The following is a 56890-nucleotide window of genomic DNA, read 5'->3' as shown; positions in this document are numbered from 1 at the left end:
TGGCCAGCGTTCGACGGTCTTCGGTGATCAACTCGCGCATGGCGGCCAAGCTAGCCCGCCACCGATGGACGGCCAATGCTTTTCATCCACAGCGCAACATCGCCGTACTGCCGTACTGCGGGAAGGCACGGGCGAGATGTTCCGGTGGACACCCGAGCCCCCCGGGAGTTCCAGGGGGCTCAGGTCGTCGGGGTGGTCGTGATCAGGCGGGGCAGCCGGTGCCGGTCGACGGGTTGACGCAGGTGTTCCTGCCCGGGCCGCCGTCGTTGGTGTTGGTGCCGGGGCCGCCGTCGAGGACGTCGTCGCCCGGTTCGCCGAAGAGGGAGTCGTCGCCGCCGTTTCCGTTGAGGGTGTCCCTGCCGGGACCGCCGAAGAGGGTGTCGTTGTTGTCGTTCCCGTTGAGGACGTCGTTGCCGGAACCACCCTCCACGCGGTCGCCGCCGGAGCCACCGGCCAGGACGTCATTGCCCGAGTCGCCGCAGATGAGGTCGTTGCCGCCGAGGCCGTTGATCAGGTCGTTGCCGGCGAGCCCGAAGATCACGTCATTGCCGGGGGTGCCGACCAGGTTGTCGGCGCGGTTGGTACCGACGATCGTCGGTGTGGCGCTGTCGCACGTCACCGTCAGGGGATTCACGACCTGGTTGACGGTGTTGCTGACGGAGGCCGCGTACGTGCCGTCGCCACCGTACTCGGCGGTGATGGGGTGGGTGCCGGCGGTGAGGGCGCTGGTGGTGAACGTCGCGGTGCCCGTGCCGTCGAGGGTGTCGGTGCCCAGGGTGGTGGCGCCGTCCTTGAAGGTGACCGTACCGGTCGGGGTCCCCTCGGTGCCGCTCACCGTGGCGGTGAAGGTCACCGGCTGGCCGACGGTGGACGGGTTGAGGGACGAGCCCAGCACGGTGGTCGACGCGGCCCTTACGGCGAGCAGCACCGAGACGTCGTTCCCGGCGGCGTTCGCGGTGGCCAGGTCGAGGAACGTGTCGTCGTTGAGGTCGGCCACCGCCAGGCCGGTCGGCTGATCGCCCGCGGTGTGGTTCTCGGCCGTGCCGAAGGTGCCCGATCCGGTACCCGGCAGGACCGATACGTCGTCACTGCCCGAGTTGGTCGCGACGAGGTCGAGGTTGCCGTCGCCGTCGAGGTCGGCCGCCGCCACCGTGAACGGTGCGTCGCCCACCGTGTAGGGCACGGCCGTGGCGAACGTACCGTCACCGTTGCCCAGCAGCACCGACACGGTGTCGGCGTCGAGATCGGCGGTGGCCAGGTCGGCGTCGCCGTCGCTGTCCAGGTCGGCCACTGTCACCGAGAACGGGTTGTCGCCGACGGAGTACGGCACGGCCGGGTCGAAGGTGCCGTCTCCGTTGCCCAGCAGCACCGACACGTTGTCGCTGATCGAGTTCGCGGTGACGAGGTCGACGTTGCCGTCGCCGTTGAGGTCGCCCGCCGCCACCGAGAACGGGTTGTCGCCGACGGGGTACGGCACGGCCGGGTCGAAGGTGCCGTCTCCGTTGCCAAGCAGCACCGACACGTTGTCGCTGCCGGCGTTCGCGGTGGCCAGGTCGGGGTTGGCGTCGCCGTCGAAGTCGGCGGCCACGACCGAGACCGGTACACCGCCCACCGGGAAGTCCGTGGGCATGTCGAACGTACCGTCCCCGTTGCCCAGCAGTACGGACACGTCGTCGTCGCTCGCGTTCGTGACGAGGAGGTCGAGGTTGCTGTCGCCGTCGACGTTGGCCACGGCCACCGAGACCGGCAGGTCGCCCACCATGTAGGGCACGGCCGTGGCGTACGTGCCGTCGCCGTCGTTCAGGAGCACCGACACGTCGTCGCTGAAGGGATTCGCACTGACGAGGTCGAGGTCCCCGTCCCCGTCGAAGTCACCCGCCGCCACCGACTGCGGCCCGGTGCCGACCGGGTAGTTCACCGGTGGGGCGAACTCCTGGGCGTGGGCCGACGGAGCGCCGAGCAGCGCGGCGAAGAACACCGCGCCGGTCATACCCGCCAGGACACGCCTCCGCCTCCGTCGTGCTGCAGGATCCCCGGCCCGTGCGCTGGGCACGGTATCTCTCGCTACGCACCGGACCGACAGGTTCATCACGAGCACCTTCGCATTCACGGCTGGGCAGTCGGGACCACAGGGGCGTGAGCCCGCACCTGGCACCCGACCCATGGACATGGCGGCAGAGGGCACACGCGGGCGGGCAGACCTGCTCTCGCCCGCGTCCGCAGCCCGGCAAGGCAGCACTCTCGCATCGCGGGACGGCCGTGCTGTCGGTGCCGCGACCTTGCCCATCCCCGAAACCACTCAGAAGGAGGCCCGATGACCAGGGGGGTCCTGCTGACGAACCTGCCTCCGGGCGGGAGGGTGTCGTTGAAGACGACGTTCTCGGCCCCGCGCTGCCATGGAGCACGACGCGTTCCGCGCCGTGTCCTCCACGGTGCACACCGTGCAGGCCCACCGCCCGTGAACCCCCTACCCTCCCCGCAGTCACTCCCGGAAAGCGAGCGACCCCCGTTGAGCAGCAGCAGCCCGCTCGAAGTCACCACCGTCCGGATCCCCGACCCCGGCCCCCTCGCGCCCCTGGCCCCAGGGCCGTCCAGCACGCTGTGGCTGCACCGCGGGGACGGGCTGGTGGCCTGGGGGGAGGCCACCCGGCTGGAGACGGCGGGCCCCGACCGCTTCGACGAGGCGGACCGCAGGTGGCGGGAGTGGACCGCCGCAGCCGTGATCCACGACGAGGTCCGCCGCCCCGGCACCGGCCCCGTCGCCTTCGGCAGCTTCACCTTCGCAGCGACGGGAACATCGGCGCTGGTGGTGCCCCGCGTACTGATCGGCCGCCGCGACGGCGACTCCTGGATGACCACGGTCGGAACACCTCCCCGCCCCGTCCCCAGGCAGGAGCCCGCACCGATGCCCCGGGCGACCTGGCGGAACGATCCGACGGCCAAGTCCCACTGGCAGAACACCGTCGACGAGGCCGTCCGGCGCATCCGCGACGGCGAGGCCCGCAAGATCGTCCTGGCCCGCCAGACCGTCGTCGAACTCAGCCGCGCCGCCGACCTGCGCACCCTGGCGGCCACCCTCTCCGACCGCTACCCGGACTGCTTCACCTTCGCCGTCGACGGTCTCACCGGTGCCACCCCGGAACTCCTCGTCCGCCGCATGGGACGGCAGCTCACCTCCCTCGTCCTGGCCGGCACGTCCTGGCCGGGCGGCGCCACCCCGATCGGCACCGCGAAGAACGCCGAGGAACACGGCTACGCCGCAGCCTCCGCCACGGACGCGCTGCGCCCCTTCTGCGCCGAACTACGCCACTGGGACCGGCCCGAACTCCTTCGCCTGCCCCACCTCACGCACCTGGCCACCCGCATCACCGGCACCCTGAACGAGGACGTGTCCTCCCTCGGACTCGCCGGTGCTCTCCACCCCACCGCGGCGGTCGGAGGCACACCCACCGACCGCGCGCTCGCCCTGATCCAGGCCCTGGAGAACACCGACCGCGGCAGGTACGCGGCCCCGGTGGGCTGGCAGGACGCCCGGGGCGACGGCGAATGGTGCATCGCCCTCAGGTGCGCGGCCATCGAGGGCAACCGCCTACGCCTGTACGCGGGCTGCGGCATCGTGGCCGACTCCGAACCGGAAACCGAATGGCAGGAGACCGAGGTGAAACTGACGGCGATGCGCACCCTCTTCGAGGACCGCGCGCCCGCCCGCGGACAGCGGATCGACCACCACACCCAGGCGACACGTCCGGCACCGCCGCACCTCTGACGGGCCGCGACCGGGCAGGCCGGGGCGGGATCGGGGGAGAGCGGGACCGCGCCCGTCACAGGAACTCCAGAAGATCGCCCGGGGCGGCCGCAGAAGGCGTGCCGCATGCCGCCGTGCGGTGCGTCCCCCGGATCCGCGGCTCGCGGAGTTGGCCGCACGGTCCACCGACGACCGCGCAGGCCGGCCGAGGGAGGGCGACGGACAACCGGTTGTCCGCGGACAAGCGGAGGGATTGCGGCCGGCGGGCGGGACGGCGGGGCTTCGCCTGTTCGGAGACGTGCCGGCTTCGCTCCGGTGTTCCGCCCCCTGGCCCCGTTCAGGCCCGGTCGGACGCGGCGGCGACCGCCGCTGCGCATCGCTGCACGTGCTGGCCGAGAACGCCGAGCAGGGCCACCTCGCAGCCGAGCAGTACGCGTTCGACCAGACCGATCAGCTCCCGGCCGCCAGGGCCCGCCGAGTAGGCCATGACCGCGGCGCCGCCCAGCGCGGCCCACGAGAGCAGGCGCAGACACCGGACAGTGCCGCCCGCGCGGGGATCGGCGCCGAGCCGTCGTGCCAGCAGCAGCCCGGCGGCTGGCAGCGCGGTGAACGCCGCGATGGAGGCGTAGCGGTGCACGAGCGCAGGCCCGCTCAGCCGGTCCGTGAGCGGATCCGTTGGCACGACCGCGGCAATGACGAGCCCCAGCCCCCAGACCGCCAACAGGACGGACGGCACGCCACGCACCGCGGCCGTGCGCGCCCTGGCCGCCACCAACAGGGCCAACGACACGCCGCCCAGCAGGGCCATTCCCGTCTCGATCGGGCCCCCGCGGTCCAGAGCCGCGAAGTCACTGACCGTCAGGGACAACGGACTGAGCTCCTGGTCGGTGTCCGACGGGGCCCACAAGGCCGCGAACACGGCCCAGATCACAGCGGCCCAGACCCCAGGAGCGAGAAAGCGACCGAAGCGGTGACGTCCCGAAATCAACATGACCTCATGCTCGAACCCCGGAAGGCACCAGGACACCGGCGCCGACCCGGAAGCACCCCTGACTCCGAACCCCGATCCGTACCAGGGGCGGCCCCGGGATCCCGATCCGGTGCGGGGCCGACGAACGCGAACCGGCCGACCCGGCACCGCACACGAGCCGGGGGGGCCGTTCTCACGACGAGGCGCGTTGGGTTAGGTTCCCGGTCGTGACTCACGATCGAGGACGGCTGCTGGCCGGCCGGTACCGGCTGGCCGAACTGCTCGGCCAGGGCGGCATGGGAACCGTCTGGCGGGCCCGCGACGAGCAACTCGGCCGGGAGGTCGCCCTCAAGGAACTCCGTCTCCCCGACGACCTCGACGCCACCCGACGGAAGGCCTGGATCGGCCGCCTGGACCGCGAGGCGCGCGCGGCCGCCAGGCTGAAACACCCGGGGGTCATCACCGTCCACGACCGGATAGCCGGCGACGACGGCCGCCCGTGGATCGTGATGGAACTCGTACACGGCCGCTCCCTGGACGACTTGATCAAGGAGAACGGGCCGCTTCCGCCGGCCCGGGTCGCCATGATCGGCCGACAGGTCCTGGACGCGCTGCGCGCCGTGCATGCCACGGGCGTCACCCACCGGGACATCAAGCCCGCCAACGTCCTGCTCGAAGGCGACCGGGTGGTGCTGACCGACTTCGGGATCGCCGCCGTGGAGGGCGAGCCCGGTCTCACCCGGTCGGGGGCCCTCATGGGGACCCCGGTCTACATGTCCCCCGAGCAGGTGCGCGGTCTCCCGGCGACCGCCGAATCCGACCTGTGGTCCCTCGGCGCGACGCTGTTCACCGCCGTGGAGGGAAACCCTCCGTTCAGCGGCTCCGGTTCCTGGGCTGTTTTCGTCGCCATCGCCACCGAGGAACCCGCCACCGCCGTCCGCGCCGGAGAACTCGCCCCCGTGCTGACCGGCCTACTCCGCAAGGACCCGGCGCAGCGCTTCACCGCCGAGGAGGCGTACGACCTGCTCACCGGACCGGCGGGCGAAGCGGAGCCCTCCCGGCCGGACCCCGCGCCGGCATCCGCATCCACGCTGCGGCTGCGTTCGACGCCGGGCGCCGGCCCCGGCGAGGGACGGCTGACGCCGACGGGGCCCGGCCCCGCCCGTCCTGCCCGGCGGTGGGGGTACTTGCTGGGTGGCCTGGCCGCGGTCCTCGTGGCCGCCCTGATCGCGACGCCCTGGTGGTTACCGGGCTCCGGAACCCCCGACGACGACACCGGCCGCACCCGCGCGACCGACTCCACGGCGCCCACGCACCACTCCCCGTCCCCATCACCCTCCCCTGCCGCACCCACCACGACCGGCCCCTCCACCCCCAGCCCCAGCCCCAGCCCCACGCCCACGCGCAGACCCCCACACACCCCCCTCGACCGCCAAGCCATCGAGCGCGTCTTCGCGCTCTACATGAACGGTCTGGCCGACCACGACATGACCTCGCTGCGCCGGGGCACCTGCCCCCGGCTGCGCTCGGGCCTGCTCGGATTCGCCCTCAACGGCTACTTCGTGGACCGCTGGGAACTCCAGCCCTACGAGATACCCGCGGGCATGGACGAGCTCAGCGTGGAAGCGAAGATCACCCGACGCGACCCCGAGACCGGGCAGCTCGCCGGCGACGTCCTCAACCAATGGATCATCGAGCGGAACGCGGACCAGCAGTACTACGTATGCGGCTGGCTCAACGAGGAGTGACCCATCCCCCCGCGGGGCTCCACCAGGCCGAACGCCTGCACACGTTTCAGCTTGATCTTGCGAGGAACCTCGGGCGTTTACGCCGGGAGGAATCGCATCCTTGGCACGGAGGAGCGAAGCGCCGGAATTCGTTCCGCTCTGGCTGGAACGGGCATTGTCAGTGGGGCCTGTTGCGTTGCCCGTATGAAGATCGTGACGCAGGTGAAGCTGATGCCGGAGGCCGACCAGGCCGCCGCGCTGCGCTCCACCCTGCGCACGGTCAACGAGGCCGCGTGCTGGGTGTCGGGGGTGGCGTTCGAGCGTGGTGTTCCGCGTGAGTACGAGTTGCGCAAGCACACCTACGCCGAACTGAAAGCCCGGGGTCTGGGGGCGCAGGCCACCCAGCACGTGATCAAGAAGACCCGCGGCGCATACACCACGCTCAAGGCCAACACCAAGGCCGGGAATCTGGGCAAGCCGGGCTCCAAGCGGCGGGCCAAGGCGGAATCGAAGCCGATCACGTTCCGGCCCGAGGCCGCACAGCCGTATGACGACCGGTGCTTGTCCTGGCAGTACGACGCACAGACGGTGTCGATCTGGACCACGACCGGGCGTCTCAAGAACGTCCCCTTCACCTGTTCCACGGACGCGCTCAAGATGCTCCGCGAGCACCGCAGGGGCGAGTCCGATCTGATCGAACGCGACGGGGTGTTCTACCTGGTCGCCGTCTGCGATATCTCCGAGGCCGAGCAGTATGAGCCCACCGGGTTCATCGGCGTGGACCTCGGGATCGTCAACATCGCCACCACATCCACCGGCTACCGCCCCGCCGGGCGCGGACTGAACCGGCACCGGGCCCGACAGCTCGCCCTGCGCAAGAAACTCCAGGCCAAGGGCACCAAGTCCGCGAAGCGTCTCCTCAAGAAGCGCTCGCGGAAGGAAGCCCGGCACGCCGCCAACGTCAACCACATCATCTCGAAAAGGATCGTCACCACCGCTGAACGCACCGGACACGGGATCGCCCTCGAAGACCTCACGGGCATCCGCAGCCGGGTACGGCTCCGCAAGGACCAGCGGACCTCCCTGCACTCGTGGAGCTTCCACCAGCTCGCCTCCTTCGTGGAGTACAAGGCGAAGCGGGCCGGAGTGCCGCTGGTGTACGTCGATCCGGCGTACACCAGCCGGCAGTGCTCCGAGTGCGGCCACATCGACCGGAGGAACCGGATCGATCAGGTGACGTTCGCGTGCCGGGCCTGCGGGTTCCTGGCCAACGCGGACGACAACGCGTCCCACGACATCGGCCGCAAGGCCGAGACCGTGTGGACTGCGGGGCGTGAGTCACGCGTCCCTGCCACCCCGTAACGGGGTGTCTGGACGGAGGAGCCAACCCAGCAGCCAGTTGGGCGCTACCTCCAAACCCGGTCCTTTAGGGCCGGGTCAAGTTGACCGGCGGTGGGTGGCTGTCGCGATGCGGACGAACGAAGGGATCAACGGGTTCGTGTCGTCCTCGTTCCACACCGCCACCACCCGGCTCGGTGCCATGTCGGCCAGCGGTACCGCGGTCAGACCCTCGGGCATGTCGTGCCCGAGGGGGGTGATGCCGACCGTGGCGTTCCAGAGCACGGCTTGCCGGCACTCCTGGACGGCCCGTACCACCGGCCCCTCGCGCGGTTCACCGCCGCTCCAGTACGACCACCACTGCCGGTCGGTGCCCTCCGGGAACCGGAACCAGCGCCGACCGGCCAGTTCGGCCGGCTCCAGGCGGGTACGGCAGGCGAGCGGGTCGTCGGTGCGCAGCACCGCGCCGACCGGGTCCGCGCGCAGCTCGTGCACGGTCAGGCCAGTTTCGTCGAGCGGGGCCCGGGTGAGGGCGATGTCGACCAGCCCGGCGCGCAGCCCGCAGGTCGGGTCGGTCAGGCCGGTCGCGCGGATGCGGACCTCGATGCCCGGGTGTTGCCTCCGGTAGGCGTCGGCCAGCCGGACGACGCCCAGGTCGGTGCCGTCGCCGAGGAGGCCGATGGTGATGGCTGTGGGGCCGGCCTCGGCGGCCACGCGTACGCGCACCCGGTCGGCCTGGTCGAGCAGGTTGCGGGCCTCGTTCAGCAGCACCTTCCCGGCGGGGGTGAGGGAGACGCCCGGTAGGGAGCGGTGCAGCAGGATGACGCCGAGGCTGATCTCCAGCTGCTTGATCGCCCGGCTCAGCGGGGGCTGGCTCATGTGCAGCCGCGCGGCGGCCCGGCCGAAGTGGAGTTCCTCGGCGACCGCGACGAAATAGCGCAATGCCCGCAGCTCCATCCTGCGACGATACCCGTACGGTATCGGGGCTGCCTGAACCGGTCTTGGACGGCCGACGTCCTGCAGGGGTGCAATCGAAGCATGAACGACGCGCTGCTTCCCGACCCCGCCGTCCACGTGGCCGGTGCCCAGGAGATCGCCCCCGACCTGATGGTGATCCCAGACCGTGGGATCCCGCTGGTCCCCAACATCGGCATCATCGGCGGCACACAGGCCGTCCTCGTCGTCGACACCGGCATGGGCACCGCCAACGCCGAGCAGGTCCTCGCCCTGGCCGCCGAGGCAGCCAAGGGCCGCCGCCTCTACCTGACCACGACCCACTTCCACCCCGAGCACGCATTCGGCGCGCACGTCTTCGGCGGCCGGGCCACCTACCTCGCCAACCGCGCCCAGGCGGAGGACCTCAGGACGAAGGGAGCCGGCTACCTGGAGATGTTCCGCGGTCTCGGCTCGCCGGTCGCCGGTCGCCGACCGCCTCGACGCCGACGTCCGCGTCGTCACCCCGGACGTGGTCTACGACGACCGGCACGACCTCGACCTCGGCGGCCGCACCGTACGCCTGCGGACCACCGGCCAGGGCCACACCAAGGGCGACCAGGTGATCGAAGTACCCGACGCCGGTGTCCTCTTCACCGGCGATCTGGCCGAAACCGAACAATTCGCCCGCCTCCGCAGGCGGGAACCGAGATCGTCCCCCGACCGCCGGCGGGCATCCCCTGCGCCGCCCGGGCGATGCCCTCCCTGCTGCCCCGTACCCCGCCCGAACCTGTGGGTGCGAGCCGCTTCACACGCTCCCGTGCCGAGGGCGGCGCTGCTGTGCCATGCTGACTGACGCTCACGTGACGGGCGTTCACGTGGGAACGACGCCGCTGGCGTCTCAGGGGGGTGTGGCATGGAGCCGTTGACCGCGACCGACCCGCGCCGGGTAGGCGCGTACCGGCTCCTGTACCGCCTGGGGGAGGGCGGCATGGGCCGCGTCTACCTCGGCCGGTCGCCGGGCGGCCGGACGGTCGCCCTCAAGGTGGTGCACGGGACGATCGCCGACGACCCGGACTTCCGGCGGCGCTTCGCCCGCGAGGTCAGGGCCGCCCAGTCGCTCCGGGGAGCCGGGACCGTGCCGGTCCTGGACGGCGACCCTGAGGCGGAGGTGCCCTGGCTCGCCACGGCGTACGTACCCGGGCCCGCGCTCTCCGACGCCGTCATCGGCCACGGGCCGCTGCCCCAGGAGGCCCTGTGGCGGCTGCTCTCCGGACTCGCGAAGGCGCTGGCGGTGGTGCACGGGGCGGGTCTGGTGCACCGGGACGTCAAACCGTCCAACGTACTGCTCTCCCAGTCGGGGCCGCTGCTCATCGACTTCGGCATCGCCCGGTCCGCCGACGACACGGCGCTGACCGGGACCGGTCTGGTGGTGGGGTCGCCCGGCTACATGTCACCGGAGCAGGCGGAGGGCCGGACCGTCGGCCCGGCGGCGGACGTGTTCTCCCTGGGAGCGGTGCTGGCCTTCGCGACGACCGGGCGCGGCCCGTTCGGCGGCGGGTCGGTGGCCGAACTGCTGTACCGGCTCGTGCACCACGAACCGGACCTCGACGGGGTCGGGGGCCGGTTCGGGGAACTGGCCCGGCACTGCCTGGCCAAGCGGCCCGAGGACCGCCCGACGGTCACCGAGCTCGCCGCCGCGACCGAGGAGCGGGCGGGCACAGGCCCCTGGCTGCCGGCGCCCGTGGTCGCCGCCATCGCGCAGAAGGCGGAGGAGTTGCTCAACGCGGAGACGGAGGAGCCGGAGGAGCCGGAGGGGGACACGGAACACCTCGTACGGGAGCGGGCGTCCGGGGCGGCTTCCGGACCGGACGAGGAGGCCACCACCGCGCTTCCCCCGCACACCCCGCCGCCCACGGCGGTCCTTCCCGGCCGGCCGCCTGCCGGGCCGGCCCGCGCTCGTGCCGCATCGTCGACCGCGTCCTCCCGGCGGAAGGTCGCCATCAGGGCCCTGACCACGGGTCTCGGCAGGCCCCTCTACGGGCTCTTCTTCCTGATCCCGGTCGTGGTCCTTCTCATCGGAGGGTTCGACCTGCTGGACCGGGCGGCGCAGTACCCCTCCGAATCAGAGCAGCAGAGCGGCGCGCACCAATGGGCCATGAACGACGACTGGTGGCGCTTCCCCGTGACGCTCCTGCTCTTCGGCGCGATGGCCTGGCTCCACGTCTACCGGAAGCGGCTGATGACCGTGCCGCCCGTCAGGGTCCGGCTGTGGGCGGCCGGGATCGGCCTGTACTGGATCGCCCTGATCGCGGGCACGGCCCTGCACCTGGTGTGGTTCATGATCGTGGCCGAGGACATGCCCTACGAGGCCGGCGACCACCCCCTCCTGTGGGTGGCCATCCCGACGATCATCATCGGGGCGGGGGTCTCGCCCGTCCTGCTGATCGCCTCGGCGCTCCGGATCGCAAGGGCCTGATTCCCTGCGCCGGCCGCGGTACGGCAGGAGGTCGGCCGTGCCCGACCCACCTCATTTCCCACGTGGCGGCGTCAGATCGGCTACGCGTACGTGCTGCGCCGGCTTTGAAGCCGGCCGACACACTCTTGGGTAAGGGCCGACTGGAGACCTTCCCTTCGGTCTCGGCCGACGGTGGCCTGGGGCGGGCGGCGTTCGCGGACACCCGGCGACAAGGCGTCCGGCGACGTCGGCACATCCCGGGCGTTGATCGAGGGCGTTGCTCCTGACTGCCTTGCCGAACAGGTGCAGGCACTGCCCCGCGAGGGGTTCGTGGCGTCCGTCCGGGCAAGCCGGGCGGATTCACCCTCACCAGGCCCGTATCGTCTCGACCAGAAGTGTCCGAGTTGGGTGGAAGGGTTGGGTACGGTCATGAAGATCACCGTCATCGGCGGCACCGGACTGATCGGTTCCCGGCTCGTCTCCAGGCTCCGCGAAGCCGGACACGAGGTGGTCGCCGCATCCCTCTCGAGCGGAGTCGACCTGCTCACCGGTACGGGGCTCGACCAGGTGCTCGAAGGCGCCGAGACGGTCGTCAACGTGACGAACTCGCCCACGTTCGACGAAGCTTCCCCGGAGTTCTTCCGCACCACCATGGGCAACCTGCTGGCGGCGGGCGAGCGCGCGGGCGTCCGGCACCAGGTCATCCTCTCGATTGTCGGAGTCGACCAGGTGCCGCAGCTGGACTACTACCGCGCCAAGACGCTCCAGGAGGAGCTGCTGCGCAAGGGGCCCACCCCCTACTCGATCGTGCGCGCCACCCAGTTCTTCGAGTTCATGGACCCGGTCATGTCCTGGACGGCGGACGACGACACCGTCCGGCTGCCCGCCACGCCGGTCCAGCCCATCGCTGCAGCTGACGTGGTGGCGGCATTGGCCGACGTCGCCACCGCTCCTCCGCTCGGCGGCACGCTCAACGTCGCGGGCCCCGACGTCTTCACCCTGGACGAGCTCGGCCGCCTCACCCTCTCCGCCCGGCAGGACCCGCGCACTGTGGTCACCGACGCCCAGGCGGGCATGTTCGCGGCCGTCACCGGCGACGTCCTCATCGCCGGCGACGGCGCACGCCTGGCCCCCACCCACTACGAGGACTGGCTCGGCGACCGCGCTTGATGACCCAGGCGACAGCCAGCCAGCGGACAGACCCCCGCCCCCGGGCTGCTGATCACCAGACTCGCAGGGCGCCCGGGCGATCGCCGAACCCCTGGCGGAGGCCGCGTAGCCCCGCCTTACCTGCCGGTCTCGGCGGGGCTTGGCTTGGGGGTGCCTTCATATCGTCCTAGATTGATGGTCCAGTCCTTTGCGTCTCCTTCGCGGGAGACGTAGACGCGGATGGTGAACGGTCTCCCGGCTTTGTCCGTACCGCTCACGTCCACGTCTGCGGCCTCGGGCGATGTGGGGGTGGTGACCTTCATATCGGCGATCTTCAGGCCGCGGCCGCCCTCCTTGGAGATGATCTCCTCGGCGTCCTCCTCCATCCCCACCAAGCTGTTGTTCTCCACCGCCAGCGCCAATAGAGCCTTCGGGTCTCGGTCGTTGAGCGCGGAGATGTATGCCTTCGCGGTCTCTTCCTCGCTCCTGCCCTCAGTGGAGCAGGCAGCGAGCAGCCCGCCTGCAACGGGGACCAGCACCAGTGCCAGGGCCTTTCTCACAGGACGCTCCTCTTGTTCGGATCAGGTGCGGTGAGCGTAGAACCAGGCGCCCTGGTTCTCGGCCAGGATCTTGTGCAAAGACTTGTTGTAGACATTGTTGGTGTGTCCGCTGAGCATGGGCACGCCACCCGCTTCGGCGGTGACGATCATGGTGTGTGGCCGAGGACGACGTTGCCGTCGATGGTGCCGGAGGTTGCCGCGTACGCGGGCGGCGCGAGCACGGCACTCCCTGCCACCAGCGCCAAGGAGGCGAAGAACGCGCCCATCGCAGGGGCCTTCACCGTGGAGGCGAAACGCCTGCCACGTGCTGCCTGTGGTGCCGGTCCGTCACAGCGGTGTGTGTCGCGGGGATCTGCGTGGCCCCGGGATATGAAGGAGCCTGCCTCTCGTAGATCATCAACGACAGGCAGGGTAGGCCCTGCACGATGTCTTCCCCTTGATTCCGGCCACCTGCGCAGGCGGCCACCTGAACGTGGTTAGCCGGGTGCCCACGAGGCCGGCAGCCATGGCGGAAGGAGGCAGCTGGAACTCCAGAGACGGCAGGCAGGTGACCGCGACCACTGACCGACGCATCCGGGCGCGCCCGGACGACGCGGGCGCAGCGCTACTCCTGGGCCCATTCCACCCCGAGCCCGGCGAGGCTTCGTACTGCGTGGCGTTGAGCCGGTCGCATCGCTGCCGCTGCTCGGCCGGCACGCCGCCCTCCCGCGCGAGGTACTGCGCCAGGGCCGTCACGCCCTTTGAAGACGAGGCTGGGGGTCGCGCTCGCGGTGCCGCCCGGGAGCGCAGGATGGGCTGGGTGGTGGCGCGGTGTGGCGCGATGGCGGCATCGTGACGGCCGTACGCCGTGCAGTGCGTGGTCATCTCCCGGGCCTGACCGGCGCCGGCGGCAACCCGACGAAGTATCCACTCGATCCACCAAACACAACAACATAGACCCAGTTCGCGAGGAACCCCATGACCCACGACTCCAGCACGCCTCTTCCCCAGCCCTTCGGGCCCGACTTCCAGTCCGACCCATACGCCGTATACGCGCAGCTGCGGGAGAAGGGATCCGTACACAGGATCGCGCTCCCCGACGGGTCCCCCGTGTGGCTGGTCACGCACGAATGCGATGTGCGGCGCGGCCTGGCGGACCCCCGTTTCTCTGTCGACAAGCAGCACTCCGGATCCGGATTCAAGGGCTTCTCCCTTCCTCCGGCCCTGGATGCCAACCTTCTCAACCTGGACGCGGATGACCACCTGCGGCTGCGCCGCCTCGTCGCACAAGGGTTCACCCCGCGGCATGTCGACAGCATGCGGAATCACATCCACCGCGCGGTGGACACCTTTGTGCACCAGCTGCTCGAGCGCCTGGACACCGACGGGCAGGCCGACCTGGTGGCCGAGTTCGCCAAGCCGCTCCCCTTGAAGGTCATCGGAGACCTGTTCGTCGTACCGGCCGAGGAGCAGGAGCAGTTCTCGGGGTGGATCTCCGGCATGCTCGCACCCGCGAGCGGGCAGGAGCTGGTCCAAACGATCGGCAGCATCCACCACTACCTCGTCGACCTCGTAGCCAGGCGCCGCGCAAACCCCGGAGACGACATCCTGTCGGGCCTCATCGCGGCCCGGGACGAAACCGATCGGCTCACGGAGGACGAGCTTGTCTCCTTGGCGTTCCTGATCCTGGGAGCCGGCAGCGAAAACGTCCAGCACCAGATCAGCAACGCCGTGGTGACGCTCCTGGACCACCCCGACCAGCTGGCCGAGCTGCGGGAGAAGCCGGATCTGCTGCCCGCCGCTGTCGAGGAACTGCTCCGATACGCCCATCCCAACCTGAGCGCCATCCGCCGCTTCACGACGGAGCCGGTCGACGTAGGCGAGGTCCGTATCCCCGCAGGCGACACGGTGCTCTTCTCGCTCGCATCCGCCCACCGGGACCCGGCCCGCTACCCGAATCCCGACCGGTTCGACATCCACCGCGTCGACAAGGGCCACTTGGCCCTCGGCCACGGCCTCCACTACTGCCTCGGCGCCGCATTGGCACGCACCCAGGTCATCCTCGCCCTCGACGCCCTGCTGCGCCGACTGCCTGGGATACAGCCTGCCTCCGCTCCTGGGAGCGTCCGCTGGACAACCACGTTCCGGTTCCGTGCACCGCGGGAACTGACCGTTGTACTCACCCCGGACACAACCGCAGCGCCCTGACCACCTGAGCGGCTACCACGCGGGGGAGCTTGCGTCCACGCAGGCTCCCCCGCGCACGAACGAGCGGACGGTTCAATGAGGCTCTGCGTACTCGCGACCGCTCAACAGCCCGCCGAGCCGAAGCCCGATCCGCCGGCTCCGTCATCCGCGGCCAGCCCGGACCTGGTGGCGGAGGCCAGCGCGGACCGGGCGGTTGACCTGGGTGTCTTCCGTCACCCGCTGAGGAAGACGGGGCTGCGGCGCCGGGGGAGGGGACCCGTTACTACGGGAGGTTCACGTCACCCCGGAGGTACGGGCTCTGCTCGGGCTGTGGCAGCGGAATGTTGCTCGCTGACACGAAGGCGGTGCCCGGCCTTGCCGTACTGACACGGGGTGGCGTTTGGCCTTGTCGGGCGCTGCTACGAAACCGGTGCTCTGCACCCCACGGACGACGGTTCAGGCACCGTAGGTGATGGACACCTGCGCCGATCCGGTGGCGGGGCCGGAAGTGCCGCTTGCCGGGACGAGGTTCGACCCGCCACCGCCGCCGCCCGGCCCGGCGGTGCCGTTGGCGTTGACCAGGAAGCAGCCGCCGCCTCCGCCGCCGCCGTGCCAGCCTCCGCCACCACCGCCTCCGCCGAATCCGCCACCGCCCGTGCCGCCGGTACCGGGCGTGCCGTCGGTGCCGGCCCTGAAGCCCTCGGGGCAGGCGGCTCCGCCCTTGCCGCCGAGGGTCTGGGTTCCGCCGCCACCCCCGCCGCCGCTGTCCGGTCGCTCGCCGCCGGGCTTCCCGGCGTCGCCCGCGTCTCCGCCGGTGGCCTCGCGGACGGGGAATCCGGTGAAGCTGGAGCCGCCTCCGCCGCCCCCGCCGCCGGCGGCGACGATGAGGCGGGGGTCGGTGCCGGGAATGCCGGTCAGGGCACAGCTCGCGCGCGCCGAGCTGCAGGTACGGACGTCACTGGCACCGCCGCCGCTGCCGCCGGGGCGCTGACCGGTGACGGCTCCGCCGCCCGTGTCGACGTTGACGTAGTAGGTGGTGCCGGGCACCACGGTGAGGGTGCCGGTGACGGTGGCGCCGGTCCCGCCCGCTCCGCCCTCGATGGCGGACCGTCCCGGCTCGCCTGTGGCGGTGACGGTCAGTCGGGTGACGCCGGCCGGGACGACGAACCGCTGGTTGGCGCCGGCGGTGAAGGTCTTGGTCACGGGCGTCGCTGCGGCGGGCGCCGCGGGCACCACCAGGGCCGCCGGCAGCGCTGCGGCGGCGAGCAGGAGCGCGGCCCGTCGGGCCGCCGTGCGCCGAGGGCGTTCGGATCGCTGCGGGGTCAAAGTCACGATGGGGACTCCTGGACAGGGCCGTGGCCCCCCCGGTGCGCGCGGACGTAGGTCGATGGTCCGGCCCCTGCGCGGGACCGTCCGCCGCGGACCGTCCGGGCCGCAGCGGTCAGGCGTCACGCTCTCCCTTAGTCTCCCCGTTTCCCGGTCCGCCCGCCTCCCGGCGCCCCGGTCCGTCGCGGCGTCCCGGGTCCAGCAAGGACGGATGTCTGCGTACACGTGAACGTGGCTCTGGCAAGAATTTCGTAGGCGGAGATCATCTCGGTGACACGGTCGGCCGGTCCGCAAAGCGGCGGCGGAGGTGGGCGATCGGAATGACGCGGTGGCGGAAGAGAGGGACGCCGGCGCGTCCGGCAACTACGTGAGAAAACTGGCAAGTTCGTCAGAACACAGCCACAGGCTGCCCGTGGGGACGCCCACGTAGTTCCTCGCGCTCGCCCTTGCCGCGTGGCACGGCTGGAAACACTGATAGAACCCCGTCATGACATACCGATTCACCGCCCGCGCCGTCAGGACCGAGATCGATCCTGACGGGTACTTCACCGAAGCCGCTCTTGCCGAGGGTGAGGATGGAAGCGGCTTCATCATGATGTTCATGGCAGGGGAAGAGGAGCCCGATGACCAGGAGGTCGCCCTCGGTATGGACACGCACTGCCTGGTCACGGCCGGACAGGGCACCGCATACGGCTGTGTGCGGGAAGCCGCCCTGACAGGCAACGTTCTCCGCATCGCACTCGACCCCGAAGCCCTGGGAGACCTGCGGCTGACGGACCCCGAGATCGAGGCCGTCATCGAAGCACCGGCCGAGGACATCAGGCAGTTCCGCGAGGTCCTCGCTCAGGTGCTCGGATACGGGCGCGCGGACGCAGTGCCCACCCGTGTAGGTATCTGACGCGCCGTCTGTGCGGAATGTGTGACCGCTGGCAGCCCCCTTTTGTGGACCGGCCGACCGTGTCACCGAGATGATCTCCGCCTACGAAATTCTTGCCAGAGCCCCTTCTGTGCCCAGGCGGGTACGGAGAAACGTGCCCGCTTTCCGTATCCCTCCGGTCCCGTGCATCCTGGTCAGTGCTCCGGAGAGGGTTGAATGCGCAGGGGGGCGGCCTGTCATAGGGTCCCGGCAGGAGCCTCGGCCCACATCGCGGCTCCTCATACAGCGAGGGGACACAGAGCTGATCGTCCAGGAAGCCCAGCCGCCGACCACGGCTTCGACCGTCTCCTTTCCGGCGCCCTGGCCTCGTCGGTTCGGCACGAGCGTGGTGTCGCTTGCCGCTGACCTGGTTGTCTTCGCCGGACCGCATGCACTGCGAGCCGTTGACCAGTCGGGAAGCCCACGGTGGGAACTGCGGCACCGCTGCTGGGCAGGCTGCGCGGGTCACACCGACTTCTCCGAGTACGCGGACGACAGAGACCACCGCCATGCCAACCGCGGCTCGGCCGGCTTCTCATCGGACGGGAAGACCGTGTGGGCCCATGTTCACGGTCCCCTGGAGCACGACGCCCCGGACCACGACCGCGGGGAAGAGTGGCTGGTCATCGACGCCGCTGACGGCACGGTGCTGACCCGGGATCGTGCCCGGCAGCTGGCGCGAGAAGTCCTCGCTGCGGAAGGTGAGGGTGACGCACCGCTGCCGGACATTTGCATCAACCGATGAGCGCCTGAGCCGGCTGCAGGTCTCAGGCCGCGGTCTCGCGCTCGAGCGCGGTGAGCCGGTTCTTGAGTCGGTAGCTGGGGCCGTTGATCGAGACGACGTCGCAGTGGTGCAGAAGGCGGTCGAGTATTGGGAAGAAGCCGGCACCGCGGGCGACACGGCTGGACCCGTTCAAGCCGTTGATCGACGAGATGCTGCGAGCAGACCTGGACGCGCCGCGCAAGCAGCGGCACACCGTGAAGCGGGTCTTCGAACGGCTGCTGGATGAGCACGGCGCGAACGAGGTCTCCTACCAGATGGTCCGCGGCTACGTCGCTGGCCGCCGTGAGAAGATCCGGGTCCAGGCCGGCCGGGGTGCCTTCACCGACCGCCGCCTCTGCACGGCCATCATCGACCGCCTCACCTTCGGCGGCAACATCATCGAGACCGGCACCGACTCCCACCGCCTCGCCACCACCCGCGCCCGCGCGGAACAACGGCAGACAACCAGCTGACACCGACCTGGCCTGTCTACCCTGCCCTGAATCACCTGGCGCTTCAGGACGTGAGTGTCAGAGGATTGCCCTCATGTCCCTAAGGGCTGTCCCGCAAACGCTGGTCGGGTTGCACTCAGGTGGGAGCCGGGATATCCGCGAGCCTCCGGCACGGCAGTTGTGGCAGCCTGCCGACATGCCCTGGGAGCTCAAAGAACACACAGGTCGCCACTACGCTGTCCTGTTCCACTACGCCTTGCCCGACGATGCCTGGGCTGTGGAGCTGAGCGAGGCTGTGCCTTCGGTGGCCGAAGGGGCCGAGAACCCCAATGCCGTGGTGACCCACTTGCCCGGCGCTGCCTTCCTGGTGACACATGTTCCGGACGAGGACCCGAATCTGCAGCCGACCGTCCGCGTCTGGAGCCCTGCCGAGCGCGTCGTCCCCTACGAAGTCATGCGCTGGTACATGGAGCAGGTGGCCGACCAGGTAAAACGCTGCCGTATCGCGTTCGAGCAGGGTGGACCTGAAGCAGTGGAATGATCATGCAATTCCGCGTGCTTTCGGGAAGCTGGTGACGGTGCTGCAACGCGCAGGAGCGGACGCGGCCCGCAGGGGCCGGCCGTGGAGTCTTCCACTGGAAGACAGAACCCTGCTGGTCGCAGCTTACTGGCGAACGAACCTCACGATGCGTCAGCTCGCCTCGCTGTTCGGGGTCTCGAAGTCGACTGCGGGCCGGATCATCGACCATCTGGGTCCGATGCCCACGTGTGGGACAACCGCTTTGACACCGCGACCCTCCGCAACGACCGCGGCCGCACCATAGACACCAAGTCCTGGGGCCGCCGCCACCGCTGAACAGGGTGACAGCGCCCGCCGCCGCCGTTGAGCGGTAGCCGGCGGGGCTTGTGGGGGAGCCGGGTGTGCCGGGTGGCTGGGGAGGCCGCCCGGCACACACCCATGTCCGGCCGGGTGCAGCGCTGCGACGGCGGGTGCACGCCGCCGAGGATCAGCCCGTACCGGACAGGTACGAGGCTGAGCGCATGGGGATGTACGCCGGTATGCGGCCACTCGTTCGTGGATTCCGGCCTGCCGGCTGCCGTGCTGCGGCATCGAGAAGTCCCCCACCCCGGGTGGGGTGGGGGACTTCCTGTTGCTGTGTCCAACTCCGGCTCCGCCCCGGCTCTGCGGGTCAGCGGGGAGCACCGTGGGTGGTCAGTCCCAGGTGGAGTTCTGGATGTTGAACCTGCCCGGGGTGGCGCCCTCCACGAACCGCAGGAGCTTGCCTTCCACGATCAGGGGCCGGCCGCTTTCGCGCGTGACCTGGAGATACCCACCCCAGTGGCCGTCCTCCTCCCAGCCGCCGGAGCCGATCTCCGCCCACAGGGCCACGCCGCGGACGGCGTGCATCTCGGTCTCGTCCCGGGTGTCCTGCTTGCCGGTCTCCTCGTTCCACACGTGGACAGGGACGTCCCCGGCGACCCGGAAGTAGTCGCTGTCGGGCTGGAAGCGCACACTGCGTGACACAGTGAACGACGGACGGTAAGCGAGGTCGGGGAGGGTCGGCTTGGAACTCTAGATCTCGAACACGCCCCGTGCGAACTCACGCTGTTCGAACTGGGAGGTTCCGCTGTCGATGCGGCCCTTCTTCCCCGGCTGGTGCTCGGCCTCGATGGTCGCGATCTCCTGCGGATTGAGGGTCTTCACCTCCGTCGGGGCGTTCTTGTCCTCGTAGATCATGAAGCTGTTCTTGCGCAGGTGCCCCATCGAGCGTCCCTCTCAAGGTCGTCAGCAGTCCGCCGCAAGATAAATGATCAAGAGCGTGCACGGGGCTTACAGGTCTTGCCAGGCGGCTGCGCGGCTCCCGACCCCTGCGGCCCAGATCGTGTCGATCAAACTTCGATGGCACGCGATCAGGATTCGATGGCACGGGACACGACGGCCGTACGGAGCGGTTCCGGCTGACACCGACATGCCGCTGTCCGGCCTGCACCGCGGCACCTTCGCGGCGGACCGGGTCGACTTCCTGTAGGCCGTCCGGGGGAGAGGCGGGGACCGCGGCGGCGGCCCCTGCCCCCGTCGTGGCTGGCCCCATGGATGGGACGGGCAGGTCCATCGCGAGGAGACCGGGGTTTACGGCCGTCCCCGGTGGTGTCAAGTCCCGAAATCCCGGGGCATGACCCCGCCGGGGTGGTTTCGGCCTACTGGAACCGAGGCGAGGGGCGCCACGTGGGCGCCTCTTCACTACCAGCGGGAGAGAAGCCATGGCTCGCAGGATCCGGAAGAACTCCGTCCGTCTGGGTGTCGCGGCCATCGTGGCGGCGGCGGTCACGGGAGGCGTCGTTCTCCCCGCCACGACGGCGATGGCGGCTCCGACGACCGAGGTGACCACCGCGTCGTTCGAAGTAGACCCGTTTGCCCCTCCGCCGCAGCAGGAGCATTACGGGCCGGATAAGGCCCCGCCGAACCCTTACGAAGCCCCCCCGGTGTCGACCTGGGGGACGGGGACCTCTCCGGCGGAGTCTGATATGCCGGTGGAGGAGCCGGAGGTCCCGCCGAACGAGGAGCCGGAGGGCCCCCCGGTGGTGACCTGGGGGACGGGGACCTCTCCGGCGGAGTCTGATATGCCGGTGGAGGAGCCGGAGACCCCGCCGAACGAAGAGCCGGAGGGCCCCCCGGCGGAGTGATGAGCCGCTGGGGGAGGTGTGGGTGATCGAGCGGTTCCGGTCGGGGCCGGGGGGCCTGCGGCTGACGCTGGCCTGGCCGGCTGGTCTGCGGGGTGCCGCCGCGGAAGGGCGGGGTGGGCGGGGTGGTGCGCCACGGTGTGCCGTACACCCGGCCGGGCGAGGGGTGTGTGTGCGAGCCGCACGACTGCGGCGGCCTGATCCCGGTGTGCTGAGTGCCCGTTTCTGAACCTGTTTCAGCTGGTCAGGGCCTTGACGGAGAGTTTGGTGGTGTGATGGCCGGTCGTGCTGCCGTCACGGTGACGGCAGCACGGACACCTCAGTGGTTCCCCTCCCGGCCGGCGCTCGGTGCGCCGGGCCCGGCCGCCAGCCTAAAGATCAACAAGACGCGCCGAGGCGGGGTCCGCGGAACCCGCCTGTCCACCGACCCGGTCAGAGCCCCCGAGGGCCGCCGGCCCCGGGCCTGCCGCCGCCAACCTCCCCACCCACCACCAGCAAAGCGATAGGGGGCCAGGGACAGGTCCCTCGCAGCCGGTCCGGGGAAAGAGGTGAGCGGGCCCTGCCGAGGCCACCGGACGCGACAGGGTGGCGGATGCCTGCGGCAGACCCGCTGCGGGGATCCGCCACCTCCTTGGCGGGCCTGGGTCGGTCAGTAGGCGCCGTCGGTCAGGTTCCAGCGGCTCGGCTCGGCGCCCTCGACGAAGCACAGGTTGTCGTTCTCCAGCGTCAGGGGGCGGCCGCTCTCACGGTCGCGCTGCCAGATTTCGTAGTAGTCGCCCATGTTGTAGAAGGTGACCGGGGCGCCCTTCGAGTCACCGGTGGTCACCCACCCGCCGCTGGAGCCGACCCACTTGTCCTTCTTGTAGGCGCCGCCGATCTCGAACACCTCCGTGCCGAAGCAGTACATGGACGGGTCGCTCGTCTTCGGGAAGAGGACATGCGAGCGGTACCGCTCGAACTCCGTCTTGTCGTTGCCGATCTCCTGGATCCGCTGGACGATCCCCAGCAGCTTCTGACCGGCCTCGGAGCCCCCGGTCTGCTCCTTGGCGCGTTCCCGCGCCGCCCGTACGTCCTCCTCCGTGACGGCCGGCCAATCGACGAAGCCGAACAGCTCGATCAGCACACCGCGGGCTTCCTGATCGAGCGCGTCCTGGGCTTCCCGCTCCAGGTCGGCCCGGTCTTCCCGCTCTTCCTCGTCAGCATCCTGGCCCACGGCCCAGGTGTTCTCAGCGGCCGCATCGGCCCCGATCTTCCGCATCTCCTCCAGGTCGCGCTCCATGGAGGCCAGCAGTTCCCGCAGGCGCTCGACGGCGCGCTTGCCCGGCATCATCGTGGAGAAGTCGATGCCCAGCTCGCCACCCAGCTCGGTCATCTGCGTGGCGCTGATGCTCAGCTCGGCCAGCTGCTCAGCGGCGGTGGACGCCGGGCCCACCACGGGGATGTAGATGCCATGGCGCCTCCGGACCAGCTCGTCCGGGCGCTCCTTCTTGGCGGCCTCGTGAGCGGCGTCGATCTCCTCGATCGCGGCTTTGTCGAGCACCATCGCGGAGGGTGCGCCCGGGTCGTGGAAGATGAAGAAGCCCGTCGTGCACAGGCGCCCCCGCGTTCACCTAGTCAAGTGGATCTTTCGCACTTGGCTTGACATTGCGGGGCCGGCTGGCGAGCGCTGGGCCAGGAAGGCTGGCTCAGCGACCGCACGGCGCCCGGGCGGACGGGCCCGGAGTTCTTCCCGGCCTCTCAGAGCTGAACTTGGCGTGCAGGCTTCACAAGCAGGCACTGATACTGCTCCCATCCCGTCGCTGTGGGGGTGGGCCGTTCAGGCGGCCAATGGCAGCGTGTGGTCCCTCCGCCTCAGCAACAGTTCTCGTGATGCAGCCCCGGCGGGCCGCCTGCCCGGCGTCGCGCAGCAGACCGGAGCGACCGAGGCCTGCCGGCGCTGGCCCGTCGAGGGCCTGCAGGAGGACTACTTCAAGGACGGGGCCGTCGGGCGGGCGATCTGCCGGTGGAGTTCACCGACATCGACTACATCGATATCTCCCCCGCGCCGCCCGGGCACCGGGCGAGGCGGCCTTGTCGGTCAGCCGTCCCGGCCCTGCCAGGTGGACACACAGGCCTCGTTGCCTTCGGGGTCGGCGAGTACCCAGAAGGCCGGGGCATGGGCCGCGGAGACGGGTCGGCCACCGGCCGCCAGTGCGGCCTCGATCCGTCGGGGCGCCTCGTCGTGCGGGACGCTGACGTCGACGTGCATGCGGTTGCGCTGCGGACGCGCGAACTCCATCTGCTGGAACCAGACCGCCGGGCCCTGGCCGAGGGGATCGACGAGCGGATCGTGGGGCCCGTCGGCTCCCGCCTCATCGGCGTAGCCGAGGACCGTCCGCCAGAACGGCCGGATCGCGGCGATGTCGAGTGCGTCGATCGCGATCTCCAGGAGCTGCACCGACCGCGGCGCCCCCGTGCCGATGGCGGGTTCCGTCCTCAGCCCCCTCTCATGGACGGCAGCGGAGATCCGGTGCGCGAGCTCGATGTCGCCATTGGTCACTGCGGCGTGGTCCGACGATTGCAGGGTCAGGAGGACCTTTCGGGGCCGGAGGTCGATGTGAAGGTGCTGGTCGGCATCGTCACCGCATGCCGTGACGGCAGCTGTCGCCACCTCCGTTGCCATCGCCAGCGACCTGACTGAAACGGACGTTCGCAAGGTGCCCAGCAGAAGGCGCCATCCCTGGTCGCCGACCGCGTCCGAGGCTGCCTGTCGCGTCACTGCCACTTGCATGACGAGCATCCTCCCAGGGGCCGGGGCTGCTCGGGAGGCCCCCGGCGAGCCCGGGAATTGGCTCCTCGGTCCAGCCACCGTCCTCGCGGCACGGGGCGATTCAGCGGAAGGCGTTGGCGTTTTCTGATGCCCACTGCTGGAACGGGCGGGCCGGCCTCCCAGTGATCTGTGAAACCGTGTCACGCACCATCAGCAGCTCGTCGTTCACGTCTCCGCCCGTGACGTCGAGCACCGCGTCCGCGGCGTCCGCGCCGAAGACCGCGGCCATCTGTGCGTGGGCCTGCTGGCGGCTGATTTCGGCGAAGGAAACCTCTCGGCCCAGTGCTGCCGCGATGGCCTCTACCTGCTGTGGGGCGGTCACCGGCTCTGGACCGGTCAAGGTGTACGTCTGTCCGTGGTGGCCGGGCTCGGTCAGTGCCACGCGTGCCACCGATGCGATATCCGCGGGGTGGATGGTCGGCAGCGCGGTCGCGGCAAACGGCGCGCGGACGGTCTCGTGGCCGCGGATGGAAGCGGCCCACATCAGGGTGTTCGAGGCGAACTGTGTCGGCCGCAGAATTGTCCAGGCCATGCCGCTTGCCTTGAGCAGTTGCTCCACCGCCAGGTTCTCGCCGGCGGGACCGAGGTGCGGGTGGGTCTGGACGGTGATGGACGACACCAGGACGACGTGCTCCACGCCCGCCTGCCGGGCGGCTTCGAGGATGTCGGCGTCTGATCCCAGACGCGACACAAGAAACAGCGAGCGCACCCCTTCCAGCGCGGGCTTCAACGACGCGGGCTCTGCGAAGTCGCCCTCCACCGCCTCGACCCCTTCGGGGAAGACGGCCCGTACGGCATCACGGGTGAGCCCTCTCAGCGGTCGGACACCGCGTGCGTGCAGCTCCTTCAGCAGGGCGCTGCCTATGTTTCCGGTGGCTCCGGTCACGAGGATCATGTGCGTGTTTCCCGTCGTCGGATGATCAAGTAGATGACACGCTAGAACCTCAATCACACTTCAGGTCAAGAAGACGCCTGGCCATTCCCGCCGTTGGACACGTTCATCCGTACCCGGCTGGGTGCCTTCACGGCCGCACACTTCGCGGTCGGCCGGCCCCGACCCCACCACGTGGACCGCGCTCGCGCTCGCTCCCCACTCGATTCAGGGACGAAGGAAGTGGGGCGAGGAATAGGGGTGGTCGTTTCCAACGTACTGACCGTGCCTCCGTGATGGCTACGCCAGAACGATGGTGTGTGTCCAGCCTGGGCACCGGTGCGCAATCGTCCGAGCAGCGCGGGGCTCTGTCACCGAAAGCACCTGGGGCCAGCGCCAGGCTGGTGCTCTGCAAGCCCGGCCAGAACCACACTCGAACGCCCGGTCACACGACCGATACCTGGCTATGTGTCGAACGGTAGTTGGCCGGGCTCGGATCTTGTGAGCAGCTCGGAGGCGTCGGATCGCAGGAGGTTCTCTGGATCTCCTTGAGGTCGGCCGCCCTGGTCATAGGCTGATGGTCGGCATGGCTTCGTCGTAGGGGTGGTGCGTGGAGCGCGGTGAGCTGATCGCGGAGCGGTACGAGCTGATCAAGCGGCTGGGACGGGGCGGTATGGGGGAGGTGTGGGCCGGCAGGGATCGGGTGCTGCACCGGGATGTGGCCGTCAAGATGCTGGTGCTTGACGACGGGGTACAGGTGGATCTGCCGCGCCGTTTTGAGCGGGAGGCGGTGGCCGCTGCGCAGATCGGTCATCCGAATGTGGTCGCCCTGTATGACCGCGGGTTCCACGAGGATCTGTGGTTCCTGGTCATGGAGCGGGTCGAGGGAGTCAATCTCGCTGAACACATCCGCGACGGGGGGCCGGTGGCCGTGGACCGCGCGCTTCAGATCGCCCAGGAGATCTGTGCGGCCCTGGTCGCTGCACACCAGGCTCAGGTCATCCATTACGACATCAAGCCGCACAACGTGATGATTACTCCGGACGGCAGGGTCAAGGTCGTGGACTTCGGCATCGCCGGGTTCATCCAGGATGCCTTCGGCCTTGCTCGTTCCTCACAACTGGCCCCCGCCGGCACTCCGGAGTACGGCGCGCCTGAGCAGTTCCTCACCGAGCGCGGCGACGCACGCTCCGACCTGTACGCCCTGGGCAGCGTCCTCTTCGCCCTGTTGGCCGGCCGGGCGCCCTTCACGGGTCACAATGGGCTCGCGATTGCGCAGCGGAAACTGGTTGAGGAGGCTCCGCGGCTCGACGCGCTCGGCCTGAACGTGCCGCCGGCAGTGAGCCGGCTGGTGTCCGACCTGCTGGAACGTGACCCGGACCGGCGCCCCCAGACGGCCGTGGCAGTCCATGAACGGCTGGTCGGTCTCCGATCCTCCCTGAACGGCACTCCCGGCATCTCTGACGCGACAACCGTGACCGCCGGACCACGTCACGCTCCCATTCCGCCACCGAAGAGGCGGGAGCCTGCTCACGGTGATGCCTTTGAGGCCGCCTGGACCGGCCAGGAGCCCGTCACCGACTATGCCCGCCCGATCTGGCAGGCCTCCGTATCCACACCCCTTGCGGTGATTTCTGGCGTGACCTGGGCAGCCGACTCTTTCGCGCTGACCGGGGCGGGCGCCTTCCCCTTCGGGTCGAAGGGCGAGAACGGAGTGGGGGACGGCCTCTGGGGGGTCCTGGGCGTGCTGTGGATCATCGCCATGGTGGGAATGCTCGTGGGCCTCGGCGCCGTGGCGAGCGTGATCGGAGCGAACAGGCACCACCGACGCATGCTCCCGAACCGAACTCCGTGGTCCCTCACCGTCGCCTCGCAGGGCATCGTCACCACGGGCTCATTCGGCCGCACGGTGACCTGGGACCGGATACAGACGGTCACGGTGGACCGCATAACATCAGAAAGGGCGGCGTACACCTATACCGGACTTCGCATCCGCCTAATCCAGAAGCCCAGGGCCAACAGCGTCTATCCCGCGGGCTGGTTCTACCGCAACCGCCCTAACACCAGCTGGGACGGCACACTCCCGCTCTGTATCCTCGGCCCACTATCCGACCAGCAGTACTCCGACCTCACCAAAGCCCTCGCCTGCTACGCCGGCAGCCGTTGGCGACCCGGTAATCGTCCACTCAAGCTGTCCAGTTCCTAAAGGCCGCCCCACAGCACGGGGGATTGTCGGATTGAGCATCGTTACAGGCCGGCCATTGGCTCAACGGCGGATCGCCGTGTTCACGCCGCCATGCGCAGCGGGGATCGCTGCGCATGGCGGCCTTCTTTGCGGAGGGCTGCCCCGGCCTCATCGTCCTCGGCCGCCACGACACCGGTGGCCGGCTGTGCGCGGTGGGGCGGACCGTACCGCTGCGCCCGGACGTGTCCCGGCAGGTCGGCGAGCACCTCGCCGCGGCCGACCCGGGTCACCCCTTCGAGGTGGTGCGGTTCACGGCGTCATGGGGGAGTGGTGACGTCCTGGACGTCACGTTGGTCCGCCCGGATGTGGTGGCGAAGGTCAGCGCCGATCGGGCCGTCGACCAGGGCGTTTTGCGGCACCCGCTCAGGTTCCGGCGGATCCGCCTGGACGTGACCGCCGGCGACGACGTCCCGCCCCTCGGCCAGGGCCCGGTCGCGGCCGCAGGCTGACCGCCCCTCCCGCGCTGACGAACGAAACCCTCGAGGGTCGGCACGGCTGCGTGTTGACCCCGTCTCGTGTCCCCGCAGGAGTGAATCCGGCCCTCGCGTCCCTGCCCCGCGAAGAACCAGTCCCGGCGGCCGGGCGGTGCGGGTGTCCGGTGCTGGTCCGGCGGGTCCGGAGCCTTGCGGCCGTGAACTCCGAGGGTCGGGACCGGCCGGGGCCTGGCTTCTCACACTTCAGTCGTCCAGGATTCCGTGGCCGCGGGCCTGGAGTTCGGAGCGCACCAGTTCAAGGAGCCGGCCGGACCAGTTCCGGCCCCGCCCGCCGTTGTCACCCCAGTAGTCGGAATCGTCGTCGCAGAGCACGGTCGCCTCACCGGTGGCCAGCAAGATGGCCGCCAGGTCGGGGTGCTGGTCGAACTTGGCGCGCATCAGTCGGGCCATCACGGCGTTACGGGCCTGTTCCCAGCCTTGCCGGCGCGGCAGGTCGGCGGCACGCTGGCGGGCCTGGGGGCCGGTCTCGGCGCCCGCGACCTCGGCCCGGCCCGCGGCATCGGCGACGGACAGCGCCCAGTAGGCGTGTTCGACCGAGGGGTATGTGGTGCCGTCGACCACGACCGGCGCCGGGTAGTCGCAGCGCAGGGCCCGCCTGCCCGGCTCGTCCTCGCGGCGCTGCGGGAAACTCTGGTAGAGCTTCACCGCAGGGGCGAAGGACTCCGCGGGACCGTCCGCCGGGACGCGCCGCGGCTGGGCGGCCCACTGGGCCCGCTCCTCGAAGTATTCCAGGGCTTCGTCGTACTCCTCCTGCCCGACCGGTTCGTCCGGCCGGTCCTCGGTACGGCCGCCGGGTCCTGCGACGAGGACCTGGAGAGGGCCGTCCTGGCTGTCCATGTCGCGCAGCGCGTAGATGCGCATGGTCTCCGGGATCGCCAGGTACGCCCGCCGGGCGGCGGCCCGGTGATCCTCGGTCCGGTCGGCGAGGAAGACGTCCACGGCGGCCAGGCAGCGGTCGGTCGAGTCGGGACGCCCGTTGAGCTGGTCGATCGTGTCACGGACCTCGGCGAGCAGCAGCTCGGGCGTGAGCCGGGAATGAACCTCGGCGAACTGCCAGGAAGCGAGCCGGTGCGCGGACACGTCCGCACCGTCGGGGTAGGAGGTGGCCACCCAGCCGCGGCGAAGCTTCTCCTCGAACTCGTCGAGAGTGACGAGCTCCCAGCAGTCAACGAGTCCGTCGGCGTAGATGAACAGGTCGGTGAGGAAATAGCTGCCGCCGTTGCAGATGAAGGCGTGCCGCCAAGTGCCGGGGATGCGGACGCCGTCCGCCGTGCGATGGATGAGCCGGTTGCCGATCATCCGATGATGATGCCGGACCGCGGCCCGGGACCGGCCACCGTGGGCCGCCGGGCCGTCCGCTCCCAGCCCTCGCCGCGCGCGGCGGGGAGGCCGTGCCCCGGGGCGGGCTGCGGTGGCGTGCCGGCGTCGCCGGTACCCTGACTTCCCCGGCCCGGTGGCCGGCGCGGATGTCCACCCGCAGTTCGATCGCGGCGCGGTTGTCGCCTGGCTCCCGGCCCACGACAAGATCGGCGTACTCACGGGGGCCGACGGTCGCTTCGCTGGTGGCGGCCAGGTCCGCGGAAGCTGCGCACCGGTTCCGCCTCGATGGCCCGTGGCTGTCCCCGGCCGACGACGCGGCCGGGGTCGGGTGGTTGCGGGTGACGCTGGCGTGGCCGGGCGGCCTGCGGGGGAGTGGTTACTGTCTTCTGGTGCGCCGAGCAGGGTGACGCGGTCGGCCCGGTGATGGAAGGGTCCCGGCGGCGGCATCCGCTGCGCGGAGCGGGCCTGGAGGCGTACTGGTACGGCGGCGGATGCCTGACGCCGGGTGGGTGCAGCGGCGTTTCGCCGGTGAACCCGTCTCCCCGGCTGGGGCGGAGGCCCCTCTCCGTGGGGTCTTGTGTTTCGCGGGATGCCGCCGTGCGGGACGGCAGTCCGCTCCCCCCCGAACCGGCCTGGGGCGGCGCGTTCGGCCTGTGGTTCTGCGGTGTCCGGGTGGTGTGGGCTATTTGGTGGTGGCGTATTTGGTGATCTTGTGGAGGTGGAACTTGGGCGCGGTCATCTGTCCGCCGAGGGTGGTGGTGTAGGTGTAGGGCACGCCTACTTCGACGTCTGCTTCGAAGGCGTCGCCGTCGACGATGTTGTCGATGCCGCTTTCTCCGTCTCCGCCTCCGAGTTCCGTGAAGAAGGAGTTGGTGTCGCAGTCGGAGATGAATCCGTACGTCGGCTGGTGTTTCTCCCCGCAGGCGTTGGCGCGGACGGAGAGGGAGCCGGTGGCACTGTCGGCCTGGGTGACGTATCCGTAGATGCGGTAGCACTTGCCGAGGTGCTCATAGGGGTTCTTGGCCAGGAGCTTGAACTCCCGGTCCGACATCTTCTCGAACTTCGAGCAGGCGGGCTCGCTCTGGGTCGGTGACGGGGTGGGGATGGGTTCGGCCGTGGTGGGCGAGGGAGCGGGAGCGCTGCTCGGACCGGTGTTGCCAGGTCCGGGAGTGATCGATGCCACCGGACCCAGGGCGGACGTTTCGGGAGAGGCCACGGTGGTGGGGGCGGCCTGGACATCTGCTTGTGCGGTTTGTGAGCCCACCACGTAGCCCACCGTCCCGGCCACCAAGGCTGCGAGGGCACCCGATGCTATCGCCGCATACAGAACGGCCTTCCGGCGCGCGGGGACGGCCGGCGGGACGGGGTGGGCGGGTGCGACCGGGGGGTGGTCGGGGACTGGCGGGTGCTGGGGGTTCTGCTCGGTCACGCGGGGATGCCTCTCGAGGGCTGAACAAGCCGTTGACGGGGACGATCGGGGGAGTTCACGAGGCCCGGAGGCGGGAAGCCGGGATGTCGGCAGGGCCGTCCCGGCGGCCACCGTGAGCCCCGGGCTCTGTGTGGAGGCCGGGAAATTCCCGGCCACCTGCACTCACCCGATCCGGGGGTACGGGCGAGGCCCGTGCTTTGCTCGAGCCGGGGTTTCAGGCGCGTACCGGCCGCTGTCGCCGCTGGTCGGTGCGGTAGTCAGGCCGGGGTGGACGGCGGGGTGTAGACCGTCCCGGGTACTGCGCCCGCCGGTCCGGCGGGGTCGATTCACCCTAGTGGCCCGCAGGGCTCCGGGCGCTTCCCGATCACCACGTGAGACACATTTTGCCATGATGGCGTAGATGGGCACTGGGCGTCCGCGGTGATGGGCTGCGAATCCCGGCGGTTCCAGGTCTTGGCCAGGCGAGTCTTCCCGCTCCCCGGCAGGGCGGCACCCGCAAATCCTCCGTGCCCGCACCGAGTTCAGAGTGTGGTCGGGTGGCGGGGACTGCCGGCAGCTCGTTGCCCGGCCGTTTGCACGCCGACTGGGGAGGAGTGTCAGCGGCGTCGTTCGCGGCGCCGGTCCCGTTTCCGGGCGCGTTCGGCGGAGCGGTGTCTGGCGCAGGTGGGCCCGTACCCTGCGCGTATCGATGTCGGGTCGGCGAGAGGGCGTCCACACAGCCTGCAGGTGACCTCGCCGGACTTGAGCTGCTTGCGTACGGCGGCCGCTGCCGCTCCAGGGTCACGCATCGCGAGGTTGAGCGCGATGACGGCGACCGTCGGCCCGTACGTCCGTACGTAGGGCTTGGAGGCTTGCCAGGCTTCGCCACTCCACTGTGCGGCGGCGCCTGCGGTCTCGCTGGTCCACTCCGCCCGCAGTGTCCAGGGCTTCGCCGGTCCATCCTGCGGTGGCCTCCCACGCGGCTGCGGCGCTGCCTGCGACCGTGCCCCACCAGGACGATCGCGGCTTCCCGGGGTCGTCCGGGCGCGGCTCTGCGCCCTGCTGCTCGTTCTTGCTCAAGAGAGGCTCCTCGTAGGTGGGTGGGGTTCGCCTGAGCCGCATGGGCGCAGATCGTTGCGACGGGCGACGCGCAGCCCCGGGCTGTGGCGCGCACGCACCCCGGTGTGGCGGACAGGAGCGGGGTTCACCAATTGGGGTCCAGCACGAGGGGCATCTCGTCGGGAACGGTGTCGCTCATCCAGCTGTCGAACTCCTCAGGGGTGAGGTGCAGGGGGAGTCCGGCATGGAGGGAGGTGACCGCGGCCAGCGACGACAGGGCCCGGGCGGGGTCGGTGCCCGTAAGGTCGTTACGGACCGGGCCGAGCGCCGGCAGGACGGTGGTCCGGGCATGCGTGCGGGGGCCCAGTGAGGCTGCCGCCGTGGCCAGGAGACCGGTGGTCAGGGAGGCGGCGAGGAGTTCATGCTCGAGGGTACGGGTCCCGGCGCTGCGGGTGCCGCGAGCGATGAGCACGGCCGCCTGCAGGCCCTGGACGATGACGGTTCCGGCGGCCTGCCCCACCAGTCCGCCCGCCAGCGCACCGACGACGGGCACGGGGACCACGCTCTGGCCGACCGCGCTACAGGCCCAGGCCAGCGAGGCGCGCAACGCGGCTTCGGCACTGCGTGCGGCGAACTCGCCGCCGTCGATACGGTCCTGGGCGAAGTCGTAACCGGCTCCGGCGACGGCGAGGGCCGCGGTGGCGGTGGCCGAGGCGAGTTCACCGCCGCCGAACGCCGCCGGCAGGCGGCCGGCGCGCCCCGCGCTGCGCACGGCCGAAGAGAGCCCGGCCAGCGTGCCGGAGTGAGCCGCGCCGCGGGCCGCAGCCGCAGCCGCGGTGAGCGCAGCCTGCGCGGGTGAGGTCTCCCCGGCACGGATCCGGCCCAACTGCCCCGCAGCCGTGATGACAGCCGTGGCTGCCGCGCCTGCAGCCGCTCCGGTGGCGGCGGCAGCGGCTGCCTCCTGGCCGGCCGCCGCGCGCACCCGGCCACCGATCCACTTCTGAGGGTCCATGCCGTGGCCGTGCGCGTCGGCCAAGTCCACCGGCTGCGAGCCGATGTTCCCGTACCGGATGGTGCCGCCGAGGTGGGCGCGGGCATCGGCGTACGCGGCGAAGCCAATGCCGTCCGGATGCATGGTCAGACGTCGTTCGAGAAGGCTGTCCACGACGGCCACCTTGTCCGCGGCGACCAGGCGGGTCATGCCCGTGTAGTGCTCGCGGCGCAGCCGGTGCGCGGTGTCGGCGGCCGATGCCATCAGTTTGGCCTGCACCCGGCCGACGGTCCTGGTCCCGTCGATGAGCAGGATGTCCGCGGGAGCCGTATGCGACCCTCCCCCCATCCACTCCGACACCACAGCCCGCACGCCGGCCCCCGCCCGGGCCGCGGCCTGATTGAACGCCAGCGCGTGCTCCACCTCGAAGAGGTGACCGGCCCGCTGGGCGTTGGCCAGGCCCGCGTACCGCCGGGCGAGGCGTTGCACCGTCTCCCTGGCGTCCAGGGTCTCCATGGTGGCCGCAGCGAACCGCCGGGTCGCCGCATCCGCCGCCAGCCACGCGGCCGCACCCGCCGCCGACGACGCGGCCGAGGCAGCCCTGCCCGTTGCCGGGCCCGCACTCGCCGACGCCTCCGCGCTCATGCCGCGGGCCCGAGGGCCGCCAGACGCGCCCGGGCATCGGCGACCGCCCGGCCCGACAGCTCGCTGACACATCCGTCCTCCCCGGCGGGCGGCGCTCCCATCACGGCGACGGTGGCCACGGCCAGGTCGAACATTTCCTTCACCAGAGCCCGCGGATCCGGGCCGTACGAGGAGTAGTCCTCGCAGCGGTCCACCAGTTCGGCGAACGCCGTCTGCCGGGCCTTCATGGCTCGGCACAGTTCCTTGAGGACCAGGCGTATGTCCCGGCTGCGCTGGAGCACCGGTGCAATATCCGCCCGAGCCTTCTTCAGCTCCCGTGTGGCCTCGGCCAGCCGGCGGGCGAACTTCTTCTGCTCGCTCTTCACGGCACGGCCGCGCCATTCCAGCAGGACCCCCGCCGCCAGCAAGGCCGGGCCGGCCACGAGCGCCCCCATCACCATGGTGCCCGCCGCGACCCCACCGCCTCCTGCCGCCAGCGATCCTCCGCCCAGCCAGGCAAGAGTGGCGCTCGTGGCTGCCGCCCCGGACAGGCCTGAGATCGCCGTGCCCGTCGACGCGGTCGCGAAAGCCCCGACCGCCGCATAGGCCACGGCCCCAACCCCCGCCCCGGCAACGGCACCTCCAGCCAGGGAGGCCACCGCAGCGGCCGCCACATGCTGCAGCTCCCGCAGCTCCACGTCCGCCACACCCGGGCCGGACCGGTCCACCGGAGCCAGCTCCGCCAGGTCCACGTGTTTGAGCCGTGTGAATGCCTCCTGGAACGGGACGAGCGCCGTGTCGTAGACGGCCCGCCTGCAGCGCTCCTGCCCCTCGGCCTCCTGCCGGATGTGCCGCTCCAGCTTCTTGCGCCGACGCTTGAGCTCCTCGAAGCGCTGCTCATTCCTGCGGGCGAGCAGAACCGCCTTGACCATCGCCACCGGCATCGCAGGTGATCCCCCCAGCGCCGACACCCGGCAGGCTCAACGGGGCGTGCCGCCGCCTACTCCAGCCCCCGCCACCGCCCCACGGACACAGCCAACCTGGCAGTGCGGCTTCAAGGTACACAACTTGGCAAAGAATGCCACCTCATGTACGCACCGTGAGATGACATGCGCCGCCGGCCCGCCATAGTGCACGCGGCGTGGGGTGGGGTATGCGGCTTTGTTCACGAGAAGGACCCGTGAACAAAGCCAGGATGCCGAGTGCAAGGCCGTGGCCGGCACCTGGACCTCCCCCTACGACGACGTCGAAGTGACCGATGCCGCGAAACCGGACATCGACCACATGGTCCCCCTCGCCAAGCCTGGCGGTCCGGCGCCGGCAGCTGGTAGAAGCCTTCCCATACAGGCTTCTTGCGTCGGCGCCCGAGGAGGACGGCGCCGTTGGCGTCGTGCAGCAGGACGTGCACATCGACCCAGTGTTGCGGCCGGTCGACGGAAGGGGTGACGTTCACGCGGTGGCCTCGACGATCAGCGTCCCGATCGTTTCCTTCTCTGGCGGACAGGGCACCCGCTGCCCGCTGGCCGAGGCGAAGCCGGTGGCCAACAGCTTCTCCTCCCACATATAGGGCCGGTAGCACCATCGTGTGATCGGAAACAGCTCGTCGTCCGGCCCGTACATGTCGTACTCGTGGGGGCCGGGGCACTCACCGGACGGCGGCAGGTGCGAGAACACGAACCGGCCTCCCGGCTTGAGCGCCCGGCGCACGAGGGGCAGCAGCACGGCAGGGTCTGTGAACCACACCGCGTCAAAGACGGAGTAGATGCTGTCGAACTCCGCCTCGCAGTCCGCGAGGAACTCCTCGGCCGGGCCCACGCGGATGTCCAGCAGGTCACCGAACCGTGCCTTGGCCCGCTCGGCCTGGACGGCCGACACGTCCACGCCGATGGCTGTGGACCCTGTCCTGGTGACGAACGCGAGGTTGTCGCCCTTGCCGGGTCCCAGCTCCAGCACTCGTGTACCGGGGCCGGTGGTGAGCAACTCGATGCTCGGTCCGTGATTGCCGTACTGCGTCCATTCGAACCGGTCCCAGAGCGGGCCGCCGTCGGAACGTAAGCCGAACCTGTCCCAGGACTCCACGCTCATGAAACGCATGCTCCTCTTGGTCAGTCGTCCCCGATGGTGATGTCCAGTTCGTTCATCAGTGCCTCGGCGAGCTGGATCTGCTGGTCGTGGTCGATGCGGATCTTGGCGAGATTGATGATGCCCCGCGCAGTGCGAAGGTCGTTGCCCCGCAGGTCGGTGTCCCGGTAGCGGCCCGTACCGAATTCGGTGAGCTTGAGCGTGCAGTCAGAGAACACCACGTCGGACAGGTCGCAGCTGGTGAACGCGGCCTCGGTGAAGGTGCAGCCAGCGAAGGCGACCGGCCCGGCGGCACGCACGTTCTCGAAGGCGGCGTAGTCGAAGCGGCAGTTCTCGAAGAGGACGTCATCGAGTACCAGGCCGTCCAGGGCGGCCCCCCATGAGCTTGCTGATTTGCATGTGGACGCGGGTGAGCTTGCTTTCGCTCCACCGGGCCGGACCGAGATCGCTGCCGTTGATCTCGACCCTGTGCAGAGTGAGCGCTTCGAACTCGGCCTGCTTCGTGTGCAGGCCTGTGATTCGGCCGGTGGTGAGTCGAGTGTCGGTGAGTTCCAGCGTGCGCAGGTCGGCATCCCCATACGTGAAGTCCTGCACGACGCCGCGGGGGTTGTCGAGGGTGTCGACGCGGGAGAGGTAGCGGCCCGAGTCGCCCAAGTCTGGTGTGGTGATCGTGATCTGACCGAACGCGCGGGTGGTCACGGGCGGACGGCTCGGGCCAGCAGGGTGCCGATGTGGCCCGGGTTGGGCGCGTCGATCTCGGTCATGCTGATCTCGGTGAATCCTGCGCCCCTAGGGAAGTTCTCCCACGTCTCGGGGGTGGCGGGCGGTGCCCACCACCGGGCACCGCACGTGTGCCCGCCCCGCCCCGTACCGGACCGCGGAGCCCGGCACCCCGCCCGCCCCGGGCTCCGTCCCGGCCGGGCCCTCGCCCGGCCGGGACCGCCCCGGTTCCGTTGCCGTACGCCGCGCCTCAGCGGCCGTCCCCGACCACCGCGGGCTGCGCGGCCGCGACCCCGCCGTCTGCGGGACCCTCGGCGGCGTCCTCGCCGTCCTCGCCGCCGGCCTCGTCGCCGCCCGCCGGGATGTGCCGCAGCAGCACGATCGCGCCCACGGCCAGCAGCGCGACGATGACGCCTGCGATACCGCTCGCGAGGTTCAGCCCGTTGGTGAAGGCCTCACGAGCCTGCTCCAGCACCGGAGAAGCGGCTCCGCCCGGCAGCTGCGCGGCCACCGCGTCGGCACCGGCCAGCGTGTCACGGACGGTGTCCGCGACCGGCTCCGGCAGGCCGGCCGGCAGGGCGTCGCCGATCTCGTCGCGGTACACCGCGGTGACGACACTGCCCAGTCCGGCGATGCCCAGTCCGATACCGAACTCCATGCCCGTCTCCGACATCGCCGCGGCCGAACCGGCCTTCTCCAGCGGCGCGGAGCCGACCACCAGGTCCGTACCGAGCACCATCATCGGGCTGATGCCGGTGTAGATGAGCACGAAGCCCGTGACCAGCACCGGCAGTCCGCCGGTGCTGCCGACCAGCGCGATCATCGCGTAGCCGATCACCGAGATGAACAGCGCGCCGCCGACCACGAACCCGGGTCGGATCCGCCGGGCGAGGACGGGGGTCGCCGAAGACGCCGCGATCAGCGCGACCGCCGCGGGCAGCAGCCACAGGCCGGCCTTCATCGGCGACAGGCCCTCCACCAGCTGCAGGTATTGGGTGATGAACAGGTACAGGCCGCCCATCAGACCCAGGCCCAGCAGCAGCACGATCAGCGCGGCGCTGAACGCCCGGTCGGCGAACAGCCGCAGGTCCAGCAGCGGGTCGGCCAGCTTGCGCTGGCGCTGCACGAGGACCGCGCCGAGAACGAGACCGGCCAGGACCGTCCCGAGGGCCACGGCGTCCACACCGTGCTCGGCCAGGCGCTTGATGCCGTAGATCACCGGCAGCACCGTGAGCAGCGAGAGCACCACGCTCGCCAGGTCGATGCGGCCGGCCTCGGTGTCCTTGTACTCGGGCAGCAGCAGCGGGGTCGCGATCATGAGCAGCACCATCACCGGGATGGCGAGCAGGAACACCGAGCCCCACCAGAAGTGCTGCAGCAGCACCCCGCCCAGCACCGGGCCCACGGCGATGCCGACGGAGAAGCAGGTCACCCACACGCTGATGGCGACGCCGCGCTGCTGGGGGTCCTTGAACATGTTGCTGACCAGGGCCAGCGTCGAGGGCATCAGTGTGGCACCCGTGATGCCGAGCAGGGCGCGGGCCACGATCAGCATCTCGGGGCTGGTGGCCTTGGCCGCGAGGATCGAGGCGAGACCGAAGCCGAGCGCGCCGATCATCAGCAGCCGGCGGCGGCCGATGCGGTCGCCGAGCGTGCCCATGGTCACCAGGAATCCGGCGATCATGAACCCGTAGATGTCGACCGTCCACAGCAGTTCGGTGCCGGTGGGCTTGAGATCCGCGCTGATGTGCGGGACGGCCAGGTTCAGGACGGTCGCATCGAGGGCCAGCAGGATGGTGGGGAGGGTGAGGACGAAGAGCCCCAGCCACTCCCGGGGCCCGGCCCTGAGGTCCGTTGCGGCCTGAGCTTGTGTCGTCATGAGGAACCTTCCATGGTGCGTGGCTTCCCTGCGCCCCGGCGCTGCGGGGCGTACGGGGGGACGGGGGACGGGGGGACGGAATGAGGGGTGAGGGGTTCAGGACTCGTACGGGCGTGTCTTCCGGGCGTCGTGCAACACCCGCGCCCACCAGGTGAGCTGGTCGAGCGTCGTCTTGACGGAGGCCGAGAAGCGCGTGCCGGACCGGGGCCAGCGGCCGTCGGCGTCGAACTCGTCCCAGTAGTTGGGGATGCTGATGCCGTCGCGGATGGCCACCGCGTGCACCTCGGTGAAGGCGCTGCGGAGCTGTTCGGCGGCGTGCAGCCCGCCGGACTGGCCGCCGTACGAGAGGAAGGCGACGGGCTTGGCCTTCCACTCGTCCAAGTACCAGTCGATGGCGGTCTTGAGCGGTGCGGGGAAACTCCGGTTGTACTCCGGGGTCACCACCACGAAGGCGTCGGCCGCCGCGAGCCGTGGAGCCAGGGCCACCACGGGACCGGGCAGCTCCTCGCACTCGTCGCCGAGCCTGTCGGGCAGCTCCGCATCGGCCAGGTCGATCAGGTCCACGTCCAGCTCCCGGCGCCGCCGGGCCTGTCCGGTGAACCACCGGGCCACCGTGGGGCCGAACCGGCCCCGACGGGTGCTGCCGATGATGATCGCCAGCCGCAGTGCGCTGTTGTCGGACATCGGACGCTCCCGCAGGTCGGCCGGCGCACCGCCGACGGGACGCCGCCGGCAGGGGCCACCGGCGGTGGTGGACCGGTCCAGCCTGTGTCCAGGCACTCACGAGCCGCTCACCATCCGCTCACGGTCACCTCTCGGGCGGTCACCGTCTGCGTTACCGTGACGCCCATGCGATTCGGGGTGCTGGGGCCACTGGCCGTGTGGCGCGAGGACGGCCGCCTGCTCACCGTGCCCGGATTCAAGACCCGCGCCCTGCTCGCCGCCCTGCTCTCGCGCGGCGGACGGCCCGTCTCCGCCGACCGGCTCGTCGACGAGCTGTGGGGCGGGGCCGGCCTTCCGGGGAATCCCGCAGCCGCCCTCCAGACCAAGGTCTGGCAGCTGCGGAAGGTGTTCGAGGACGCCGAGGCCGGCGGCCGAGACCTGCTCACGCTCCGCGACGACGGCTATGTGCTGCACACCGGGCCCGGTGGAGTGGACATGGAGCACTTCGGGGAGCTGACCGCCCGTGCCCGCGCCGCCGAGGACCCCCGTACCCGGGCGGACCTGCTGGCCGAGGCCCTGGGACTGTGGCGGGGCAGCGCGTTCTCCGGCTTCGAGGACGCCGGGTTCGCCCGCCCCGTCGCCGCCCGCCTGGAGGAGGCCCGTCTCGCCGCCGTCGAAGCGCACGCCGAGGCCCGGCTCGCCCTGGGCGAGCACCTCGCCGTGGCGGGGGAGCTGCGCGAGCAGGCCGCGGCGCACCCGATGCGCGAGAGCCTGCGCGCCCTGCAGATGCGGGCGCTGTACGCCGCGGGCCGGACCGGCGAGGCCCTGGCCGACTACCAGGAGCTGCGTACCCTCATGGCCGAGGAGCTCGGCCTGGACCCGAGCCTCGAACTCGCAGCCCTGCACGCGGGGATGCTGCGCCAGGACCCCGCCCTCGGTCCGGCCCCCGCCGCCGCACCGCCCGCCGCCGCACGGGCCGCTGCCGCACCCTCCCCCGTGGTCGCGGAGCCCGCCGGAGAGCCGGCCGCGGAGCCGGCCCCCTCGCGCCGCCCGCCGACGAACCTGCCCGCCCCGCTCACCGCGCTGGTCGGCCGTCGGCGGGAACTGGCCGAGGTAAAAGCCCTGTTCGGCAGCGTGCGGCACCTGACCCTCACCGGTTCCGGCGGGGTCGGCAAAACCCGCCTCGCGCTCGAGGCGGCGGCCCAGCTCGCCGACGGGTTCCCCGACGGGGCGTGGCTCGTCGAGCTCGCCTCGCTGGGCCGCACCGGGGACGTCGATCCGGTGGCGGAGGCCGTACTGACCACGCTCGGCATCCGAGAGGAGGCGGGACCGTCCGCCCCCGGCGCCGCCGGCCCCCCCTCGCCCGCCCGGAGCCTGGCCGCGGCGCTCACCGACAAGCGGCTGCTGCTGCTCCTCGACAACTGCGAACACGTGGTCGACGCCGTGGCCGAACTGACCACCCTGCTCCTCAAGCGCGCCCCCGGCCTGCACGTACTGGCCACCAGCCAGGAGCCGTTCGGCATCCCCGGCGAGGTCGTCCGGCCCGTACCGCCGCTGGACGTCCCCGATGACGAGGCGCGGCCCGACGCCGTGGCCCGGTCCAGCGCGGTGGAGCTGTTCGTCGCCCGGGCCGCCGCCGCGGCGCCCGGTTTCACCCTGCACGCGGAAAACGTCCGCGACGTGTCGGTGATCTGCCGGCGGCTCGACGGGATCCCGCTGGCCCTGGAACTGGCCGCCACCCGGGTCCGTGCCCTGGGCGTACGTGGCCTGATCAGCCGCCTCGACGACCGCTTCCGGCTGCTGGCCGCCGGCTACCGGGGCGCCCCGCCCCGCCAGCAGACCCTGCGCGCCATGATCGACTGGAGCTGGGACCTGCTGACCGGCAGCGAGCGTGCCGTTCTGCGCCGCCTCGCCGTCCACGCCGAGGGCTGCACCCTCCAGGCCGCCGAGACCGTCTGCGCGGGCGGCGGGGTGCGTCCCGCGGAGGTGGTGGACCTGCTCGCCCGGCTGGTGGACCGCTCGCTGGTGGTCACCGCCGACAGCAGCGACGAACCCCGTTACCGGCTGCTGGAGTCGGTGGCCGACTACGGCCTGGCCCGCCTCGACGAGGCCGGCGAGACCGCCGAGGTCCGCAGGCGCCACCGGGCCCACTACACCGACCTCGCCGAACGCCTCGCCCCGGGACTGAACGGACCCGGCCAGCAGACCGTGCTGCGGCAGCTGGACGCGGAGTCCGCCAACTTCCGGCGGGCGCTGGACGACGCGGTCCGCGTCGGCGGCGCAGCCGACGCCCTCCGCCTGGCCGACGCGCTGGCCTGGTACTGGTTCCTGCGCGGCCGGCTCCGGGAGGCGGGCCGCTCGCTGGACACCGCGATCGCGGCGGCGGACGGCTCCGGCCCGGACGAGGCGCTCCTCCCGCTACGGGCCCGGGCCCGGGCGTGGCGCGCCGGTTTCGCGGTGTTCGCCGGCGACGACGCCGACCGGGCCGAGTACGGGCCGGTGGCCCTGGAGGTCTCGCGGGACGTCGAGGACGGCCGCCGACGGGCACGGGCGCAGTGGTTCCTCGGCTTCGCGCTGTTCGGGGTCGGCGACCAGGCCGCCAGCGAGGAACTCATCGACCGGGCGCTGGAGGGCTTCGCCGAGCACGGCGACGCCTGGGGGACCGCCGCAGCCCTGAGCGTACGGGCCAACCAGGCCCACGTCCGCGGTGACCTCGCCCGGCTCGCCGAGGACGGGCGGCGCAGCGCCGCGCTCTTCACCGAACTCGCCGACTCCTGGGGCCAGCTGCAGACGGTGGAGCCGCTCGCCTCGCTGGCCGAGATGGCCGGCGACTACGCGCGGGCGGCGGAGTTGCACCGGGAGGGCCTGCGGATGGCGGAGGACCTCGGACTGTGGCCCGAGGCCGCCGACCGACTCACCAGCCTGGGCAGCACCGCCATGCTCACCGGGGACCACGCCACGGCGCGGGAGTTCCACCGGCGTGCCATGCGCCTGGCCGCCGAGCACAGCTTCAAACCGGGCGAGATCCACGCCGAGGTCGGCCTCGGCCTCGGCGCCCGCCGCGAGGGGCGGCTCGACGTGGCCGAGGCCCACATGCGCCATGTGCTGCAGTGGCAGTCGATGATGGCCTTCGAACCCGGCCGCGCCCTCGTCCTGGCCGAACTCGGCTTCGTCGCCGAGCTGCGCGGCGACGCCGGGGAAGCCCTGCGGCTGCACCTGGACGGCTGGACCTCCGCCCGCAACACCGGCGACGCCAGGGCCATGGCGCTGGCCCTGGAGGGCCTCGCGGGCGCCCACGCGCTGGCCGGGCGGCACGAGTACGCGGCGCTGCTGCTGGGCGCGGCCCACGCCGCCAGGCAGTCCGTCGGCATGCCGCTGCCGCCTGCCGAACGCGGCGACGTCGACCGGATCACCGCCGCCGTACGCCGTCACCTCGCCGCTGCCGCCTTCGACGCCGCCCACCGCCGAGGCGCGGCACTGGACCCCGCCGCGGCCCTGTCCGCCGCCCCCGCCCGCTGACCCCGTCCCCCGGCTGCGTCCGCCCGCCGGTTGCCTCCGGGGCGCCCGGTGCCGCCCCAGCCCGCCCGGCCCCGCTCCTGCCCCGGACGGCCCGGGCCGTCTGGCCTGCCGGGGCCTGTCCGGCCCGGGCGCAGACTGCTCAGTGACCGGCCGATGAGAGTCCGCCTCTAGCCTCGCTGAGGCTCCGGGACATCCCCCGAGCGGGTACGCCGCCCCGAAGTGCCGCCCCCGCACCCGGAGCCACCCGGCACTCGGGCGGCGTACGGCGCACCCGGCCGCCTGCGCCGCCACTTCGTCGGCGGCTTTGGCTCGCTGATCCTGGGACACAACCCTCACCCGGCCGGGGCCGCACCTGGCCAGGCCGCGTCGGCGGAGCCGGCTGTCCCCGGGTACCGGCAACGGGCCGCGCCCCGCCTGGCACAGCTGGACCATGTCCGCGGCCCCCGCGGCCGGCCCCCAAGCGAGCCGCGCCGGGCGGTGGGGCGCAGGGCGGCCGGTTGTTCGGCCGCGCCTTCACGGGCAGGGCTGTCACCCCTCGGGGTGGCGGCCCTTTTGCGTGGCTGGGGTCTGGGGGTGGCTGCCGGGGTGCCGGCGGGTGGCTCTGGACACGAGAACGGGAGTCCTTTGTCGACGGCTTCGGAAGTCACCGCGTCACTCTGTCGCTTGATCAATGTCGATGAGTTCGGGATTCACTGAGCGCTTGCATCTGAGCAGTCCATGACAGAGCGGCGCCGGCGGCTCAACGGATCACGCTGGCAAGTCACTCGCTGAGCGGGTCATGGACCGGATCACCGGCACGACCGTCTCGGTGCCGGAGCTGGCCCGCCGCCCGCCCAGTAGGGCCGTTGTCACGGGCAGCGGTTACCTTGCAGCTCAGCACACAGCCAAGGCGGGTTGCAGGAAGAGGAGCGGCAATGGTCGTCGAGGTGGGGTACGCGCAGGCGTGGGACCTGGAGGCTTGTGCGCCCTGGCGTCCAATGTCCGCCGAGGAGGCCCGGGAGCGGGATGCCGCCGGGCTTCCGTACGTGGTGGTGTACCGAGAGCCGGGTCGGAAGGCCCCGCTGGAAGTCCGGCTGGTCTCCTGGCGGGACCACTACGTCGGGCTGTGGGTCTACGACGCCCAGGGCCGCCGCACCTACGATCTGGACATGCGGCTGCTGGACGACCCGTCGCGGCTGCTGCGCCGGTACTCCGTCGGCTGGTACTACACAGGCCCGGAGATGGCGGAGTTCGACAAGGCGTGCCCACGCATCACCGTGGACCTCTTCCCGGACGGGAGGGGCCGACGGACGGAGGAGCGGCAGGGGCAGGGCGGGGGCTCCTACGCCACCTCGCCCGGACTCCGGGATGACGAGCGCTGGATGGACCGCCCCGCCTTCGGGGAGTGGCCGCTGCTCTCGGCTCAGGAACATGGGCTCATCGAGCCGCCGGCCTTTGAGGCGGCTGAGGTGGCCGAGGCAGCCAAGCCAGGTGACGGAGGCACCCCCGCTACCTGCTGGCGTCCGCCGCGCCCCGCGCAGCCCGGGCCGATCAACGAGTTGTTCCGGCCCGGGGTGCGCGTGACCGACGGGTACCACCCCGAGACGACCGTCGTGGAGCCGCGCCGGGTCGGCACCCTGCGCGTACCCAGCGGGCTGCTGGCCGTCTCCGGCCCGGACATCGGCCACGGCGACGGGCCGCGCATCACGGTCGCCGTCCCGGCCGGGGAGTACGTACTCGACGAGGCGCGGGTCCGCTTCAGCTACCACTGCGAGTGGCGGGACGCCGAGGTCACGACCACGGAACCCACGGCCGTCCGCCTGCTCGTCAGCGAGACCCCCGCCGAGACCTGGGAGATGGCCCTCGGTCCGGACGACGATCCCCGGCTGTTCATCGAGGAGCAGATAGCTGGCTTCGACACCGACGGCGCCACCGGCTGCTTCGCCGACGCCGGGGCCTGGGAGCCACTCATCGCGCTCTTCGAGCGGGGGCTCATCCAGGGGGAGCCGGACCTGGACGGGTACGAGGACATCGACGACGGTTCCATGTTCATGCAGCGCACCTGGGACGAGGCTTCCGGAGGCGAGCTCATGTCCTTCGCAACGACCGGGGACGGTACTTACCCGGTGTGGGTCGGCCGTTCCGAGGCCGGTGAGGTAGTCGGCGTCGTGGTGCTGGTGGAGGGGATGCCCGAAGTGCTCCCGGAGCGGAACGGAACCCCCACCGATGCGGCTGTGTAGGCAGGGTCCTGCCTGCGGGCCAGTCGCCAGTCGACATGTCGTCGCTGCCCGCCGAGCGGCGTCGCGCAGATCGGGCGCCGGCTGACCGCACACAAGCTCAGGCGGACCACGCGGTCGCATGCGTGTGCCCCGAGACCACGCGGGCGCCGGCCGGCTGGAGGCTATGTGTGGAGGGGGCGCTGATAGCGGAGGGATACGTGGCCGGCGGCAACGGATCCGCCGACGTCGCCGATGAGTGCGCAGACCTCGCCTGGACCAACGTCAAAGCCCACTACCGGCTGACCGTCACCGAAGGCGAGAAGACCAAGCTCAGCGAGATGCTGGGCACGTGCCCTTCATGATCACAACCTTCGGCGCTCTCACCGCACACCAGTCTCCGGGCGGCGCCCGCGCCCGCTGACGATGTCTGGGTGCCCTCCGGCGCCTGCAGGGATCAGGCGCCGGCCGGGGCAACCGTGTGCGCCGAGGCCCCGTACGGCACCTGTCGGCTCGCCCGCAATCCCCATGCCCTCGGGCAGCGGATCCGCAGCCATGGCCCGGAGCGGGCGCGTGACCTGGCCGGGCCTCTTGCGGGGAGCTCGCCATCGTGGGCGAGGATCGGTTGTTCCACGCTGTGGGAAAGCGGTGCAAGCTGCGGGGATGCCTACCCGGCCGGACTTCTGTGGTGCTGTTCCAGCCGCCTGACCCCTGCCTCATCGACGGGGCCGGGCGGCTGATGTTGCTGTGTATGGGCATCGTGTGGCTGGTGGTTCTGAGAATGCGGCGAATTACTTGTTCCAGACCGTTATATCCAGGGTGACCTTGTCTGCGTCCGGGTCCACCGCTGTGATCGTGACACGGGCGTATCGGTCCTGATCGGTCTTGACGCAGTACGTCGTGCCCACCGAGATGTCCTTCTTGTATCGAGTACCCGTGTAACCGGTCACTTGGCATGATGCGCGGTTCGGGGCGGAGTCCACCACGACACTGTCGGCGTAGAGCCTTCCGATGAAGGCTTTGGACGTGACGTCCTTGCCTCTGCCACCCACGCTGTACCGCCAGTCCGGGGACTCGACCTCGCTCGCGTCCAGGTCGATGCCGTAGTTGTCGGCGAGCACGACACCCTTGCCCGATCGGAAGACGGTGTCCTCGCCTCCGGCCGTGGGGTCGGGTGACGGGCTGTCCGACGTGGGTGCGGGTGGTGACGAAGGGTTCGGTCCGGGTTGTTGGAGGGCCGTGGATGCCGTGGCCGGAGGGGAGGAGGGCGTGGCCTGTCGATCGGAGGACCCACGCTCAATGAGAGCGGCCGCAATCGCCGCTGTCGCCGTGATGAGCGCGGCAGCCAGTGCGGCGATCCACACCCCGTGGTCCCGCAGCCTCTGACCGATACTTCGGGATGGGCCGCCGTTGCCGCCGGCCGTGCTTCCTGGGGCCTGGTTTGTGCCGCCTGATGTCTGCGCCATGGTGCCTCCCCCGATGCTGAGAACGCAGGGCGGGATACCTACCCCGTAGGCAGCGTCAGGAACGTCGCCGAGCAGGTCGGCGAGCGCTGCGAGTGCCCCGCCGGCCGCTGGGTGCGATGTGCCGGTTGTTCAAGGATGTGTGTCTGGGTGGCCGTGCAACGATCCGGGTCCACATCGGTCACGGCCGTGGCACCCGTTCGGACCTCTTTTAGGACCGGGGCGACCATGTGTGGGACAACCGCTCCGACGCCGTGGTTCCCTCGGTCCGGCCGCCGCCCTGGAGCCGCCCAGGGTGGTGGTGAGTGCGGACGCCCGCGCGATGTGGGGGCGGCTGACCGAAGGCCTGACTGTTCCGAACGGCCTGGACCTGTCTGACCGGCCTGCGGCCCTTGGGCGGCTCGGTGTCGGGGCGGCGGGTGTCGGCGTACGCCTGAATGTGCTCGGCCAGGTACGGGTGAACGTGCCTGGACTTTGGCACGTGGTCCGGGCAGCGCCGGGAGTGCCGATGGGCGAGGTTGGGCGCATTTGGTTGCGTCCAAGGGAAGGTTCGGGTGAGGTTTCGTCGCCAGTTGCGAACCCGATGGGCTTTCGTGGTGGCTGCCTGTCCTGGTGGTGGCGGGCGAGCCGCAGCGTGATGGCCGGGTTGGGAGTTGACCCTGACAGTGTGTGAGGGGGTTGGCTGGTCCCACCTGCCCGGCGATCCGCCGGCGGAGATCACCTCTGTCTCTTCGAAGGGCTCTTTGTGCTCGGCTACATCGGCTCCGGCCCGTACTGCTACACGAACTCGCTGGCCATGATGCAGGGTGGGGAGTCTCCCTCCACCGCAGTCATCGAAACGTTGACCGGCTCACCGTTCGGCGCCCAGCTCATCGCTGGTTCCCTGCCCTTGTTCGACCCCTACGGCTGGGACCCCGAGACCGGCCTCGACGCGGCAATCGCACTGCTGGGCTGGACCTGTGAGCGCAGCGACGGCGGGACGCCGGCCGAGGCACTGGACCGGCTGCGGACCGCCTGCTCGCGCGGGCCGGTCCTGGTCGGGCCGGTGGACATGGGCCTGCTGCTGTACCAGCCCGGCACACCGAACGCCGACGGCGGTGACCACTACGTCGTGGTACTCGCTGCCGACCAGGACACCATCGAACTCCACGACCCCCACGGCCACCCCTACGCGACGCTGCCCACACAGGCTTTCCTCTCCGCATGGGAGGCGAAGGCGATCAGTTATATCGATGCCCCGTTCGTTCTGCGGGCCGGCTTCGTGCGCCATCATCGGGTCACTCCCGCTGACGCGCTGCGACAGTCGCTTCCACAAGCTGAGCGGTGGCTGGCCGGCCGTGACGACCTGTTCATGCCTCCCGGCTCACTGGGCGGAGCCGCCGCCGTCGAGGCGCTCGCCGACATCGTCGCCCGGGGCACACCCCCCGGCATTCGCACGTTGCTCACCGCGTTCGGTGTCCGCGTGGGAGCACGACGTCTGAACGACGCGGCAACGTGCCTGGAAGAGCTGGGACTGTCGCATGCGGCCTCCATCGCGCAGCGCCAGGCCCGGATCCTGGGCGGCCTGCAGTATCCGCTGATGCGCGGCGACGACCAGACTGCAGCAGAGCAACTGCGGCACCTCGCCGCCCTCTATGCCCAACTGCACAAGGCGGTGGCTGCGGCACTGGACAGCGTCATCTGAACGAAATGAGGAGCACGTCCCATGGCTGCGCTCAGGGACCTCATCTGTCCCCCACGCCGGTCGGCCGGGCGAGTCCGAGCTGAGCACGTTGAGCTGTACTTGGCTGAGACTTCAACGAGTACGCCGACAGCTGGTGACATTCGTGCAGGACTACGTCGGTTCTGGGCGGGAAGCGGTTCTCCTGGTCAATACCCGGGCCTGGCCGCTGCTCGAGGCCCGCATGGCGGACATCGCCCCCGGCCAGGCCGCGCCCGCGGAGCCTGCCGTGCCCGCGCACCGGCAGCAGGCCGCTCCCGCCCGGCGCCCGGGCAGGGCGGTGGCGCGCAGGGGCAGGTATTCGTCGATGGCGCGTACGGCGTCGTGGTGGATGGGCTGGAGGCGGGTGGCGTCACTGGCGGCGTTCTTCTGGGGGACGTCCCAGGTGGTGCGGTGCTGTTCGTGGTGGCGGCCGGTCAGGCGCATGGCGGTGATCTGGCCGGGGCGCAGGATGTCGTCCTCGTGGTGGCGGCCCCACAGGTAGTGGTTGAGGCAGAGGTAGACCAGAGCGCGGGCGCGCTGGGGGCGTTCAGGCCACCGAGCACTACCGGCCCGCCGTCCTCCTCCCCGTTTCCTGGTGCGCCGCGCACGGGGATGCGGGTCGGTCCGGAGTCCCCCGCAGGGGTGATTTTTGCCCTCGCGTACGCGTGGGCGGCTGTGCGGTGCGCCCCCAACTCGCCCAAGAATCAGGGCTATTGACATCAAACGGGATATTTCGGCATGTTTCCGGCGCGGTCCGGTGGTCGGGCTGTCGATGTGTGATCGGAGTGTGTTTCATGGCGCGTTCGGTGCGGGAGCGGTACGACGAGAGCCAGGCCGTGGGCCGGCTCCGGGTTCCGCTGGCGGCCTGGCGGTGGGCGACGGGTTCCGGCCTGGTCCCGGCCGCCGACGCGGGGCCGGGGTTGTGGTCGCGGGCGGTGGTGGAGGCCGCCGACCCCGAGGCCGTGCGTGCGGCGCTGCGGGGCCCGATCGGCGCCGGCGCGGCGGCGGACCGGCTGACGCAGGCCCTGGGGGAGCCGCTCCCGAGGTGCCGGCCGCGGGTGACCGCCTTGGCGGTCGGGCACCTGGCCCGAGCCGGCCTCCTGGTCCGCCTCGGCGGAGACGCCGAGTTCCCCGACGTCCACCCGGACCAGGTGGCCACCCTCGCCCGCCGGAGGGACCTCCCCGCCCTCCTCGACCGGCACGTCCCCCTGGGCCCGGACCAGGCCGCCCGCCGCCTCGGTGTCCGAAGGACCGACTGGGAGCAGGTGGTCAGGCTCGGTCTCGTCTCCCCGGCCGGCGCGGTCAGCGGCGCACCGACGCCCCGAACCCTCCGGCCGCCAGCTTCCGGCTCCTGCAGATCTACCGGGCCGAGTCCGCGTAAGAGCTAAAAGGGCAGCTCGTCGACCACGGTTGGCTCCGTTCCCTGCCACTGGGCCCATCGGCCCGGAACAGAGGAGCAGGCCGCGCTGAGATGAGCCAGGCTTCGCCCCCGAACGTGCAGCCAGCTGAAGGCCGTCAGTCCGTCCTGCCGCAGAAGAAGCCCGGGAGCGGAGTACCAGCGGACCGGCGACTCGTCGTCCCCCGTCCACATGGGGTAATCCGGGAGAGCGACCTGCTCGAAGAGCCGCGGAAGCACATCCGCAACATCGGTCGGCAGCTCACATGCGTTGTAGAGCCGCCCCTCGCTGAACAGCGCCTCCGACAAGACCAGTTCCACACACGCCAGCGAGACCCTGTCCATGAAGGGCCGCCAACCGTCCCTCGACTGCACGACGACTGGCGGGTCGGACTTGCCCAGGTCGCACAGACGCACCCCCCAGAAAGCGCACCCTTGGTTCTCGCTGCGGAAGCACAGCACACCCCCGAGGTCCTCGTGCACGAAGAGCTCTGGGGGAGGCAGCATCGGATCCTGGTGCTCGAACAACTCCGGACGGCGGCCGAAGAGCAGGTATGCCTCACGCAGAGCGGCAGGGAGCGGCAGACCCAGCCGGCCTTCCACCTGCTTGAGCTCTTCCTCACCGACGCCGTCACCATCGGTCAACGGCGCATACCACCCAGCCGCGAAGGCCCGGATGAAGTCCCAAGCCTCCGACCGGTCCGATATGCCGTCGCGCATGGCCACCGCTGCATCGAAGTCGTCCACCATGCGGTGGACCGTACCCGTTCAGCAGATCGGCCGGGAAGCGATCTTGCAGGCGGGGGCTGCCCCCACTGGTCAGAGATGCTCGTCAATGGCCATAGGGTCACGAGCGTGACCGAATCCCAGTCGAGCGAGGCACTGAAGAACTTTCTGAACAACCTGCGGGCCGGCGAAGTCCGCGCCGGCCGCGTCATCAGCGTCGAGGACCGGGCTGCGCTCGTCGAACTGGACGGGTTCCCTGGTCCGGGGAAAGCACTGGGACGTATCCCTCGCAGCGATCTGACCCGCAAGGCCATCGGGCATCCGTCCGAAGCCGTGAGCATCGGGCAGCAGCTCACCTTCGAAGTGATAGCCGTCGACTGGCAGCAGCAGTGCGTCTGGGCGTCCGCTGCCGCATGTGAGGACCAGGCTCTGCGAGCCTTCCTCCTTGGCCTTCGGCGCGGTGCAACACACGAGGGTCAGGTGCAGAGCGTCCACAACTTCGGTGTGTTCGTGAACCTCGACGGCGAACCGGCCAATCAGTGCACCGGGTTCATCAGAGGCCCAGAACTGAGCTGGCAGCGAATCGACCATCCCGCAGACGCCGTCACGGCTGGCCAGCGGGTTGTCGGCGAGATCATCGACGTAGACACCCGGCGTGGACAGGTCCAGCTGTCGCTGAAAGCCCTCCAAGAGGACCCGCTCGTACCGTTCGCGGACCAGGCAGGCATGGTCACGACCGGGCAGGTAACCAAGCTGATTCCGTTCGGAGCCTTCGTCCGCATCGCCGACGGCGTCGAGGGACTCGTGCACGTCACCGAGTTCCGTGACGAGCCCGTCGAGGACCCCAGCCAGATCGTGAGCGAAGGCGACGAGATCACCGTACGGATCGTCGAGGTCGACCTCGTGCGCCGCCGCCTCACCTTGTCCGCCAGAGATCTGCTGCAGAACGGGAAACGATCTTCCTGAAGACGGGAAGCGATCTTCAGGTGCCCTGCATCGCGCCAGGTCGGAGGTACTCGTGAACACCCCGTCTGTGCCACGGTTGCGGGGGGATCACCTCCCCCACCTTTGGATCAATCCTGGCCGGGCAGAGCGGCTGCCGACGCTGCGCCGACCTGCGGGCCGCTGCCAGGCGCCGGGAGGACCCCGAGCGCGCCGCCTCGATGCGCGAGGCTGGTCTTGAGCCCCTGGAACCGTACCCGGGCGCCATGGCGCCCCGGCGATGCCGCTGCGCCACCTGCCACCGCACCTCCACACCCACCCTGGCCAAGATCCGCTCCGGCCGGGGGTGCAAGTACTGCGTCCGTCACGGCTTCGACCGTGCCGCACCCGCCCGCGTCTACGTCGTCACCCATGCCGCACACCAGGCAGTCAAGATCGGCGTGGCGGGCGCTGGCCAACGCAACGACCGCATCGCCCAGCACGGCCGCTACGGATGGACACTGTTCTACGAACACCACGTGCCTACGGGCGACGACGCCCTCGCCGTGGAACAGGCGATTCTGCGCCGCCTGCGCGCCGCAGGCCACGGCGCCTTCCTGACAGCCGCAGAGCTACCCAACGGATGGAGCGAGACGTTCGATGCCAGGCGTGTGAGCGCAGCCAGTCTGCGCGACCAGATCCGCAAGGAGAGCCAAGACGATCCCGAATCGCACGAACCGTTGACGCTGTTCTGAGAGCGGCGACCGCCACGGCGCTCACGTGCCGGGTGCCTACGAGGCGCCCACTGTCCAGGTCTGCGAGCGGGCGCCCGGCGCTGCCGGTTGGAGGTCCACACGCGGGTCCGGTCTCGTGGGCGTCGGCTGTGCATGGGCGTGGCCCCGGACCGGGCGGGTCCGGGGCCACATGGGCCCCTGGTGCCGCTCCGGAAGCCGGGCCGCTCCCGCTGCTGCTCCTGATCCGGCCACGTGCCGGGGGCGGCGAGTGCGGATGCCGCCGACTGAAGGGTTGGCCGTCCCGAACGACTTGGACCTGTCCGGCTGGCCCCCGGGTGTCGGCCGCCGCGGCGCGCTCACCCCCGGGCGATCTGATCCGCGTCCCGGACGGACACACCGGCCGGGAAGGCCTCATACGATGCATGCGCGATGCATGCGACACCGTCCGACGGAAGGAACCGCATGCTCGGCTGGGACATATCGATCCGCGTCGCGACACCCGAACAGGTCTCCGATCCCGAGGCCGGGAACGACGGCGACCCGACGCGGATCCTGGCCTCATGGACGACGACGAGCACGCTCGAGTGGCTCAGCACGCTGCAACGGGACGGCAGGGCACGGGAGATCCTCTCGTCCGGCTATCCGCTGCGCTACGCCGCCAGGGCGGGCGATGTCCTGCCACTCCTGGCGGACGAACCCCTCCTGGGCATGGGCAGGTGGCCCTTCACGCGCAGGACCGTACACACCGACCGGATCGCTGCCTGTCCGGCCGGCCAACTGCTGATCATCGACGCGTGGGACCAGTCCTGACGAGGGCGCCCGCAGAACCACGCATCCACCGGGACGGAAGCGGTGCTTGACCACAAGTAGGAGGAATTGCGCAGGTACGCAGTACCGCTACTTCACCAGTGCCGGCGGGACACCACCGAAGCGGTCATCGGCGCCGTCACCGGCACCCTGGCCCGCCCCGGTCTCCTCGTCCTCGGCCGCCGCGACACCGGCGGCCGGCTGCGCGCGGTCGGCCGGACGGTACCGCTGCGCCCGGAGGTGTCCCGGCAGGTCGGGGAGCACCTTGCCGCGGCCGGCCCGGGGCACCCCTTCGAGGGCGTGCGGTTCACGGCGGCATGGGGGAGTCGTGACGCCCTGGACGTGGTGCTCGTACGCCCGGACCTGGTGGCGGAAGTCAGCGCCGATCGTGCCGTTGACCGGTGTGTTTTCCGGCACCCGCTCCGCTTCCAGCGGATCCGCCTGGACGTGACCGCCGCCGACGTGCCGCCCTTCGGCCAGGGGCCGGCCGCGGCGGCCGGCTGACCGCCGAAGACGCTGCCGGCGGCGCGCTGGCGTGCGGGTTGTCCGGGGGTCGGCACCCATGGGTGCCGACCCCCGGTTCATGTCCCCCGCAGGGGTGAATCCCGCCCCTCGCGTATGCGAGCGCGGCTTGTGCGGTGTGCTCCCAACTCGCCCCGAAAGCAGGGCTATTGACAACAAACAGGATCTTTCGGCATGTTTCCGGCGCGGCCCGACAGCCAGGCTGCCGATGTGCGATCGGAGTGCGATTCATGGCGCGTTTGGTGCTGGAGCAGTACGACGAGAACCAGGCCGCGGGCCGCCTGCGGGTGCCCCTTGCGGCCTGGCGGTGGGCCTCCGGTTCGGGCCTGGTCCCGCCGGCGGACGCCGGGCGGGGGTTGTGGTCGCGGGCGGTGGTGGAGGCCGCCGACCCCGAGGCCGTGCGCGCGGCGCTGCGGGGCCCGATCGGTGCCGGGGTGGCGGCGGACCGGCTGACGCAGGCCCTGGGGGAGCCGCTCCCGATCCTCCGGCCGAAGGTGACCGCTTCGGCTGTCGGCCACCTCGTCCGTGCCGGGCTGCTGGTCTACCTCGGCGGGGACACGCGGTTCCCCGACGTCCACCCGGACCAGGTGGCCGCCCTCGCCCGCCGCCGGGACCTGCCCGCCCTCCTCGACCGGCTCGTCCCCCCGGCCCAGACCAGGCCGCGCGCCGGCTCGGGGTCCGCCGAACGGACTTCGACTTGATCACCGGCCGGCTCGGGTGGCTGTCCCCGGTCTCCTGCGTGACCGTCGACTACAAGCACCACGGCGGGGTGACCCGGGTCCCCCTGTACGACGCCCAGGAGGTAGCGCTTTGGAGGTGGTCCGTCCGCATGTGGACTGGCGGGCGGTGCGCACCGCCCGCCCGGGGAGCCGTTCCCCGCTCGCCGCCCTCGACCCGGCCGTTGCGGGGCAGGACCGGGTGCTGCTGGCGGGGGTGGCGCGGATCGCCGGGGTGGGCCGGGCTGCGGTGGCGAACTGGCGCCGTCGGCACCCCGACTTCCCCGTCCCGGTGGCCGGCACGGACGTCCACCCGCAGTTCGACTGCGGCGCGGTGGTCGCCTGGCTCCTGGCCCGCGACAAGATCGGCGTACCTGTGGGGCCGACGATCGCTTCGCTGGTGCTGGCCGGGCCCGGAGGCGCCACCCGCCGGTTCCGCCTCGATGACCCGTGGGGTGGCGTGAGGCGGAGAACTCCCACTCACGCAGCCGTTGCGTGGCTCTGTTGGCGGGAGAACGGGCGGCATGTGTCCTCTGAAACGGCAAGCTCACAGAGGGGTGCAGATCACTGTCGCGACAAGGTTGCCTGGATCGAGGCCGGTGTTCTTGGCTTGAACGGCCCAACCCCTGCCGCCTGGGCTGAGGGAGTTGTCGTGAACGAAGTAGTTGTCGCCGTCGAAATTCCAGCCTCCTCCCGTCGGTACCCATCCCGCCGGACAGTTCGCTACGGCCATGCTGTACGTACCTCGTGGTACGGGCACAGGGTCGCTTCTGAACTCGCGGTGGGGAGCAAGTTGGGCTGCCTTTCTCGCCTCCGGCTGTCCGGCGGTGTCCTGGGCGACTGCGATGGTCCCACCTGTGGCGAGTACTGCGGCGGTTACCAGGGCGGGGATCGGAAGGCGTCTCATCTCGACCTCTCATGTTGCGTGAGCGCGCTGAGACCTTTGTATGCCCTGTGCCCGCAGCGATTCCCTCTGCTGCGCGTTCGACGCAAGAAGAATCGATGCTCCTCTGCGAATGGAGTACCCCCGTTCCTGTCGGACGTGCGGTGCCGATGTGTCTGTCGGTCAGTGGTCCTGGCCGACGACCCCTCGTCGGCCAGGATCGGGCAGGCGGTCACGAGCCGGCCCACTTCACCCCGAGCCCCGCGAGGGCTTCGAGCCGTCGTGGCGGCTGTGCGGGCTGGTACGGCCCGCGCGGGCTTCACCCCGAGCTCGGCCAGCCGGCGCTGCTGCTCCTGGTTGAGGCGGCGGAAGTCGCGGCGTTGGGTGGCCAGCCACCGGCCGACGTCCTCACCGTGCCGGGTCACCCCAGGGATGATGGCGGCGAGGCGGGTGCCGTCGTTCAGGAGTTGGGCGAGGTAGGTGTAGTGGCGTTGCCAGTCGACCGTCCACCCGAGCGCGCTCGGGTTCCAGTTCTCATCGATTGCGGCGAGGGCGGCGGCCCGCTCCTCGGCGCGTACGGGGTCTTTGCCGAGTCCGCCGGGCCGGCGGACGTTGGTCAGCCACTGTCCCACCGCCCGGTCGAGGGCGGTTGCGTGCCGTGGTGCGGCGAGCGTGCCGTGCTGCTGGTGGTAGGCGCGTGCGGCGGCGAGGTTCTCGGCGAAGGCTGCGTCGGCGGTGTCCCAGACGATGCCGAGCTCTTCCAGTTCGGCGGCGCTGTCGCTGGTCAATGAAACTGAGCAGTCGTCATGCTTCTGATCTGGGGTTGTGCAGGTTGGTTGGTACCGCACGCATGTACGTGCGGATCCGCTCTCACTCACGCATATGCGGGTGCGTTCGTTTCATGTCTCTATCCGGGTTGCAGATCGAATCAAACAGTCGTGGCTCGACAAGCGCTCTCTGACAGGGCCGGGCCGTGCGGGCCCATGGGGCTTCACGCACGCACACCTTGTTAGCTGGTGGCGGCGATCTGGAATACAGGGCCGCTGATTCTGGTCCAGGAGGTCCCCTTGCCGTCGTACCGGTACACCCCGCTGCCGTCCGGGGCCATGCTGTACACCGTGTCGTCGGTGATGGCCAAGAACGCACTTCTGGGTCCGCCAATGAGTCTCCAGACCCCGGGGGTACCGGTGTAGGCGTATGCATCCCAGTTCCCCTCAGGCGGAGCCGTGGCTACCAGCCCCCAGCCCCCGGCATCAATATCGCTAGCGGGGCCGCCGATTTGGGTCCAGGAGTCTCCGAAGCCGTCGTACTGGTACACCGCGCTTTTATCGTTGGGTATTTTGTATACTGCGTCCGGGCCGATTGCGAACGTGAAGCAATCGCCGGAGATCCGATCCCAGTCCCCAGGGTTACCGGTGTAGCGGTGGGCGTCCCAGGGCTGAGGATCCTGGGCTATCAGTCCCCAGCCTCCGCCCCAGGCTTGCCTAGAGGTGCCGCGTACCCAACTCCAAGAGGGTTGGGAGTCATCGAAGCCGTCGAACTGATATATGTTGCCCCCGCCGACGGTTGCTATCAGTTTGTACACCGTGTCGTCGGTGACCACGTGCTGACCACGAGGGCCGGCATCGGAGCCATCGGTCGGAGTCATGAGCCACCATTCGCCGGTTTCACCGGAGTAGCTGTATTCATCGGGGCCGTAGGCCGTGGCTATCAGTCCCCAGCCCCCGCCTGTGATCTGGATGTGGCTCTGGCTACCGGGCCCGCCGATGTTGGTCCAGGAGCTTCCGAATCCGTCGTACCGGAACACTTTCGTTCTGTCCGGGGCTACCGCGCAGATAGTCGTAGTGCTCATGTCATTCCTCGTTCTCGGAGGCGCGATCCCACTATTCGGGTTCGGTGTGCCGTACCTGCACCGAGCGAGATGCCGGCAGTGAGTCCGGCGAGCGCAGCGGTTGCGCCCAGCGATCGGACGAGGATGGCACGACAGGGTCGAGATTTCGGGTTGTCTTGAGGGATCAAGAACAGCATGAACGCGTTTGAATAAGATCGCAAAACGCTACCCCCGGTCGAACGGGGGGCGGATCGGCTCTGCTGACATCCCGACCTGCGGCATACCGAAGACTCCAACGAGCAGGCAAAACGGGAACAGGACTGCGGCTGGAGGCAGCCGAGCCTTCGCACACAGCGAGAAGACCGCCGACATCGCTGCGCGCCGGCGTCCGGGCCCGTGCCGAGCCGGCGCCGACCGGGGGAGCGGGGCGCGGCCGCGGGCCCCTCGGTGGCCGCGTGCGGCTCTTCGGCTGGTTCGGCGGCGAGGCGGGCCCCGCGGCCAGCGGCTGGCTGTGCTGGGGGAGTTGTAGGGCGTGGGCCGGTGCCCAGGGTGCGACGGTCGGTCATCCGCCCAGTTTCCCGGTCTCGCAGGTGACATCAGACCATCACCAGGGAGAACACGTGACGGACAACGAAAAGGCAGCCGTGATTATGGGCGCGCTTGAGGACTACTTCAATGAGGTCGAGGTGTACGACCTAGACTCGGATGATGGCATGGGTGATTGTCCGCGCGTTGAATCATGCGGACAATTCAAACCGGTCGTGAATTTGCCGGATATCGGAATTCAGTAGTCCTCCGATAGCGGTCGTGGAATTCTTGCAACAGACCAGAGCTGATTATCCGTCAGCTCTGGTGGAGGGTGGTAGTTTTCTCGGGATTCAACACAGTGCATCATGTGTTGACAACGGTCCTCCGCTCCTTGCATCCTGACTGTGTGTTATCAACTGCACAGCGGAGAGGGTCCCTCGAACCCCCGCGACTCTCCCTCGCAGCCGGCCGCCCGCGAAGCGGGCCCAGAGCCGGGGAGCGAAGCGGATCGGCCCAACAGGCCGTGAAACGGCCTGAGTTGAGCCGCGAAGCGGCTCAATCTCTGGGGTCTGGAGCGAAGCGGAGGACCCCGAGGCT

The 56890-nt window shown here is 70.5% G+C and carries 49 protein-coding genes and 6 pseudogenes (1 of these 55 cut by a window edge); 27 read left to right on the top strand and 28 right to left on the bottom strand.

From position 1 onward, the window contains the following. Positions 1-40, bottom strand: the start of a protein-coding gene (locus ACGFQ9_RS37545; protein ID WP_393580320.1) for an alpha/beta fold hydrolase. The gene continues 824 nt to the left of window position 1, outside the view; the window shows 40 of its 864 coding nt (coding positions 1-40); it begins with the start codon at positions 38-40; its stop codon lies beyond the left edge, outside the window. A gap of 162 nt (positions 41-202) precedes the next feature. Further along, the gene (locus tag ACGFQ9_RS37540) at positions 203-1990 is read right to left on the bottom strand and encodes an FG-GAP-like repeat-containing protein (protein WP_393580319.1); all 1788 of its coding nucleotides are present in this window, start codon (positions 1988-1990) and stop codon (positions 203-205) included. Positions 1991-2509: 519 nt separating this feature from the next. Here ACGFQ9_RS37540 and ACGFQ9_RS37535 point away from each other — a divergent pair. After that, the gene (locus ACGFQ9_RS37535) at positions 2510-3766 is read left to right on the top strand and encodes an isochorismate synthase MenF (protein WP_393580317.1); all 1257 of its coding nucleotides are present in this window, start codon (positions 2510-2512) and stop codon (positions 3764-3766) included. 316 nt (positions 3767-4082) lie between these two features. Here the strand turns inward: ACGFQ9_RS37535 and ACGFQ9_RS37530 are convergent, their stop codons facing one another. Next, complete coding sequence (locus ACGFQ9_RS37530) at positions 4083-4736, bottom strand: DUF998 domain-containing protein (protein ID WP_393580316.1); 654 nt, start codon at positions 4734-4736, stop codon at positions 4083-4085. A gap of 206 nt (positions 4737-4942) precedes the next feature. Between ACGFQ9_RS37530 and ACGFQ9_RS37525 the strand changes: the two genes are divergently transcribed. Beyond that, the gene (locus ACGFQ9_RS37525; protein WP_393580314.1) at positions 4943-6463 is read left to right on the top strand and encodes a serine/threonine-protein kinase; all 1521 of its coding nucleotides are present in this window, start codon (positions 4943-4945) and stop codon (positions 6461-6463) included. A gap of 183 nt (positions 6464-6646) precedes the next feature. Then, a complete protein-coding gene (locus ACGFQ9_RS37520; protein ID WP_393580312.1) occupies positions 6647-7804 on the top strand; it encodes an RNA-guided endonuclease InsQ/TnpB family protein in 1158 nt (385 codons plus the stop codon). 75 nt (positions 7805-7879) lie between these two features. Here ACGFQ9_RS37520 and ACGFQ9_RS37515 read toward each other — a convergent pair whose 3' ends face one another. Further along, on the bottom strand, positions 7880-8737 hold the full coding sequence (locus tag ACGFQ9_RS37515; protein ID WP_393580311.1) for a LysR family transcriptional regulator: 858 nt from the start codon (positions 8735-8737) through the stop codon (positions 7880-7882). An 81-nt stretch (positions 8738-8818) separates the two neighbouring features. On the opposite strand from ACGFQ9_RS37515, the pseudogene ACGFQ9_RS37510 reads away from it, so the two are divergent. The 4 genes and pseudogenes from ACGFQ9_RS37510 to ACGFQ9_RS37495 all read left to right on the top strand — a co-directional run. Next, positions 8819-9055, top strand: a pseudogene (locus ACGFQ9_RS37510) (MBL fold metallo-hydrolase); the annotation flags it as partial. 190 nt (positions 9056-9245) lie between these two features. Next, positions 9246-9569, top strand: a complete 324-nt coding sequence (locus ACGFQ9_RS37505) for an MBL fold metallo-hydrolase (protein WP_393580338.1) — start codon at positions 9246-9248, stop codon at positions 9567-9569. 60 nt (positions 9570-9629) lie between these two features. Beyond that, positions 9630-11192, top strand: coding sequence for a serine/threonine-protein kinase (locus ACGFQ9_RS37500; protein ID WP_393580309.1), 1563 nt, complete (start codon positions 9630-9632; stop codon positions 11190-11192). Between the two features lie 408 nt (positions 11193-11600). Then, positions 11601-12341, top strand: coding sequence for an SDR family oxidoreductase (locus tag ACGFQ9_RS37495; RefSeq protein ID WP_393580308.1), 741 nt, complete (start codon positions 11601-11603; stop codon positions 12339-12341). Positions 12342-12457: 116 nt separating this feature from the next. On the opposite strand, the gene ACGFQ9_RS37490 is transcribed toward ACGFQ9_RS37495, so the two are convergent. Both ACGFQ9_RS37490 and ACGFQ9_RS37485 read right to left on the bottom strand, forming a co-directional pair. Continuing rightward, positions 12458-12880, bottom strand: a complete 423-nt coding sequence (locus tag ACGFQ9_RS37490) for a hypothetical protein (RefSeq protein ID WP_393580307.1) — start codon at positions 12878-12880, stop codon at positions 12458-12460. 146 nt (positions 12881-13026) lie between these two features. Further along, the gene (locus ACGFQ9_RS37485) at positions 13027-13161 is read right to left on the bottom strand and encodes a hypothetical protein (protein WP_393580306.1); all 135 of its coding nucleotides are present in this window, start codon (positions 13159-13161) and stop codon (positions 13027-13029) included. A gap of 676 nt (positions 13162-13837) precedes the next feature. On the opposite strand from ACGFQ9_RS37485, the gene ACGFQ9_RS37480 reads away from it, so the two are divergent. Then, positions 13838-15067 (top strand): cytochrome P450, encoded by a 1230-nt coding sequence (locus ACGFQ9_RS37480; protein WP_393580304.1) that lies wholly within the window; start codon positions 13838-13840, stop codon positions 15065-15067. Positions 15068-15502: 435 nt separating this feature from the next. Here ACGFQ9_RS37480 and ACGFQ9_RS37475 read toward each other — a convergent pair whose 3' ends face one another. After that, a complete protein-coding gene (locus ACGFQ9_RS37475; RefSeq protein ID WP_393580303.1) occupies positions 15503-16378 on the bottom strand; it encodes a hypothetical protein in 876 nt (291 codons plus the stop codon). A 481-nt stretch (positions 16379-16859) separates the two neighbouring features. On the opposite strand from ACGFQ9_RS37475, the gene ACGFQ9_RS37470 reads away from it, so the two are divergent. Further along, positions 16860-17270, top strand: a complete 411-nt coding sequence (locus ACGFQ9_RS37470; RefSeq protein ID WP_393580302.1) for a hypothetical protein — start codon at positions 16860-16862, stop codon at positions 17268-17270. 785 nt (positions 17271-18055) lie between these two features. Here the strand turns inward: ACGFQ9_RS37470 and ACGFQ9_RS37465 are convergent. After that, positions 18056-18160: pseudogene (locus ACGFQ9_RS37465) on the bottom strand (ATP-binding protein); the annotation flags it as partial. Between the two features lie 229 nt (positions 18161-18389). On the opposite strand from ACGFQ9_RS37465, the pseudogene ACGFQ9_RS37460 reads away from it, so the two are divergent. The 4 genes and pseudogenes from ACGFQ9_RS37460 to ACGFQ9_RS37445 all read left to right on the top strand — a co-directional run. Further along, positions 18390-18524 (top strand): annotated as a pseudogene (locus tag ACGFQ9_RS37460) (AAA family ATPase); the annotation flags it as partial. Between the two features lie 175 nt (positions 18525-18699). Continuing rightward, positions 18700-19044, top strand: a complete 345-nt coding sequence (locus tag ACGFQ9_RS37455) for a hypothetical protein (RefSeq protein ID WP_393580301.1) — start codon at positions 18700-18702, stop codon at positions 19042-19044. Next, positions 19022-19297: pseudogene (locus ACGFQ9_RS37450) on the top strand (transposase family protein); the annotation flags it as partial. The gene ACGFQ9_RS37455 and the pseudogene ACGFQ9_RS37450, both read left to right, overlap by 23 nt. Next, positions 19267-19359: pseudogene (locus ACGFQ9_RS37445) on the top strand (lamin tail domain-containing protein); the annotation flags it as partial. The pseudogenes ACGFQ9_RS37450 and ACGFQ9_RS37445, both read left to right, overlap by 31 nt. Before the next feature lie 357 nt (positions 19360-19716). Here the strand turns inward: ACGFQ9_RS37445 and ACGFQ9_RS37440 are convergent. The 5 genes from ACGFQ9_RS37440 to ACGFQ9_RS37420 all read right to left on the bottom strand — a co-directional run bounded on the left by ACGFQ9_RS37440 (position 19717) and on the right by ACGFQ9_RS37420 (position 24889). Further along, on the bottom strand, positions 19717-20028 hold the full coding sequence (locus ACGFQ9_RS37440) for a hypothetical protein (protein ID WP_393580300.1): 312 nt from the start codon (positions 20026-20028) through the stop codon (positions 19717-19719). A 48-nt stretch (positions 20029-20076) separates the two neighbouring features. Then, a complete protein-coding gene (locus ACGFQ9_RS37435) occupies positions 20077-20268 on the bottom strand; it encodes a hypothetical protein (protein ID WP_393580298.1) in 192 nt (63 codons plus the stop codon). Between the two features lie 1566 nt (positions 20269-21834). Then, positions 21835-22728 carry a hypothetical protein gene (locus tag ACGFQ9_RS37430; protein WP_393580296.1) on the bottom strand — a complete coding sequence of 298 codons (894 nt, stop codon included), beginning with the start codon at positions 22726-22728 and terminating at the stop codon, positions 21835-21837. A 534-nt stretch (positions 22729-23262) separates the two neighbouring features. After that, positions 23263-23955, bottom strand: coding sequence for a VOC family protein (locus tag ACGFQ9_RS37425; protein WP_393580294.1), 693 nt, complete (start codon positions 23953-23955; stop codon positions 23263-23265). 100 nt (positions 23956-24055) lie between these two features. Beyond that, positions 24056-24889, bottom strand: coding sequence for an NAD(P)H-binding protein (locus ACGFQ9_RS37420; RefSeq protein ID WP_393580293.1), 834 nt, complete (start codon positions 24887-24889; stop codon positions 24056-24058). A gap of 586 nt (positions 24890-25475) precedes the next feature. Between ACGFQ9_RS37420 and ACGFQ9_RS37415 the strand changes: the two genes are divergently transcribed. Both ACGFQ9_RS37415 and ACGFQ9_RS37410 read left to right on the top strand, forming a co-directional pair. Further along, complete coding sequence (locus ACGFQ9_RS37415; RefSeq protein ID WP_393580291.1) at positions 25476-27071, top strand: serine/threonine-protein kinase; 1596 nt, start codon at positions 25476-25478, stop codon at positions 27069-27071. A gap of 113 nt (positions 27072-27184) precedes the next feature. Continuing rightward, positions 27185-27559: a hypothetical protein gene (locus ACGFQ9_RS37410; protein ID WP_393580290.1), complete on the top strand. Its 375-nt coding sequence runs from the start codon at positions 27185-27187 to the stop codon at positions 27557-27559. A 228-nt stretch (positions 27560-27787) separates the two neighbouring features. On the opposite strand, the gene ACGFQ9_RS37405 is transcribed toward ACGFQ9_RS37410, so the two are convergent. From ACGFQ9_RS37405 to ACGFQ9_RS37385, 5 genes are all read right to left on the bottom strand, one after another. Next, a complete protein-coding gene (locus ACGFQ9_RS37405; RefSeq protein WP_393580289.1) occupies positions 27788-28903 on the bottom strand; it encodes an NADAR family protein in 1116 nt (371 codons plus the stop codon). Positions 28904-29606: 703 nt separating this feature from the next. Then, positions 29607-30107 carry a hypothetical protein gene (locus ACGFQ9_RS37400; protein WP_393580287.1) on the bottom strand — a complete coding sequence of 167 codons (501 nt, stop codon included), beginning with the start codon at positions 30105-30107 and terminating at the stop codon, positions 29607-29609. A gap of 842 nt (positions 30108-30949) precedes the next feature. Then, entirely contained in the window at positions 30950-31141 is a 192-nt protein-coding gene (locus ACGFQ9_RS37395; RefSeq protein ID WP_393580286.1) for a DUF6011 domain-containing protein, read from the bottom strand. A gap of 395 nt (positions 31142-31536) precedes the next feature. Beyond that, positions 31537-32898 carry a hypothetical protein gene (locus tag ACGFQ9_RS37390; protein ID WP_393580285.1) on the bottom strand — a complete coding sequence of 454 codons (1362 nt, stop codon included), beginning with the start codon at positions 32896-32898 and terminating at the stop codon, positions 31537-31539. Positions 32899-33023: 125 nt separating this feature from the next. After that, entirely contained in the window at positions 33024-33950 is a 927-nt protein-coding gene (locus ACGFQ9_RS37385) for a hypothetical protein (protein ID WP_393580284.1), read from the bottom strand. A gap of 274 nt (positions 33951-34224) precedes the next feature. Here ACGFQ9_RS37385 and ACGFQ9_RS37380 point away from each other — a divergent pair. Beyond that, positions 34225-34334, top strand: a pseudogene (locus ACGFQ9_RS37380) (HNH endonuclease); the annotation flags it as partial. Between the two features lie 121 nt (positions 34335-34455). Here ACGFQ9_RS37380 and ACGFQ9_RS37375 read toward each other — a convergent pair. The 5 genes from ACGFQ9_RS37375 to ACGFQ9_RS37355 all read right to left on the bottom strand — a co-directional run bounded on the left by ACGFQ9_RS37375 (position 34456) and on the right by ACGFQ9_RS37355 (position 38371). Next, positions 34456-35091, bottom strand: a complete 636-nt coding sequence (locus tag ACGFQ9_RS37375; RefSeq protein WP_393580283.1) for a class I SAM-dependent methyltransferase — start codon at positions 35089-35091, stop codon at positions 34456-34458. Between the two features lie 20 nt (positions 35092-35111). Beyond that, positions 35112-35387 carry a pentapeptide repeat-containing protein gene (locus tag ACGFQ9_RS37370; protein ID WP_393580281.1) on the bottom strand — a complete coding sequence of 92 codons (276 nt, stop codon included), beginning with the start codon at positions 35385-35387 and terminating at the stop codon, positions 35112-35114. A 46-nt stretch (positions 35388-35433) separates the two neighbouring features. After that, a complete protein-coding gene (locus ACGFQ9_RS37365) occupies positions 35434-35787 on the bottom strand; it encodes a hypothetical protein (protein ID WP_393580280.1) in 354 nt (117 codons plus the stop codon). A gap of 271 nt (positions 35788-36058) precedes the next feature. Further along, complete coding sequence (locus ACGFQ9_RS37360; RefSeq protein WP_393580279.1) at positions 36059-37687, bottom strand: MFS transporter; 1629 nt, start codon at positions 37685-37687, stop codon at positions 36059-36061. A 96-nt stretch (positions 37688-37783) separates the two neighbouring features. Next, positions 37784-38371, bottom strand: a complete 588-nt coding sequence (locus ACGFQ9_RS37355) for an NADPH-dependent FMN reductase (protein ID WP_393580278.1) — start codon at positions 38369-38371, stop codon at positions 37784-37786. A 165-nt stretch (positions 38372-38536) separates the two neighbouring features. Here ACGFQ9_RS37355 and ACGFQ9_RS37350 point away from each other — a divergent pair, with 165 nt between their 5' ends. The 3 genes from ACGFQ9_RS37350 (at position 38537) to ACGFQ9_RS37340 (ending at position 44429) form a co-directional block, all read left to right on the top strand. Then, complete coding sequence (locus tag ACGFQ9_RS37350) at positions 38537-41869, top strand: BTAD domain-containing putative transcriptional regulator (RefSeq protein WP_393580276.1); 3333 nt, start codon at positions 38537-38539, stop codon at positions 41867-41869. 914 nt (positions 41870-42783) lie between these two features. Continuing rightward, positions 42784-44088: a DUF4241 domain-containing protein gene (locus tag ACGFQ9_RS37345; RefSeq protein ID WP_393580275.1), complete on the top strand. Its 1305-nt coding sequence runs from the start codon at positions 42784-42786 to the stop codon at positions 44086-44088. 197 nt (positions 44089-44285) lie between these two features. After that, positions 44286-44429 carry a hypothetical protein gene (locus tag ACGFQ9_RS37340; protein WP_393580274.1) on the top strand — a complete coding sequence of 48 codons (144 nt, stop codon included), beginning with the start codon at positions 44286-44288 and terminating at the stop codon, positions 44427-44429. Between the two features lie 426 nt (positions 44430-44855). Here ACGFQ9_RS37340 and ACGFQ9_RS37335 read toward each other — a convergent pair whose 3' ends face one another. Beyond that, positions 44856-45185 (bottom strand): hypothetical protein, encoded by a 330-nt coding sequence (locus ACGFQ9_RS37335; RefSeq protein ID WP_393580272.1) that lies wholly within the window; start codon positions 45183-45185, stop codon positions 44856-44858. A gap of 1087 nt (positions 45186-46272) precedes the next feature. Between ACGFQ9_RS37335 and ACGFQ9_RS37330 the strand changes: the two genes are divergently transcribed. Continuing rightward, on the top strand, positions 46273-47211 hold the full coding sequence (locus tag ACGFQ9_RS37330) for a hypothetical protein (RefSeq protein ID WP_393580271.1): 939 nt from the start codon (positions 46273-46275) through the stop codon (positions 47209-47211). Positions 47212-47361: 150 nt separating this feature from the next. Here the strand turns inward: ACGFQ9_RS37330 and ACGFQ9_RS37325 are convergent, their stop codons facing one another. Continuing rightward, positions 47362-47673, bottom strand: a complete 312-nt coding sequence (locus ACGFQ9_RS37325) for a hypothetical protein (RefSeq protein ID WP_393580269.1) — start codon at positions 47671-47673, stop codon at positions 47362-47364. A 350-nt stretch (positions 47674-48023) separates the two neighbouring features. Between ACGFQ9_RS37325 and ACGFQ9_RS37320 the strand changes: the two genes are divergently transcribed. Continuing rightward, positions 48024-48617, top strand: coding sequence for a hypothetical protein (locus tag ACGFQ9_RS37320; RefSeq protein ID WP_393580268.1), 594 nt, complete (start codon positions 48024-48026; stop codon positions 48615-48617). Here ACGFQ9_RS37320 and ACGFQ9_RS37315 read toward each other — a convergent pair. After that, entirely contained in the window at positions 48614-49375 is a 762-nt protein-coding gene (locus ACGFQ9_RS37315; protein ID WP_393580266.1) for an SMI1/KNR4 family protein, read from the bottom strand. The genes ACGFQ9_RS37320 and ACGFQ9_RS37315 overlap by 4 nt on opposite strands. Before the next feature lie 105 nt (positions 49376-49480). On the opposite strand from ACGFQ9_RS37315, the gene ACGFQ9_RS37310 reads away from it, so the two are divergent. The 5 genes from ACGFQ9_RS37310 (at position 49481) to ACGFQ9_RS37290 (ending at position 53036) form a co-directional block, all read left to right on the top strand. Beyond that, positions 49481-50317, top strand: coding sequence for a S1 RNA-binding domain-containing protein (locus ACGFQ9_RS37310; protein WP_393580265.1), 837 nt, complete (start codon positions 49481-49483; stop codon positions 50315-50317). A 242-nt stretch (positions 50318-50559) separates the two neighbouring features. Next, positions 50560-51027 carry a GIY-YIG nuclease family protein gene (locus ACGFQ9_RS37305; protein ID WP_393580264.1) on the top strand — a complete coding sequence of 156 codons (468 nt, stop codon included), beginning with the start codon at positions 50560-50562 and terminating at the stop codon, positions 51025-51027. A gap of 408 nt (positions 51028-51435) precedes the next feature. Further along, complete coding sequence (locus ACGFQ9_RS37300) at positions 51436-51816, top strand: hypothetical protein (RefSeq protein WP_393580262.1); 381 nt, start codon at positions 51436-51438, stop codon at positions 51814-51816. Between the two features lie 66 nt (positions 51817-51882). Continuing rightward, a complete protein-coding gene (locus ACGFQ9_RS37295) occupies positions 51883-52317 on the top strand; it encodes a hypothetical protein (RefSeq protein WP_393580260.1) in 435 nt (144 codons plus the stop codon). Positions 52318-52565: 248 nt separating this feature from the next. Further along, positions 52566-53036 (top strand): hypothetical protein, encoded by a 471-nt coding sequence (locus ACGFQ9_RS37290; RefSeq protein WP_393580259.1) that lies wholly within the window; start codon positions 52566-52568, stop codon positions 53034-53036. 918 nt (positions 53037-53954) lie between these two features. Here ACGFQ9_RS37290 and ACGFQ9_RS37285 read toward each other — a convergent pair. Further along, positions 53955-54722 carry a helicase associated domain-containing protein gene (locus ACGFQ9_RS37285; protein WP_393580257.1) on the bottom strand — a complete coding sequence of 256 codons (768 nt, stop codon included), beginning with the start codon at positions 54720-54722 and terminating at the stop codon, positions 53955-53957. Positions 54723-54943: 221 nt separating this feature from the next. Then, on the bottom strand, positions 54944-55786 hold the full coding sequence (locus tag ACGFQ9_RS37280; protein WP_393580255.1) for a hypothetical protein: 843 nt from the start codon (positions 55784-55786) through the stop codon (positions 54944-54946). Positions 55787-56385: 599 nt separating this feature from the next. Between ACGFQ9_RS37280 and ACGFQ9_RS37275 the strand changes: the two genes are divergently transcribed. Next, positions 56386-56556 carry a hypothetical protein gene (locus tag ACGFQ9_RS37275; protein WP_393580253.1) on the top strand — a complete coding sequence of 57 codons (171 nt, stop codon included), beginning with the start codon at positions 56386-56388 and terminating at the stop codon, positions 56554-56556. Positions 56557-56890 lie beyond the last annotated feature (334 nt).

Source organism: Streptomyces sp. NPDC048603, from assembly GCF_043199475.1.
GTDB lineage: Bacteria > Actinomycetota > Actinomycetes > Streptomycetales > Streptomycetaceae > Streptomyces.
This window is presented reverse-complemented; position numbering and strand designations above follow the sequence as displayed.

Excerpts from the sequence above, each read along its gene's own strand:
- ACGFQ9_RS37360 (WP_393580279.1), bottom strand. The coding sequence starts at position 37,687 with ATGACGACACAAGCTCAGGCCGCAACGGACCTCAGGGCCGGGCCCCGG.
- ACGFQ9_RS37495 (WP_393580308.1), top strand. The coding sequence starts at position 11,601 with ATGAAGATCACCGTCATCGGCGGCACCGGACTGATCGGTTCCCGGCTC.
- ACGFQ9_RS37430 (WP_393580296.1), bottom strand. The coding sequence starts at position 22,728 with ATGGTGCTCGACAAAGCCGCGATCGAGGAGATCGACGCCGCTCACGAG.
- ACGFQ9_RS37425 (WP_393580294.1), bottom strand. The coding sequence starts at position 23,955 with ATGCAAGTGGCAGTGACGCGACAGGCAGCCTCGGACGCGGTCGGCGAC.
- ACGFQ9_RS37470 (WP_393580302.1), top strand. The coding sequence starts at position 16,860 with ATGACATACCGATTCACCGCCCGCGCCGTCAGGACCGAGATCGATCCT.
- ACGFQ9_RS37355 (WP_393580278.1), bottom strand. The coding sequence starts at position 38,371 with ATGTCCGACAACAGCGCACTGCGGCTGGCGATCATCATCGGCAGCACC.
- ACGFQ9_RS37480 (WP_393580304.1), top strand. The coding sequence starts at position 13,838 with ATGACCCACGACTCCAGCACGCCTCTTCCCCAGCCCTTCGGGCCCGAC.
- ACGFQ9_RS37515 (WP_393580311.1), bottom strand. The coding sequence starts at position 8,737 with ATGGAGCTGCGGGCATTGCGCTATTTCGTCGCGGTCGCCGAGGAACTC.
- ACGFQ9_RS37320 (WP_393580268.1), top strand. The coding sequence starts at position 48,024 with ATGGCGCGTTCGGTGCGGGAGCGGTACGACGAGAGCCAGGCCGTGGGC.
- ACGFQ9_RS37300 (WP_393580262.1), top strand. The coding sequence starts at position 51,436 with ATGCATGCGACACCGTCCGACGGAAGGAACCGCATGCTCGGCTGGGAC.
- ACGFQ9_RS37350 (WP_393580276.1), top strand. The coding sequence starts at position 38,537 with ATGCGATTCGGGGTGCTGGGGCCACTGGCCGTGTGGCGCGAGGACGGC.
- ACGFQ9_RS37345 (WP_393580275.1), top strand. The coding sequence starts at position 42,784 with ATGGTCGTCGAGGTGGGGTACGCGCAGGCGTGGGACCTGGAGGCTTGT.
- ACGFQ9_RS37435 (WP_393580298.1), bottom strand. The coding sequence starts at position 20,268 with ATGGGGCACCTGCGCAAGAACAGCTTCATGATCTACGAGGACAAGAAC.
- ACGFQ9_RS37290 (WP_393580259.1), top strand. The coding sequence starts at position 52,566 with ATGGCGCGTTTGGTGCTGGAGCAGTACGACGAGAACCAGGCCGCGGGC.
- ACGFQ9_RS37420 (WP_393580293.1), bottom strand. The coding sequence starts at position 24,889 with ATGATCCTCGTGACCGGAGCCACCGGAAACATAGGCAGCGCCCTGCTG.
- ACGFQ9_RS37520 (WP_393580312.1), top strand. The coding sequence starts at position 6,647 with ATGAAGATCGTGACGCAGGTGAAGCTGATGCCGGAGGCCGACCAGGCC.
- ACGFQ9_RS37410 (WP_393580290.1), top strand. The coding sequence starts at position 27,185 with ATGGCGGCCTTCTTTGCGGAGGGCTGCCCCGGCCTCATCGTCCTCGGC.
- ACGFQ9_RS37500 (WP_393580309.1), top strand. The coding sequence starts at position 9,630 with ATGGAGCCGTTGACCGCGACCGACCCGCGCCGGGTAGGCGCGTACCGG.
- ACGFQ9_RS37385 (WP_393580284.1), bottom strand. The coding sequence starts at position 33,950 with ATGCCGGTGGCGATGGTCAAGGCGGTTCTGCTCGCCCGCAGGAATGAG.
- ACGFQ9_RS37405 (WP_393580289.1), bottom strand. The coding sequence starts at position 28,903 with ATGATCGGCAACCGGCTCATCCATCGCACGGCGGACGGCGTCCGCATC.
- ACGFQ9_RS37540 (WP_393580319.1), bottom strand. The coding sequence starts at position 1,990 with ATGACCGGCGCGGTGTTCTTCGCCGCGCTGCTCGGCGCTCCGTCGGCC.
- ACGFQ9_RS37530 (WP_393580316.1), bottom strand. The coding sequence starts at position 4,736 with ATGTTGATTTCGGGACGTCACCGCTTCGGTCGCTTTCTCGCTCCTGGG.
- ACGFQ9_RS37375 (WP_393580283.1), bottom strand. The coding sequence starts at position 35,091 with ATGAGCGTGGAGTCCTGGGACAGGTTCGGCTTACGTTCCGACGGCGGC.
- ACGFQ9_RS37305 (WP_393580264.1), top strand. The coding sequence starts at position 50,560 with ATGGCGCCCCGGCGATGCCGCTGCGCCACCTGCCACCGCACCTCCACA.
- ACGFQ9_RS37325 (WP_393580269.1), bottom strand. The coding sequence starts at position 47,673 with ATGCGCCTGACCGGCCGCCACCACGAACAGCACCGCACCACCTGGGAC.
- ACGFQ9_RS37390 (WP_393580285.1), bottom strand. The coding sequence starts at position 32,898 with ATGGAGACCCTGGACGCCAGGGAGACGGTGCAACGCCTCGCCCGGCGG.
- ACGFQ9_RS37280 (WP_393580255.1), bottom strand. The coding sequence starts at position 55,786 with ATGAGCACTACGACTATCTGCGCGGTAGCCCCGGACAGAACGAAAGTG.
- ACGFQ9_RS37315 (WP_393580266.1), bottom strand. The coding sequence starts at position 49,375 with ATGGTGGACGACTTCGATGCAGCGGTGGCCATGCGCGACGGCATATCG.
- ACGFQ9_RS37455 (WP_393580301.1), top strand. The coding sequence starts at position 18,700 with ATGCCCTGGGAGCTCAAAGAACACACAGGTCGCCACTACGCTGTCCTG.
- ACGFQ9_RS37395 (WP_393580286.1), bottom strand. The coding sequence starts at position 31,141 with ATGCGTGACCCTGGAGCGGCAGCGGCCGCCGTACGCAAGCAGCTCAAG.